General features: G+C 72.7%; 47 protein-coding genes, 2 tRNA genes and 2 pseudogenes (1 of these 51 only partly in view). 41 read left to right on the top strand and 10 right to left on the bottom strand.

The features are described from left to right. Positions 1 to 897, bottom strand: partial view of a CDP-glycerol glycerophosphotransferase family protein gene (locus ACFW48_RS01860; RefSeq protein WP_386309456.1) — the 5' portion only. It extends 1335 nt beyond the left edge of the window; only the first 897 of its 2232 coding nucleotides appear in the window; the start codon lies at positions 895 to 897; the stop codon falls past the left edge of the window. Positions 898 to 1241: 344 nt separating this feature from the next. Here ACFW48_RS01860 and galE point away from each other — a divergent pair, with 344 nt between their 5' ends. Continuing rightward, positions 1242 to 2213: a UDP-glucose 4-epimerase GalE gene (gene galE / locus ACFW48_RS01855; RefSeq protein WP_386309453.1), complete on the top strand. Its 972-nt coding sequence runs from the start codon at positions 1242 to 1244 to the stop codon at positions 2211 to 2213. 108 nt (positions 2214 to 2321) lie between these two features. Here the strand turns inward: galE and ACFW48_RS01850 are convergent, their stop codons facing one another. Next, the gene (locus tag ACFW48_RS01850; RefSeq protein ID WP_386309451.1) at positions 2322 to 4364 is read right to left on the bottom strand and encodes a hypothetical protein; all 2043 of its coding nucleotides are present in this window, start codon (positions 4362 to 4364) and stop codon (positions 2322 to 2324) included. A gap of 462 nt (positions 4365 to 4826) precedes the next feature. Here ACFW48_RS01850 and proB point away from each other — a divergent pair, with 462 nt between their 5' ends. From proB to ACFW48_RS01825, 5 genes are all read left to right on the top strand, one after another. Continuing rightward, positions 4827 to 5951: a glutamate 5-kinase gene (gene proB / locus ACFW48_RS01845; RefSeq protein ID WP_386309448.1), complete on the top strand. Its 1125-nt coding sequence runs from the start codon at positions 4827 to 4829 to the stop codon at positions 5949 to 5951. Positions 5952 to 6087: 136 nt separating this feature from the next. Then, entirely contained in the window at positions 6088 to 6573 is a 486-nt protein-coding gene (locus ACFW48_RS01840; protein ID WP_386309446.1) for a hypothetical protein, read from the top strand. 124 nt (positions 6574 to 6697) lie between these two features. Then, positions 6698 to 7984 carry a glutamate-5-semialdehyde dehydrogenase gene (locus ACFW48_RS01835; RefSeq protein ID WP_210962548.1) on the top strand — a complete coding sequence of 429 codons (1287 nt, stop codon included), beginning with the start codon at positions 6698 to 6700 and terminating at the stop codon, positions 7982 to 7984. A gap of 188 nt (positions 7985 to 8172) precedes the next feature. Continuing rightward, positions 8173 to 8742, top strand: coding sequence for a hypothetical protein (locus ACFW48_RS01830; RefSeq protein ID WP_386309444.1), 570 nt, complete (start codon positions 8173 to 8175; stop codon positions 8740 to 8742). A gap of 85 nt (positions 8743 to 8827) precedes the next feature. Further along, positions 8828 to 9898: a hypothetical protein gene (locus ACFW48_RS01825; RefSeq protein ID WP_386309442.1), complete on the top strand. Its 1071-nt coding sequence runs from the start codon at positions 8828 to 8830 to the stop codon at positions 9896 to 9898. A 28-nt stretch (positions 9899 to 9926) separates the two neighbouring features. Here the strand turns inward: ACFW48_RS01825 and ACFW48_RS01820 are convergent, their stop codons facing one another. Beyond that, positions 9927 to 11087, bottom strand: coding sequence for a M48 family metallopeptidase (locus ACFW48_RS01820; RefSeq protein ID WP_386310236.1), 1161 nt, complete (start codon positions 11085 to 11087; stop codon positions 9927 to 9929). Positions 11088 to 11246: 159 nt separating this feature from the next. Between ACFW48_RS01820 and ACFW48_RS01815 the strand changes: the two genes are divergently transcribed. From ACFW48_RS01815 to ACFW48_RS01770, 10 genes are all read left to right on the top strand, one after another. Then, the gene (locus ACFW48_RS01815; protein ID WP_167355229.1) at positions 11247 to 11408 is read left to right on the top strand and encodes a hypothetical protein; all 162 of its coding nucleotides are present in this window, start codon (positions 11247 to 11249) and stop codon (positions 11406 to 11408) included. A 141-nt stretch (positions 11409 to 11549) separates the two neighbouring features. Further along, entirely contained in the window at positions 11550 to 11717 is a 168-nt protein-coding gene (locus ACFW48_RS01810; protein WP_121746983.1) for a hypothetical protein, read from the top strand. A gap of 59 nt (positions 11718 to 11776) precedes the next feature. Further along, positions 11777 to 12487: a nicotinate-nucleotide adenylyltransferase gene (gene nadD, locus ACFW48_RS01805; RefSeq protein ID WP_386309439.1), complete on the top strand. Its 711-nt coding sequence runs from the start codon at positions 11777 to 11779 to the stop codon at positions 12485 to 12487. Positions 12488 to 12503: 16 nt separating this feature from the next. Further along, a complete protein-coding gene (locus tag ACFW48_RS01800; protein WP_386309437.1) occupies positions 12504 to 14288 on the top strand; it encodes an LCP family protein in 1785 nt (594 codons plus the stop codon). A gap of 128 nt (positions 14289 to 14416) precedes the next feature. Then, complete coding sequence (gene rsfS / locus ACFW48_RS01795) at positions 14417 to 14863, top strand: ribosome silencing factor (protein ID WP_121746980.1); 447 nt, start codon at positions 14417 to 14419, stop codon at positions 14861 to 14863. Beyond that, a complete protein-coding gene (locus tag ACFW48_RS01790) occupies positions 14860 to 15531 on the top strand; it encodes a histidine phosphatase family protein (RefSeq protein WP_375915197.1) in 672 nt (223 codons plus the stop codon). The genes rsfS and ACFW48_RS01790 overlap by 4 nt, the downstream gene beginning before the upstream one ends. 119 nt (positions 15532 to 15650) lie before the next feature. Then, positions 15651 to 15723: transfer RNA gene (locus ACFW48_RS01785), tRNA-Ala, on the top strand. Between the two features lie 201 nt (positions 15724 to 15924). Beyond that, the gene (locus tag ACFW48_RS01780; RefSeq protein WP_386309434.1) at positions 15925 to 16098 is read left to right on the top strand and encodes a hypothetical protein; all 174 of its coding nucleotides are present in this window, start codon (positions 15925 to 15927) and stop codon (positions 16096 to 16098) included. 3 nt (positions 16099 to 16101) lie between these two features. Next, on the top strand, positions 16102 to 16335 hold the full coding sequence (locus tag ACFW48_RS01775; protein ID WP_003976229.1) for a hypothetical protein: 234 nt from the start codon (positions 16102 to 16104) through the stop codon (positions 16333 to 16335). 132 nt (positions 16336 to 16467) lie between these two features. Next, a tRNA-Ala gene (locus tag ACFW48_RS01770) sits at positions 16468 to 16540 on the top strand. Between the two features lie 80 nt (positions 16541 to 16620). Here ACFW48_RS01770 and ACFW48_RS01765 read toward each other — a convergent pair. Next, positions 16621 to 18234 carry an NADH-ubiquinone oxidoreductase-F iron-sulfur binding region domain-containing protein gene (locus tag ACFW48_RS01765; protein ID WP_386309433.1) on the bottom strand — a complete coding sequence of 538 codons (1614 nt, stop codon included), beginning with the start codon at positions 18232 to 18234 and terminating at the stop codon, positions 16621 to 16623. After that, positions 18235 to 19500: a cytochrome b/b6 domain-containing protein gene (locus ACFW48_RS01760; RefSeq protein ID WP_386309431.1), complete on the bottom strand. Its 1266-nt coding sequence runs from the start codon at positions 19498 to 19500 to the stop codon at positions 18235 to 18237. It lies immediately after the preceding gene. A 547-nt stretch (positions 19501 to 20047) separates the two neighbouring features. Here ACFW48_RS01760 and leuS point away from each other — a divergent pair. From leuS to holA, 9 genes are all read left to right on the top strand, one after another. Further along, positions 20048 to 22948 (top strand): leucine--tRNA ligase, encoded by a 2901-nt coding sequence (gene leuS / locus ACFW48_RS01755; RefSeq protein ID WP_386309429.1) that lies wholly within the window; start codon positions 20048 to 20050, stop codon positions 22946 to 22948. Between the two features lie 189 nt (positions 22949 to 23137). Continuing rightward, positions 23138 to 23881, top strand: coding sequence for a hypothetical protein (locus tag ACFW48_RS01750; RefSeq protein ID WP_386309426.1), 744 nt, complete (start codon positions 23138 to 23140; stop codon positions 23879 to 23881). A gap of 85 nt (positions 23882 to 23966) precedes the next feature. Then, positions 23967 to 24812 (top strand): DegV family protein, encoded by an 846-nt coding sequence (locus tag ACFW48_RS01745; RefSeq protein ID WP_386309424.1) that lies wholly within the window; start codon positions 23967 to 23969, stop codon positions 24810 to 24812. Positions 24813 to 24937: 125 nt separating this feature from the next. Then, the gene (locus tag ACFW48_RS01740; protein WP_386309421.1) at positions 24938 to 26152 is read left to right on the top strand and encodes a helix-hairpin-helix domain-containing protein; all 1215 of its coding nucleotides are present in this window, start codon (positions 24938 to 24940) and stop codon (positions 26150 to 26152) included. A 128-nt stretch (positions 26153 to 26280) separates the two neighbouring features. Beyond that, positions 26281 to 28947, top strand: coding sequence for a ComEC/Rec2 family competence protein (locus ACFW48_RS01735; RefSeq protein WP_386309418.1), 2667 nt, complete (start codon positions 26281 to 26283; stop codon positions 28945 to 28947). Between the two features lie 4 nt (positions 28948 to 28951). Continuing rightward, positions 28952 to 29779, top strand: a complete 828-nt coding sequence (locus ACFW48_RS01730) for an arylamine N-acetyltransferase (RefSeq protein WP_386309417.1) — start codon at positions 28952 to 28954, stop codon at positions 29777 to 29779. Between the two features lie 180 nt (positions 29780 to 29959). Next, positions 29960 to 30841, top strand: coding sequence for a YceI family protein (locus ACFW48_RS01725; RefSeq protein WP_386310234.1), 882 nt, complete (start codon positions 29960 to 29962; stop codon positions 30839 to 30841). Positions 30842 to 30894: 53 nt separating this feature from the next. Then, positions 30895 to 31140 (top strand): hypothetical protein, encoded by a 246-nt coding sequence (locus ACFW48_RS01720; protein WP_386309414.1) that lies wholly within the window; start codon positions 30895 to 30897, stop codon positions 31138 to 31140. A 246-nt stretch (positions 31141 to 31386) separates the two neighbouring features. Continuing rightward, positions 31387 to 32376 carry a DNA polymerase III subunit delta gene (gene holA / locus ACFW48_RS01715; RefSeq protein WP_386309413.1) on the top strand — a complete coding sequence of 330 codons (990 nt, stop codon included), beginning with the start codon at positions 31387 to 31389 and terminating at the stop codon, positions 32374 to 32376. Positions 32377 to 32745: 369 nt separating this feature from the next. On the opposite strand, the gene rpsT is transcribed toward holA, so the two are convergent. Beyond that, a complete protein-coding gene (gene rpsT, locus ACFW48_RS01710; protein ID WP_121746971.1) occupies positions 32746 to 33012 on the bottom strand; it encodes a 30S ribosomal protein S20 in 267 nt (88 codons plus the stop codon). Between the two features lie 308 nt (positions 33013 to 33320). Between rpsT and lepA the strand changes: the two genes are divergently transcribed. From lepA to hemW, 5 genes and pseudogenes are all read left to right on the top strand, one after another. Next, positions 33321 to 35189, top strand: coding sequence for a translation elongation factor 4 (gene lepA, locus ACFW48_RS01705; RefSeq protein WP_386309411.1), 1869 nt, complete (start codon positions 33321 to 33323; stop codon positions 35187 to 35189). 315 nt (positions 35190 to 35504) lie between these two features. Then, positions 35505 to 37382, top strand: a complete 1878-nt coding sequence (locus ACFW48_RS01700) for an AMP-dependent synthetase/ligase (RefSeq protein WP_386309408.1) — start codon at positions 35505 to 35507, stop codon at positions 37380 to 37382. A gap of 231 nt (positions 37383 to 37613) precedes the next feature. Continuing rightward, positions 37614 to 38087 (top strand): annotated as a pseudogene (locus tag ACFW48_RS01695) (ATP-binding protein); the annotation flags it as partial. A 255-nt stretch (positions 38088 to 38342) separates the two neighbouring features. Further along, a complete protein-coding gene (locus tag ACFW48_RS01690; RefSeq protein WP_386310232.1) occupies positions 38343 to 40187 on the top strand; it encodes a SpoIIE family protein phosphatase in 1845 nt (614 codons plus the stop codon). Positions 40188 to 40227: 40 nt separating this feature from the next. Beyond that, positions 40228 to 41460, top strand: a complete 1233-nt coding sequence (gene hemW / locus ACFW48_RS01685; RefSeq protein WP_386309407.1) for a radical SAM family heme chaperone HemW — start codon at positions 40228 to 40230, stop codon at positions 41458 to 41460. Between the two features lie 126 nt (positions 41461 to 41586). On the opposite strand, the gene ACFW48_RS01680 is transcribed toward hemW, so the two are convergent. Beyond that, positions 41587 to 42390: a DUF3097 domain-containing protein gene (locus tag ACFW48_RS01680; RefSeq protein WP_386309405.1), complete on the bottom strand. Its 804-nt coding sequence runs from the start codon at positions 42388 to 42390 to the stop codon at positions 41587 to 41589. Between the two features lie 34 nt (positions 42391 to 42424). Next, on the bottom strand, positions 42425 to 43159 hold the full coding sequence (locus ACFW48_RS01675) for an MBL fold metallo-hydrolase (RefSeq protein ID WP_386309403.1): 735 nt from the start codon (positions 43157 to 43159) through the stop codon (positions 42425 to 42427). Between the two features lie 190 nt (positions 43160 to 43349). Here ACFW48_RS01675 and hrcA point away from each other — a divergent pair, with 190 nt between their 5' ends. The 4 genes from hrcA to ACFW48_RS01655 all read left to right on the top strand — a co-directional run bounded on the left by hrcA (position 43350) and on the right by ACFW48_RS01655 (position 47594). Then, on the top strand, positions 43350 to 44366 hold the full coding sequence (hrcA, locus tag ACFW48_RS01670; protein WP_337303393.1) for a heat-inducible transcriptional repressor HrcA: 1017 nt from the start codon (positions 43350 to 43352) through the stop codon (positions 44364 to 44366). Further along, positions 44367 to 45503: a molecular chaperone DnaJ gene (gene dnaJ / locus ACFW48_RS01665; RefSeq protein WP_386309400.1), complete on the top strand. Its 1137-nt coding sequence runs from the start codon at positions 44367 to 44369 to the stop codon at positions 45501 to 45503. A gap of 259 nt (positions 45504 to 45762) precedes the next feature. Beyond that, positions 45763 to 46848 carry a nitronate monooxygenase gene (locus tag ACFW48_RS01660; RefSeq protein WP_386309399.1) on the top strand — a complete coding sequence of 362 codons (1086 nt, stop codon included), beginning with the start codon at positions 45763 to 45765 and terminating at the stop codon, positions 46846 to 46848. Beyond that, a complete protein-coding gene (locus tag ACFW48_RS01655; protein ID WP_386309397.1) occupies positions 46845 to 47594 on the top strand; it encodes a 16S rRNA (uracil(1498)-N(3))-methyltransferase in 750 nt (249 codons plus the stop codon). Before ACFW48_RS01660 ends, ACFW48_RS01655 begins: the two co-directional genes overlap by 4 nt. A 6-nt stretch (positions 47595 to 47600) precedes the next feature. On the opposite strand, the gene ACFW48_RS01650 is transcribed toward ACFW48_RS01655, so the two are convergent. After that, the gene (locus tag ACFW48_RS01650) at positions 47601 to 47987 is read right to left on the bottom strand and encodes a hypothetical protein (RefSeq protein WP_386309395.1); all 387 of its coding nucleotides are present in this window, start codon (positions 47985 to 47987) and stop codon (positions 47601 to 47603) included. A gap of 71 nt (positions 47988 to 48058) precedes the next feature. Between ACFW48_RS01650 and ACFW48_RS01645 the strand changes: the two genes are divergently transcribed. The 5 genes from ACFW48_RS01645 (at position 48059) to ACFW48_RS01625 (ending at position 54206) form a co-directional block, all read left to right on the top strand. Then, complete coding sequence (locus ACFW48_RS01645; protein ID WP_386309393.1) at positions 48059 to 48574, top strand: hypothetical protein; 516 nt, start codon at positions 48059 to 48061, stop codon at positions 48572 to 48574. A gap of 72 nt (positions 48575 to 48646) precedes the next feature. Beyond that, positions 48647 to 51856: a S41 family peptidase gene (locus ACFW48_RS01640; protein WP_386309390.1), complete on the top strand. Its 3210-nt coding sequence runs from the start codon at positions 48647 to 48649 to the stop codon at positions 51854 to 51856. A gap of 53 nt (positions 51857 to 51909) precedes the next feature. Continuing rightward, positions 51910 to 52263, top strand: coding sequence for a histidine triad nucleotide-binding protein (locus ACFW48_RS01635; RefSeq protein WP_386309389.1), 354 nt, complete (start codon positions 51910 to 51912; stop codon positions 52261 to 52263). A gap of 24 nt (positions 52264 to 52287) precedes the next feature. After that, on the top strand, positions 52288 to 53193 hold the full coding sequence (locus ACFW48_RS01630) for a ribonuclease Z (RefSeq protein ID WP_386309386.1): 906 nt from the start codon (positions 52288 to 52290) through the stop codon (positions 53191 to 53193). Positions 53194 to 53213: 20 nt separating this feature from the next. Next, positions 53214 to 54206 carry an adenosine deaminase gene (locus ACFW48_RS01625; protein ID WP_386309383.1) on the top strand — a complete coding sequence of 331 codons (993 nt, stop codon included), beginning with the start codon at positions 53214 to 53216 and terminating at the stop codon, positions 54204 to 54206. Here ACFW48_RS01625 and ACFW48_RS01620 read toward each other — a convergent pair. Continuing rightward, positions 54170 to 54493, bottom strand: a pseudogene (locus ACFW48_RS01620) (MFS transporter); the annotation flags it as partial. The gene ACFW48_RS01625 and the pseudogene ACFW48_RS01620 overlap by 37 nt on opposite strands. Positions 54494 to 54729: 236 nt before the next feature. Between ACFW48_RS01620 and ACFW48_RS01615 the strand changes: the two are divergent. Further along, on the top strand, positions 54730 to 56025 hold the full coding sequence (locus ACFW48_RS01615; protein ID WP_386309380.1) for a glucarate dehydratase family protein: 1296 nt from the start codon (positions 54730 to 54732) through the stop codon (positions 56023 to 56025). A gap of 170 nt (positions 56026 to 56195) precedes the next feature. Continuing rightward, positions 56196 to 57329, top strand: coding sequence for a carbohydrate kinase family protein (locus tag ACFW48_RS01610; RefSeq protein WP_386310230.1), 1134 nt, complete (start codon positions 56196 to 56198; stop codon positions 57327 to 57329). Positions 57330 to 57671 lie beyond the last annotated feature (342 nt).

Below are 57671 nucleotides of genomic sequence, written 5' to 3'. Positions count from 1 at the left end.
GGCCGGTCGTGTGAAGCCCTTGGGCAGGCGGGCGCGGTAGTCGGCCGAGGCGCGGTGGAAGAACTCCGCCCGCGCGTCCTGCGGCAGGCGGCCCGGGCGCTCCAGGACGGTCAGGTAGTGGTCGGCCATCTTGCGGAACAACGGGCCGCGCCACTCGGCGAGTTCCTCGTGCGCGTCGAGGTAGTCGAAGACCCGCTGGTACTGGTCGAAGACGTCGAAATGCTTGCGGCTGACCGTCTTGAGGATGTTGCCGCCCTCGCGGCGCTGCCGGTAGCGCACGCAGACCCGGTCCAGTACGGCGATCCGCTCGGCGCTGATCAGGGAGCAGAACGTCCAGGGGGCGTCCTCGTAGTACCCGGGCGGGAAGGTGAGCCCGGTCCGGGTGACGAAGTCGCGCCGGTAGGCCTTGTTCCAGACGATCTGCAGCAGGTCGAGCAGCTTGGGGCGCTCGGCGAGGGGGAAGACGTCCGGGCCCTCCTGCTTGAGGAGATCGGCCCGCAGGTTCGGGCGGACCTTGCCGTCCCAGTAGGTGCGGGCGTAGTCGAAGATCAGAATCTCGGGATTGTCCGTGGCGTCGAGCCGGTCGCAAATGGCCGACAACGCACCGTCGGACAACGTGTCGTCACTGTCCAGGAACAACACGTAATCGCCCGTGGCCTTTTCCAGTCCCGCGTTACGCGCACGCCCCAGGCCCACGTTTTCCGTGAGGTGAATCACATGAATCCGGGAGTCCCGTTTCGCGTACTCGTCGAGAATGGCCCCTGACCCGTCCGGCGAACAGTCGTCGACCGCGATGATCTCGAAGTCCGTGCAGTCCTGTCCGAGTACGGAGTCAAGGCACTCGGGCAGATAGCCCTGCACCTTGTACACGGGGACGACGAGAGAGAGTTTGGGCATCCTTACAACCTGTTCCGAGAACTGACCACGGGACCGCGGGCTGGGACCGGAACGCGTTCCGGGCGCCGTTGGGGCCTGGAGCGCGCCGCCGCATCAGCGTAAAGGATTCACGCGGAGTTTCCGCTGGCACGGTAGTCGGACCGTCTGTGCCCTGTCACAGCGGGAAATGGCCGGGACGGGAGGCCCGAATCCATCGCTTCGAAGCGCCTGGAGAACTTCCTCACATTCGGCCCCCCTGTCCTCTTTATTGACTTCCGTCGCCTTCCGCCCCATGTGCCCGACTCGATTTTCCGGCGCACACGGACGAGTCTGCACCCACTGACGAAGACCTGGGAGGCATGAGGATGAGCTGGCTGGTCACGGGCGGAGCCGGGTACATCGGAGCGCATGTGGTGCGCGCCCTGGCCGACGGCGGTGAACGCGTGGTCGTGTACGACGACCTGTCCACCGGCAGCACCGACCGCGTGCCCGACGGGGTGCCGCTGGTCGTCGGCAGCGTGCTGGACCGGGCGGCGCTGGAGGGCGCGATTCGTGACCATGCTGTGACAGGTGTGGTGCACATCGCGGCCAAGAAACAGGTCGGGGAGTCGGTGGAGCGGCCGCTCCACTACTACCGGGAGAACGTGACGGGCCTGGCGACCCTCCTGGAGGCCATGACGTCGACCGGTGTCGGCCGCCTCGTCTTCTCCTCCTCCGCGGCCGTCTACGGCATGCCCGATGTGGACCTCGTCACGGAGGACACCCCCTGCCTGCCGATGAGCCCCTACGGCGAGACCAAGCTGATCGGCGAGTGGCTGATCAACGCCGCCGCCCGGGCCCACGGCATCCGCGCCGCGTCCCTGCGCTACTTCAACGTCGCGGGCGCGGCCGCCCCCGAGCTGGCCGACTCCGGCGTCTTCAACCTCATCCCCATGGTCTTCGAGCGCCTGGAGGCGGGTGACGCCCCGCGCGTCTTCGGCGACGACTACGCCACGCCGGACGGCACCTGTGTACGGGACTACATCCACGTCAAGGACATCGCCTCCGCCCACCTCGCGGCGGCCCGGCGCCTGACGGACGCCCCCGAGGGCACGTCGCTCACCCTCAACATCGGACGCGGTGAGGGCAGTTCGGTACGGGAGATGGTGGACCGCATCCTCAAGGTCACCGGCAGGCAGGACGTCGCCCCGCACGTGACCGAACGCCGCCCCGGCGACCCGGCCCGCGTGGTCGCGTCCGCCGACCGCGCCCACGAGGAACTCGGCTGGTCGGCCGGTCACGACCTGGACGACATGATCGAGTCCGCCTGGCAGGGCTGGCGCCACCACCACGGCTGACCGACGCGGGTGACCGCCGGGCGGTGAACGGGGGGGAGTGAACGGGGGGAACGGGGGGCCGCCCCCGCGGATCAGCCCCCCCCCGCGGATCAGCCCCCCCCCCGCGGATCAGCCCCCGGCGCGGGGCCCGCCGCGACTGCCCGCGGGCAGCGGCGCGGGCTGCTGTCGTGGGCCGGGGAGCGCGAGTTCCGTGGCGAGCCGTTCCGCCATCCGCGCCCGGTGTTCCCCCGCCGCCGCGCACAGCGCCCCTACCGCCCCGGCGAAGCGCTCCTGGGACGGCGGCTCGGCCGGGCCCAGCAGGCGCAGGGCCAACGCGGCGCGCGCTGCGGCCAGTTCGTCGCGTTCCGGGTGCCGGACCGCGTCCAGCAGTTCCGGCACCCCGGCCGCGTCCGGCGTCAGCACGGTCGCCGCCGCCACCGTCGGGAACGTCTTGCGGAACCCGTCCTCGGCCAGCCCGCTGGTGTTGGTCACCGCGTACGGCTTGCCGCTCGCCAGGAAGTCGCTGATCACGCTCGACACGTCACTGATCAGCAGGTCGGCCCGGTTGAAGCAGGCGTACAGCGGCGGCCGGGCGTCCGTGACGACCCGGTGCTCCCACTCGGGCAGCGAGGCCCAGTACGCCTCCTCCCAGGCGGCCGTCGCCCGCGTCACGGCCCCGGCCCGCCCGGGCTCCGGCGCGGGGCGGCGCAGCATCCGCTCCGCCTGGTCGGCGGCCGACCGGAAGCCGGCAGCGGTGAGCCGGTCCAGCTCCGCCGTCCGCCGGGCCAGCTCTCCGGCCGCCGAGGTCCCGGGCCGGGGCCCGCTCCGCTCCCGGTTCGCCGCCCGCACCAGCTCCCGGATGCGCAGATCGGCGGCCCCGGCCCGCGGATCCACCGACCCCGTCAGCGGATGCGGCTTGTACAGCAGCCGAACCCCCGGGTCCGCGAGCAGCGCCCGTACGAGGTTCTCGCCGGCCTCGACCACCGACGTGTTGCCGGGGTTGCCGTCCCACCCCTCCCACGTCGGCGCGTACAGGACGGTCGTGAACGCCCCCGGGGCGGGCGGCCCCGCGTACGGCCGTACGGCGTCCAGTTGCGGGCGGCCGATCTCCACCACGTCCTTGTCCTCGACGCCGACCTCCGCCAGCGCGTACCGCTCGCGCGCCGCCGGACCGGCCACCCACACCTCGTCGTACGCCTTCGCGTACGGGTTGCACGAGGACAGCTTGTCGCTCTCCCCGTGGTTGACGAAGGCGTGCTTGATCGTGGGGATGCGCAGGACCTGCGAGGTCTTCCCGGAATTGGAGGGGTGGAGGAGGACCCGGAGGGTGGAGTGCTCCAGGCGCATCAGCGTGGACACCTTCGGCAGGCACACGACCGGGATGTCGGTCGCCGCGATCCGCTGCACCATGAACCGCTCCCGCAGCACGATCACCGGCCGCCCCTCCAGCCGCGCGAGGGGCTCCAGCCACATGTTGGCCTGGTAGGCCGAGGACGCCCCGCCCGAGAAGTACAGGCCCACGGTGGGCCGGTACTCCGCCAGCCACGCCTCGAACCAGTCGAGCACCTCCTGCTCGCCCGCCGGCCGGCGCCCCGGCAGCAGCCGCAGGAGCAGCGCGCCGAGGCCCGTCAACGCCACCGACAGGGACAGCGCGAGGCCGGCCGCGCCGTACACCGGCGCGTCGGTGGCCGCCGTCGCCAGCAGCCCGGCCGTCGCCGGCAGTCCGAAGGCCGCCAGCCGGTGCCCGGGGCGGCGCAGCAGCAGCGGAGGCGCGGGGGTCAGCCGCAGCGCCGAGGCGTCGATGTTCCGGGTCACCACGGGCAGCGTCCGGGTGCGCCGGACCAGGACGGACACCGCCTGGATCGCCCAGTGCAGCCCGTAGAAGGCGAGCAGCCCGGCGACGAGGGGGGCGTACACCGTCTCCCGGTGCTGCTCGCCGAGTCGCAGCAGGCCCACCACGAGCAGCAGGTCCCGCAGCACGTGCCGCACCGTGACGTCGGCGTGCGACTTGGCGAACAGCGACACCATGCCCCGCTGCCAGCGGTACAGCACCGCCTCGGCGGCCAGCGAAGCGGCGGTCGCCGCCAGCAGCAGCGGCACGTGCGGCAGCAGCGCCCCCACGGCCTGCGCGGCGAAGGCGGCCGCCAGCACACCGAGGACGAGCAGCTTCACGGCGGTCCGCCGGCGGGGGAGCGCGAGCCGGAGCAGACGAGGGCGGGCGAGGGCGAACCGGACGGGGCCCCGGCGGGGGGCGGGGCGGCGGGGAAGGAAACCGCGGCGGGGGAGGCCACCCCGGCGGGAAGCCGGGCGGCGGGGAAGGAGGGCTCGGCGGGGAAGGAGGCCCCGGCGGCGAAGGAAACCCCGGCGGGGAGCAGGGCGGCGGGGAAGACTGCGGCGGGGCAGGGATAGGGGCACTGCGGTCGCTCCAGGCTTGCTCGTCGCGCATCGGACATCCGGGTTAACGGCGGCCGACCTCCGGACGACACGCGCGTGTTGACGGCCCCCTTGACCCGGTGGGCGCCGCGGCCCCTGTCCGCAGCCTGGACCGCGGCGCGGGACGCGTCCCCGTTCGCGTAGATTGCCTGGCGAGCGCCCGGATCGGCGCGCGTCGACGGGAGAGGGCGGGCGGCAACAGTGGCTGGGGCAAGGCAGGCCGTGGGCGAGGCCCGCAGGATCGTCGTCAAGGTCGGTTCCTCCTCGCTGACCACCGCGGCGGGCGGTCTGGACGCCGACCGGGTCGACGCCCTCGTCGACGTCCTGGCCAAGGTGCGGGGGACGGACAAGGAGGTCGTCCTCGTCTCCTCCGGCGCCATCGCCGCCGGGCTCGCCCCGCTGGGCCTGCGCCGCCGCCCCAGGGACCTGGCCCGCCAGCAGGCCGCCGCCAGCGTCGGCCAGGGCCTGCTGGTCGCCCGCTACACCGCGTCCTTCGCCCGCTACGGCGTCCGCGTCGGCCAGGTGCTGCTGACCAGCGACGACATGAGCCGCCGCGCCCACCACCGCAACGCCTCCCGCACCCTCGACAAGCTGCTGGCGATGGGCGCGTTCCCCATCGTCAACGAGAACGACACCGTCGCCACCGACGAGATCCGCTTCGGCGACAACGACCGGCTCGCCGCCCTCGTCGCCCACCTGGTCCGCGCCGACCTGCTGGTGCTGCTGTCCGACGTGGACGGCGTGTACGACGGCGACCCGAGCAGGCCGGGCACCTCGCGGCTGGCGGAGGTCCGGGAGACGGCCGACCTCGCGGGCGTCGACATGGGCAGCGCGGGCAAGGCCGGCGTCGGCACCGGCGGCATGGTCACCAAGGTCGAGGCGGCCCGGATCGCCGCCGCCGCCGGCATCCCCGTGGTGCTGACCAGCGCGGTCCACGCGGCCGACGCCCTGGCCGGCAAGGACACCGGCACCTACTTCCACACCACCGGCAAGCGCTCCGCCGACCGGCTGCTGTGGCTCCAGCACGCCTCCACTCCGCAGGGGGCGCTCGTCCTCGACGACGGGGCGGTGCGCGCGGTCGTGGAGGGCCGCAAGTCGCTGCTGCCGGCCGGGATCGCCGGCGTCGAGGGCGAGTTCGCCGCGGGCGACCCCGTCGAGCTGCGGGACGGCGCGGGGCGCGCGGTGGCCCGGGGGCTCGTCAGCTTCGACGCCAAGGAGCTTCCCCGACTGCTCGGCCGCTCCACCCGGGAACTCGCGCGCGAACTCGGACCGGCGTACGAACGTGAGGTCGTACACAGGGACGATCTGGTGATCCTGCACCCGTAATAGGTCGAAACGTCCCCGAATCGGCGGTGGACGTTCCGCAAAACCGCCCCGCGATCTTGCGTAGCCTGCTCAACTTTCCTCAGGGACAAGCCCGGCCGACCACCGGGCCCAGCCGTGTGCCTGAAGGAGGCCCGTCGTGAGCGGAGTACGCCCTGGAACGGCGGCTTCCCGCGCCCGCCCCGGTGGCGGCGCCCGCAACGCGGCCCGCCCGGCCGGCGAGGAGCGCGCCCTGACCAGCGTCGCGGCCGGCGACCGGTTCCGGGGCGAGGAGCCCGAGCACACCCCGCGCCTGTGGCACGTCACCCTCAGCGTCTCCGGCACCCGGGCCCCGCTCGCCGAGGTCCGGCGCGCCCTGGAGCAGCTCGCCCACGACCACCCCTTCCTGCTGACCAGCCGCTACGCCGACGACCACGCGGAGATCCGGTACTGGGAGGAGGCCCGCGACCTGCACGACGCCGCGGCCGTCGCCCTGCGCCTGTGGGGCGAGCACCGGCAGACCGCGGGACTGCCGCCCTGGGAGATCGTCGGCCTGGAGGTCATCGACCGGGCGACGTACCACCAGCGCATCGCGGCGGGGTACGGACCGGCCCCGGCGACACCGGTCGGGGTTCACCCCTTCTAGTCCGGGGTTCACCCCTTTCCAGTCCGGAGATCACCCCTTTTGGTGCCGTTTTCAGCCGTCCGGGCCGTGTCTCGGGGTTTGGGACGGCCGGTGGGGTCCCATCCCGGCCTACTACGCTTCCCCCATGACCACGCTCTCGCCGTACGACTCGATGTCCCCGGTCACCCGGGCCGCCTACCGGGCCAAGTCCGCCGCGGCCGACCTCGCGCCGCTGCCGCGGGCCGCGAAGGACGACGCGCTGCTCGCCGTCGCGGACGCGCTGGAGGTCCGTACGAGCGAGATCGTCGAGGCCAACGCCCAGGACGTGGCCAAGGCCCGCGCCGCCGGGACCAGCGAGGCCATCATCGACCGGCTGACGCTGACCCCGGAGCGCGTCCGCGCCATCGCCTCCGACGTGCGTGACGTCGTCGCGCTGCCCGACCCGGTCGGCGAGGTCGTGCGCGGCTCCACCCTCCCCAACGGCATCGACCTGCGCCAGGTCCGCGTGCCGCTCGGCGTGGTCGGCATCATCTACGAGGGCCGGCCCAACGTGACGGTCGACGCCGCCGCCCTGTGCCTGAAGTCCGGCAACGCCGTCCTGCTGCGCGGCTCCTCCTCGGCCTACCAGTCCAACACCGCCCTCGTCCGGGTCGTCCGCGACGCCGTGGGCGGGGCCGGGCTGCCCGCCGACGCCGTGCAGCTGGTGCCCGGCGAGAGCCGGGAGAGCGTGCGCGAGCTGATGCGCGCCCGCGGCCTGGTCGACGTGCTCATCCCGCGCGGCGGCGCCTCCCTGATCAACACGGTCGTCCAGGAGTCCACCGTCCCCGTCATCGAGACCGGCACCGGCAACTGCCACGTCTACGTCGACGCGCAGGCCGACCTCGACATGGCCGTCGACATCCTGATCAACTCCAAGGCGCAGCGCGTGAGCGTCTGCAACGCCGCCGAGACCCTCCTGGTCCACCAGGACATCGCCGCCGACTTCCTGCCCCGCGCGCTGGACGCCCTCGCCGAGGCCGGGGTCACCGTGCACGCCGACGAGCGGGTGATGGCGTACGCCGAGGGCTCCAAGGTGACGGCCGTCGAGGCCACGCCGGAGGACTGGGAGACGGAGTACCTGTCCTACGACATCGCCGCGGCGGTCGTCGACTCCCTCGACAAGGCCGTCGAGCACATCCGGCTGTGGACCTCCGGCCACACCGAGGCCATCGTGACGACCTCGCAGCAGGCCGCCCGCCGCTTCACCCAGCTGGTCGACTCCACCACGGTCGCGGTGAACACGTCCACCCGTTTCACCGACGGCGGTCAGTTCGGCTTCGGCGCCGAGATCGGCATCTCCACGCAGAAGCTGCACGCCCGCGGCCCGATGGGGCTGCCGGAGCTGACCAGCACCAAGTACATCGTCACCGGTGACGGGCACGTGCGGCGCTGACGGGCACGTACGGCGCCGGTGCGCGGGTCGCGCGCCGGCGGGCGGGTCGGCGCCGCGGTGCACGCCGGGGGCATATGTGAACGGCACGCACCCTCGGCCGCGCCCCTGAACCGATCGGGGCATCTCACTCACCGGATGAATTTCCCCGCCGTCTGCCCAAAACGACCCACCAGGTCTACTCTGGACCCGTGCCGGAGGACGTGGGGGGTAGGCCGTTCCCTGACGGCTGGGAGCCCGACGACGACCACGACCACGGGGTGTCGGACGAAGAGTTCGCCTCCGTGGTCTTCGACGAGGCCTTCGTACAGGCGGCCGCGGTGCACGAACCGACCGCCGTCGAACGCCTCCTGGCCGCCGCACAGGCCAGAGCCGAGGCCACCGAGGCGGAAGCGGCCCGCCGCGGCCGCAGAAGAGCCGAGCGGTACGACGACGGATACGGCGATTTCGGCCATGATCCCGACCTCGACGATCCGGACGACGACCGCGACCCACTCGACCGCCCGTACGGCGCTCCCGCGGCGCACGGCAAGCAGGTCCGCTGGCACCGGCCCGTCGCCTGGATACTCGCCCTGGTGATGGGCGTCGGCATGGTTGCGCTGGCCTTCGTGGCCGTTTACCGGGGCGCGTCCTCGGGCGGCGGCACGCCGCGGGTCCCGCCACCCGCCTCGACCGGCCCCGAGCAGGGCGGCACCGTGACCCCCTCGGCCTCCGCCGACTACTCCCAGCCGGCCGTCTCGGTGATTCCGCGCAGCCCCTGACCTGCCGTCCTGCCGCCGGGAACCTGTCCCAACTTGACCTGCACCGGCGCGTTTACGCGACCTTCCGCAGACCTACCCTGAAGGTATGGCAGGGCTTGGCGGTCCGCCCGGCGGGACGCCCGAGGGCTCCCCCGGAGGCGGAGAGGAAGAGTACCGATCCGTCGTCTTCGACGAGTCGTTCGTCCGCGCTGCCCGCCTCCAGGAGTTCTCCGCCCAGGAGCGCCTGGCCGACCACGCGCCCGCCGTACGCCGCCGCACGCCGTTGCGCCGGGCCGGACTGTCCCGTCAGGCGCTGGTCCTGGTCGTGCTGATCGCCGTCGCCTTCGGCACCGCCATCTACATGGGCGTACGGCACCCGTACCAGAGCCCCGACGCGCAGCGGGCCGCGGAGCCGGTGCGGATGACCGTCGTCCCGCTTGCCCCTGAGAGCAGGGTGCCCGGCGCCGACGACGCCGTGCACCTGTACGAGCACAGTCCCGCGGCGGACTTCCGGACCGCGGCCGAGGGTGTCCCGCTGCCGGGGGCCCGGCGCACCGCGCACTTCTCGGACGACCAGGTGCTCAACGCGCTGACCACCGCCAAGAACTACATCGTCCGCTCGGCGCTCGACCCGGACGTGCTCGGCGGCGGAGAGGTCCGCTCGGTGCGGGTGCTGCTGGACCCGGAACAGCTCGACCAGTTCGACAAGAGCTTCGAGAAGCCCGTCGCGGACGGCCGGCACGCGCCCACCGGGTGGCTGGTGCGCTTCGACCCGGCCCGTGCCGAGCTGGCCGACGCGGAGATCAGGGTGAACGGCAGCCTGCGGGCCGTGGAGAGCGACGCGTCCACGCTGGAGGTCACCGCCGACCACACCATGGTGTACCCGCTGCGGTCCGCCGGCGACGAGGGGGCCGAGGCGTCGCTGTTCACCGTCCGGCGGGAGCTGCACTTCCGCTTCGACCGTGACGATCTGCGGCTGCACCAGACACAGCTCGTCGCGGCCTACGTCCAGGCCGGGCCGCTCTCCTGCGCCGAGGACTCGGCGAGCCACCTCCGCCCGCTGCTCGCGGGCCAGACGGCCGGGACCCGCGCCCCCGCCGGCACCGACCCGTACACCACGGACAACGCCACGGCCCTGTGCGGCACCCTCGCGGCCGACGCCCAGCCGAGGGTGTGAGGGGCGGGGGCGCCGCCCGTCCGTCCGCTCAGGCGCCGTCGCGCGGCGGGCGGTCGTCCGGAGCGCCCGGGCCGCCGGAACCCTCCGGTCCGTCGGCCCCGCCGCCGGCCCCCTCGGCCCCGTCCGCGTCCTTGGGCGGCCTCGGCTGGGAGGCCGTGAAGCCGCCGAAGCCCCGCCGCATCCGGTCGCCGAGGTCACCGGCGCCGCCCGCGATGTCGTTGACCAGCTTCATCAGGGGGTCCTTGGAGCCGCGCACATGCGTGGCGTAGCTGGACGCCGACTCGCGGAAGGAGTCCCGGACCGAGGTGTCCTTGTCCTCGTCGCGCCGCGGGTAGTGGCCGTCCATGATCCGCTGGTAGTCCCGGGAGGCCGCCCACTTCTTCAGTTCGGCGGCCCGCACGGTGGTGAAGGGGTGGGTGCGGGGCAGCACGTTCAGGATCTTCAGCACGGAGTCGCGCAGGTCGCCCCCGGCCTCGTACTCGTCGGCCTGCTCCAGGAACGCGTCCACGTTCATCTCGTGCAGGTGGTTGCCGCCCGCGATCTTCATCAGGCCCCGCATGGAGGCCTCCAGGTCCTGGCCGACCAGCAGACCCGCGCGGTCGGCGGACAGCTCCGACTTGCGGAACCACTCGCGCAGCGCGGTCACGATCGCCATGATCGCCAGGTTGCCCAGCGGGATCCAGGCGACCCGGACCGCGAGGGACGTGAGGAAGAGCAGGATGGTCCGGTAGACCGAGTGCCCGGACAGCGCGTGCCCGACCTCGTGCCCGACGACCGCCCGCATCTCCTCCTCGTCCAGCAGCTCGACGAGGCCCGTGGTGACGACGATGATCGGCTCGTCCAGGCCGATGCACATCGCGTTCGGGGTCGGGTCCTGGTTGACGTACATCGGGGGGACCTTCTCCAGGTCCAGGATGTAGCAGGCGTCGCGCAGCATCACGTTCAGATGGGCGAACTGCCGGTCCGAGACCCGCACCGAGTCGGACAGGAACAGCAGCCGCAGACTCCGCTCGGGCAACAGGCCGCTCAGCGCCTTGAAGACCGTGTCGAAGCCGCTCAGCTTGCGCAGCGCCACCAGGGCGGAACGGTCGGCCGGATGCTCGTACGCACGCGAGGAGATTCCGGGGAAGCGCCTGCGCTGCCTGCTCGGCACGTTCTCGTGCCCGTTGTGCTGGTGGCCGTCGGACATGTCTTCCCCCATGTGCGTGTGTGTGGCCTGTGCGTCTCTGTGGCCTGTGCGTGTGTCTGGCCCTTTGCGAACCCTTGTGCGGCCCTTTGCGCCCCCGAAGCCGAGCCCAGCCTAGGCGGAGATACCGTGGACGGGCAGTGCAACGAAGGAGTCCACGTCATGGCGCACACCCCCCACACCGACTGGCTCGCCACCGCGGCGACGGCGGCCGAGCAGCAAGGGGCGGGGAATCTGCTCCGGGTCGTGCTGATCGTGATGGTGGTGGGCTGTGTGCTGACCGCGTGGTTCCTGCTGCGGGGGTACAAGCGGAAGGACGACTGAGGAGATCCGAAGGTTCCCCGGACCCCTCCGACCGGTCACCACCGGTCACCAACGGCGGAGTCGGCGTGATCGCCCGTGAGGCGCCCGCTTACGATGAGCGGACGTCTTTATCCCGCCCACACCGGATAGGTCCTGCCGAAGATGAGCTTCCACAGCACCGCTGCCCAGTTTGTCACCCTCGCCTCCGAGGGCGGCGAGGAGCACAGCGGCAACCACGAGAGCCTCAGCCCCTACGTCACCGGCATCGGCGCGTTCGTCATCCTGATGCTCCTGCTGTGGATCACCACCCGGTTCAACCGCGACCGCTGAGCCCGGGGGGCAGTGGGCCCGGCAGGAGCCCTCGGGCCGGGCCGGTAGGGTCTGCACGCATGGGAGAGCAGGACATGCCTACCGGTCCGGCGCACGACACGGCGCACGCGCCGGCGCGTGGCACGCAGAACCGCGCGGTGCCCGCCCGCGCCACCGGCCGGGGCAGCGGCCCGTCGTCGTCGGGCAAGCGCCGCCTCGGCGTCATGGGCGGCACCTTCGACCCGATCCACCACGGGCACCTCGTGGCGGCCAGTGAGGTCGCCGCGCAGTTCCACCTCGACGAAGTGGTGTTCGTGCCCACCGGGCAGCCGTGGCAGAAGAGCCACCGCACGGTCTCCGCGGCCGAGGACCGCTATCTGATGACGGTCGTGGCGACCGTCGAGAACCCGCAGTTCTCGGTGAGCCGCATCGACATCGACCGCGGCGGCCCCACCTACACCGTGGACACCCTGCGCGACCTGCGCGAGCTGAACCCGGATGCCGACCTGTTCTTCATCACCGGCGCCGACGCCCTCGCCCAGATCCTCACCTGGCGCGACAGCGAGGAACTGTTCTCCCTGGCGCACTTCATCGGCGTCACCCGGCCCGGCCACACGCTGACGGACGCCGGACTCCCCAAGGGCGGCGTCTCACTCGTCGAGGTCCCCGCCCTCGCCATCTCCTCCACGGACTGCCGTGCGAGAGTCGCCAAGGGCGATCCCGTCTGGTATCTGGTGCCGGACGGGGTCGTGCGCTATATCGACAAGCGCCAGCTGTACCGCGGCGAGTGAGCCGAGAGGGGCACCGGTGAACGACGGATACGACGCGGGGTACGGCGGCGAGGGCGGCGACCAGTACGAACTCGTGGGCTACGACGAGTACGGCCGGCCCGTGTACCGCCCCGTTCAGGGGCAGGCCCCGGCCCAGCCCGGCGGGCAGCAGGCGTACGACCCGTACGCACAGCAGCAAAGTCAGCAGAACCAGCAGAACCAGCAGTACGGGCAGCAGGGCTACGGCTACGACCCGTACGCCACGGGCGGACAGCAGCCCGCCCCACAGCCGTACGAGACCTATGACGGCTACGGCTCCCAGACCGGCTACGACACCGGTCAGCAGCCGCCCACCCCCGGCTACGGCTCCTACGACGGCTACGCCTCCGGCACGCGGGCGCAGCCCTCGTACGACCCGTACGGGCAGGCCGCGACCAGCGGCGGGCAGCCCCGGGTCGCCGAGCAGACCGCCTACATCCCGCAGCAGGCGGGCCCGCCCGGCGAACCGGAAGCGGAAGCCCCCGCGGCGGCCGCGGAACCCGACCGGGAGTACCGGACCGAGCAGTTCGCCTTCGTCGAGGAGCCCACCGACGACTCCGAGGACGTCATCGACTGGATGAAGTTCACGGAGAACCGCACCGAGCGCCGTGAGGAGGCCCGGCGACGCGCACGCGCGCGTGTCGTCGCCCTGGTGGTCGTCCTGTCGCTGGTCGCGGTCGGCGGCGTCGGCTACCTCTGGTCCGCCGGAAAGCTGCCCGGGCTGTCCTCCTCGGACGACAGGGCGGGCGGCACGACGGCGGCGGGCGCCCAGAAGCGCGACGTGATCGCCGTCCACCTGCACGACACCAAGGGCGGCGGCACCTCCACCGCGCTGCTGGTCGACAACACCACCACCAAGCAGGGCACCGCCGTCCTGGTGCCCAACTCCCTCTCCCTGACCGGCGACGACGGCAGCACCACCACGCTCGCCAAGTCCGTCGACGACGACGGTCCCGACGCCACCCGGACCGCGCTCGACTCGGCCCTCGGCACCGACATCGAGGGCACCTGGCGCCTGGACACGCCCTACCTCCAGATCCTCGTCGACCTGGTCGGCAACATCGAGGTCGACACCGACACCGACGTCCCCGACCCGGAGGCCAAGGACAAGGGCGCCAACCCTCTCGTACGCGAGGGCGAGGGCCAGACCCTCAGCGGCAAGATGGCCGTCGCCTACGCCACCCACCGCGGCTCCGGCGAGGAGGCGGACGCCCAGTTGCGGCGTTTCGGGCAGGTCATGCAGGGAGTGCTGCGCAAGCTGTCCTCGGACCCCGCGGCCGCGACGACCACCGTCCAGACCCTCGGGCTGATCCTCGACCCGCCGCTGACCGAGAAGGACCTCGGCTCCTTCCTCGCCGGGCTCTCCGACCTCGCCAAGGGCGGCGACTTCAAGACCACGCTGCTGCCCGTCCAGGACGACGGCAGGCTCAGCGCCGAGGCCGGCGACAGCGTCGTCAAGGACGTCCTCGGCGGCACCGCCAAGAGCCCCGACAAGGACGCGGCCGTCAGTGTCTCCGTCCGCAACGCCACCGGCGTCGAGGACCGCACCGGCAAGGCCCGCGTCGTCCTCCTCAACGGCGGTTTCACCTTCCTGGAGGGCGGCACCGGGTCCGGCACCCAGGCGACGTCGAAGGTCGTCTACGCCGAGGCCGCCGACAAGGAGAACGCCGTCCAGGTCGCCAAGACCCTGGGCCTGCCCACCGGCTCCGTCACCCAGGGCGAGGTCTCCGCGAACGCGAGGGTCTCGGTGGTGCTCGGCCAGGACTACGAACCGGCCTCCTAGGGACCGGCCTCCCAGAGAACGGCCTCCCAGAGACCGGCCTCCTGGCGGGCGGGTGATTATCACGTGGGCCGCCGTCGGCGGTCGTGAGACCCTTGAGGTCAACCGACCGCCGACCCGAAAGCCAGGCAGTGACCGCGACCGACCGCTCCATCGAACTCATCAACACCGCCGCGCAGGCGGCGGCCGACAAGCTCGCGCACGACATCATCGCCTATGACGTCAGCGACGTGCTGTCGATCACGGACGCCTTCCTGCTGGCCTCCGCGCCCAACGACCGCCAGGTCAAGTCGATCGTCGACGAGATCGAGGAACGGCTCAGCAAGGAACTCGGCGCCAAGCCGGTACGCCGCGAGGGCGACCGCGAGGCCCGCTGGGTCCTGCTCGACTACGTCGACATCGTCGTCCACGTCCAGCACAGCGAGGAGCGCGTCTTCTACGCCCTGGAGCGGCTGTGGAAGGACTGCCCCGAGCTGGAGCTGCCCGCCGACGCCAAGGAGACCCGCGGCAAGGCGGAGGAGCACGCCAGGCTCCGGGCCGCCGAGGAGGCGACGGAGACCGACGGGGACTGGCGATGAGCGCCACCGGCGAGGTGACGGCCGGGCAGCCCGGCCGCGGCCGGCGGGTCATCCTCTGGCGGCACGGCCAGACCTCGTGGAACGTGGAGCGCCGATTCCAGGGCACCACGGACGTCGAGCTCACCGGGACCGGCGTCGCCCAGGCCCGCCGTGCCGCCCAGCTGCTGGTGCACCTGAGACCCGACGCCATCGTCGCCTCCGACCTCGCGCGCGCCGCGAACACGGCCGCCGAGCTGGCCGCGCTCACCGGCCTGGACGTGACCCTGGAGGAGGGCCTGCGGGAGACCTACGCGGGCGTCTGGCAGGGGCTGACCCACGACGAGATCATCGCCCGGCACGGCGAGGAGTACGCGGCGTGGAAGCGCGGCGAGCCGGTCCGCCGCGGCGGCGGCGAGCTGGAGACCGAGGTGGCCGACCGCGCCGCTCCCGTGGTGCTCCGGCACGCCGAGAAGCTCGCCGAGGACGGCACCCTCGTCGTGGTCAGCCACGGCGGCACGATCCGCACCACCATCGGCCGGCTGCTCGGGCTGGAACCGCACAGCTGGGAGAGCCTCGGCGGCCTCACCAACTGCTGCTGGTCCGTCCTGGGCGAGGGCGCCCGCGGCTGGCGGCTGCTCGAGCACAACGCCGGCACGCTGCCGGAACCGGTGCTCGGCGACGACGACTGAGGCGCGGCCGGCGGGCGCGGTACCCGGATTTCACTTTCCGGCAGGTCGCAGGCTAAAGTTCTTCTTGTTCGCCCCGCCGAGCGGAGCGAAAGACCATGCGGCCCAGCCGCGTGGCACCAGGGGCTATAGCTCAGTTGGTAGAGCGCCTGCATGGCATGCAGGAGGTCAGGAGTTCAATTCTCCTTAGCTCCACAGCCCACGGACGAATCCCGTCCCCCTCGGGGGGCGGGATTTTTCGTTTGCGCCCGCTTGAGCAACAGGAGTCCCACAGGCGTATACCCCTGTGAGACTCCGTGTCCGGACTGGTACTGAGGCGTCGCTGACCGTATTGGCCCGGTCGTGGCAGAATCAAACGGCCGGAAGGGGACCGCGACCCGACGGGAGGGAGTGGCGATGCCTGAGAGCATCCTCGAGGAGGTCGGTCACCTCCTCGGCGGAGCGGTGACACGGAACACGGTCACCCGTCTCAGCTGCCCTTCCTGCGGTTCCGGGCACGTGGCCCAAGTCCTCGGCGACAACGGCGGAATCTCGTACGTGTGCACGGCCTGCGGCCACAGCTGGAGCTGATCGATGGGTGCACACAGGCGAAAGTGCGACTGGTGCGGCAGCGGCACCCCGATCGTGCGGGACATGGAGCCGGTCAATCCGGACTACCAGTACTGGTGCGAGGAGTGCGCGCGGGCGCTGATCATAAAAGGCGACCCGATCGAGACGTACCGCGAACTCGAGGGCGAGCCGATCTACGGCCGGCTCCTGGAGGAGCACTGCACACTCAAGCGGTTCTACTCGTTCGTCACGGCGTAGCGGGCCTGCTCGTCATGGCCTGACAGCTTACGCAAGGGGCAAAACGGGCAAACTGGAAACGATTTGGTGTTGCGCCCGGTCGACCGTGTAATGTTGGCGTCGCCGCCGGGGAAACCGGGCGACAGACAGCAAGGGGCTATAGCTCAGTTGGTAGAGCGCCTGCATGGCATGCAGGAGGTCAGGAGTTCAATTCTCCTTAGCTCCACAGGAACACGTTCCGCAGGAACACAGGGAAACCCCCGGATCATTGATCCGGGGGTTTCCTCGTGCTCGGCGCTCGTGCGCTCAGCGGCCCAGCGCCCGGCGGCCGCGGCCCTGGGGCAGGACCGGCAGGTTGACGCGCGAGGACGGCACCTGGCCGCGGGTGTCCTCCTCGATGCGCAGGGCGAGCGCCGGGCAGCGGCGCACCGCGCGCACCGCCTTGGCCTCCGCGAAGCGCGGTACGTCGGCCTGCGCGACGGTCGGGAAGCCGTCGGCGCCGAGCTGGAAGACCTCCGGGAGGATGTCCGCGCACAGGCCGTGGCCCCGGCACAGTGTCCAGTCGACGTAGATCTTCTGGCGGCTGGGCCCGTTCCCGTCCCCGCCGCCGCCCGGGATGCCCGTAGGGGCGCCGCCGCCCGCCAGAAGCGGCAGAACGCCCTCCACGGGCCGTCCGCAGCCGCTGCCGAGGACGTGGGCGGCGAGGTCGTCCGTGAATGCCTCGAGGGTCGACTCCAGGAACATCGCCGAGCCGTCCGGGTGCGAGCAGGCGCCGCGCCGCTTCACGTTCCGCGCGACCTGCTTGACCGCCTCCAGGGCGGCCGGGCCGCCGCCGTTCAGGATGTCCTCCAGGCCGCGCGCGGCGGCCGGCAGGCCCAGGTAGCAGGGGCCGCACTGGCCCGCGCTCTCCTCCGCCAGCCACTGCGCCACCCGCAGCGACTCGCCCAGTGGGCAGGTGTCCTGACTGATCGGCAGGATCGCGCCCGCGCCCAGCGAGCCGCCCACCTGCTGCAGGGAGTTGCGGGAGACGATCGCCTCGTCGACGGTCGCCGCGTCGATCCACTTGCCGTGGTAGCCGCCGGTCAGCACGCCCTGCGGCACCGGTGGGGCGCCGGCGAGCTGGAGGACGTAGCGCAGCGGCACGCCCGTCGGCACCTCGATGACCATGGGGCGGGCCACCGCGCCGGAGACGGTGAGCATGACGGTGCCCGGCTCGTCGTACAGGCCGGTGTTGCCGTAGCGCTCCGGGCCGATGCGGGCGGCGATCGCCAGCTGGGCGAACGTCTCGGCGTTGGACAGCAGGGTCGGCGCGCCGCCGACGCCGCTCCTGGACGCGCTGACCTTGCGGCCGGGCGGGATCGCCGGGCCGCCGTCGATGGAGCGGACCAGCGAGGCCGCCGCGCCGGTGACCATACGGACCGGATTGCGCTGCACGCGCGCGCGGAGGGCGGAGCGGCGTCCGTTGCTCAGTCCGCGTTCGGCCAGGGCGGCCTCCATGGAGCGCTGTGTGGACTCACGGGTGACCCCGATGACGAGCGTGCGGGCGCCCATGGCCTCGGCGCACAGCAGCGCGCCGTCCAGGATCAGGTGCGGGGCGCGGTTGATGAGCACCGTGTCCTTGCGGCAGGCCGGCTCGTCCTCGCTGCCGTTGACGACCACGACGGGCCGTACGCCGCGTTTGATCGCCGCTTCGGCGACCGAGCGCAGCTTCTTGTGGAAGGGGAAGCCCGCGCCGCCGCGGCCCTTCAGGCCGATGCGTTCGGAGAGCTGCGCGAGCTGCTCACCGCCCAATGGTTCGAGCGGACCGTGCACCTTGAGGTGCATCGGCAGATCCAGGCGCTCGACAAGGTCGAAGCCCGACGTGAGCTGGGGAAGACCGACCACGCGGACTTCGGGTACGTCGGGCAGGGCCTCGTTCACTTAAAAGCCTCCGGAAGGCGTGTTCCAAGGTTCGCCCGAACCCGGTGCGTCGAAGTCGTAGGTCGCGTTGTAGGACGCGTCGTAGGGCGACGCGCCGGGGGACGCACCGGGGGTTGGTTCAGTGGCGGGACCGCTGTTGTACGTGTCGCTCGGGTAGTACGTGTCGTAGACGGTGTTCGTCTCATTGGTGTCGTACACGTCACTCGAGCCGTAGCCCGACGCGTCCGTATTGCCATGGACCGGGATGGTGTGCCCGGTGTCGTTGAGCGGGTCGTAGGCCGACCGGGGTGCCTCGCCGACCGGGGGTGGCGACGGGATGGGCCAGCTGCCCGAGGTGCTGCCGCCGCCGTCCACGGGGGGCATCGCCTCGGTGGGCCGCATGTCCGGCGGCGACTGGGCGGACGCGGTCGTCTCGGCCGTCAGCGGTCTCCGGCGCGCGCCGGAGGCGCCGGACACGGCACGGTAGGCCGCCGCGAAGCCGCCCGCGGGCTCCGGGGGCGTGAGGCGCTCGGCCGGCTCGTACAGGGGCGCGGACGGGGACGCCCGGCGCGGCCGCGACGCCCCGGTGCTCTCGTAGCCCGGCAGCGCGGAGGCGGCCGTCGTGCGGGCCCGGCTCTCCTCCAGTTCCTCGCGGGCCATCCGCTCCTCGGTCCCGAGGAACCCGGCGATCCGGTCGGCGACCCTGCGCTTGACCGGGCGGGGCGCCGCGCGCAGCGCCAGGGCCGCCATGACGCCGAGCACGGACAGGCCGTAAAGGATCAGGAAGACCGGCTTCGCCGCGCGACCCGCGTAGAGCCCGTGCAGCAGGGCCAGGCACCACGCCGGGTAGGCCAGCATGTGCATGGCCCGCCAGCGGGCGGCCACGGGGGACGCGGACGCGAAGCGGTTGCGCAGGGCGCCCGTGACGCCCACGAAGATCATGAGCAAGCTGGCCAGGGTGCCGAAGCCGATCAGGACGCTCCGGCCGCCGAACGACTCGTCGTCCGTGGCCAGGAGTCCGAACGGGACCACCGCGGCCACCCAGGTGGTGTGGTCCAGGGCCAGCTTGACCCCGATGTGCACCAGCAGGAACACGACCGCGGCGACCGCGGTCAGCCGGTGCACCGCCTGGGCCAGGATCCGCTGGCGGGTGTCGAGGACGATCCGGTCCTGGGCGACGAGTCCCCAGATCACCGAGCAGCTGAGGAGGACGAGGGAGAGGACGCCGGCACCGAAGTTGAGGAACTCCGCGAAGGTGTCGTCCGCCGTGCTGTCGTTCGTCACCACGGCAGACCTCCCCACGCCGCGGACGCGAGGGGAGAGGGCGAGCTGTTGCTGCGGGGGTGGATCGAGGGAGGGTTCGAGGGGTTCATGGGGCAACTCCGGAGCGGTTCGGGGTAGCGGTCCCGGTGCCGCACTCTAAGTGGCGCCATACCCGCGGGTACGAGGTTTGAGTTATTGCGTTGTTATCAAACGACAATGCGTTCGTACTGATGTCCCTTAGCGGTCGTTACGCGAAGTAACCTTTGACCTTGGTTCAGGTTTGCGGCCGTGAGGCGTGGCGCGTGAGGCGTGGCGCGGGAGGTGCGGTGCGGGTGGCCGGAAGCCCGTCGCGGCCCGCTCGACGACTGCGGTACCCTGACGCCATGCGTGCCGTACGCCTTCTGCTTAGCGAGCCGCGCTGATCAGTCCCGGCCCCGGTCGTAGTCCGGTGGCCGGAATCGGCGCGGCGTCCCCTCCTGTGCGAGGGGATTTTTCATTTCCCGGCATTCGCAGCCGCTGGTCATGAATGTCGCAGCCGCTGGCAGAGACGATCGATGGAGCTTTGAGGATCATGAGCGAGACGAACCCCGCGGCGACCGCCCCTGTGTCGGCGGACGCCGCGCCGCACCGCTACACGGCTGCCATGGCCGCCGAGATCGAGGCACGCTGGCAGGACTTCTGGGACGCCGAGGGGACGTACGCCGCGCCGAACCCCAAGGGTGACCTGGCGGGCGACCCGGAGCTGGTGGCCAAGCCCAAGAAGTTCATCATGGACATGTTCCCGTACCCCTCCGGTGCGGGCCTGCACGTCGGCCACCCCCTGGGGTACATCGCCACCGACGTCTTCGCCCGCTTCCAGCGGATGACCGGCCACAACGTCCTGCACACCCTGGGCTTCGACGCCTTCGGCCTGCCCGCGGAGCAGTACGCCGTGCAGACCGGCACGCACCCGCGCGTGTCCACCGAGGCCAACATGAAGAACATGCAGAGCCAGCTGCGCCGGCTGGGCCTGGGCCACGACAAGCGCCGGTCGTTCGCCACGATCGACCCGGAGTACTACAAGTGGACCCAGTGGATCTTCCTGCAGATCTTCAACTCCTGGTACGACGAGGAGGCGCGCAAGGCCCGCCCGATCGCCGAGCTGGTCGCCCAGTTCGAGTCCGGTGAGCGTGCCGTCCCCGGCCACCCCGGGCGCGCGTGGAGCGCCCTGAGCGACGCCGAGCGCGCCGACGTGCTGGGCGGCTTCCGCCTGGCCTACGCCTCCGACGCGCCCGTCAACTGGTGCCCCGGCCTGGGCACCGTGCTGGCCAACGAGGAGGTCACCGCCGACGGCCGCTCCGAGCGCGGCAACTTCCCCGTCTTCAAGTCCAAGCTGCGCCAGTGGAACATGCGCATCACCGCCTACGCCGACCGGCTGCTGGACGACCTGGACGAGCTGGACTGGCCCGAGGCCATCAAGCTGCAGCAGCGCAACTGGATCGGCCGCTCCGAGGGCGCTCGCGTCGACTTCCCCGTCGACGGCGAGAACATCACCGTCTTCACCACCCGCCAGGACACCCTGTTCGGCGCGACCTACATGGTGCTGGCGCCCGAGCACCCGCTGGTCGAGAAGTTCACCCCGGCCGCCTGGCCCGAGGGCACGCACGACGTGTGGACCGGCGGTCACGCGACCCCGACCGAGGCCGTGGCGGCGTACCGCGCGCAGGCCGCGTCCAAGTCCGACGTCGAGCGGCAGGCCGAGGCCAAGGACAAGACCGGCGTCTTCATCGGCGCCTACGCGACCAACCCGGTCAACGGCGAACAGGTCCCCGTCTTCATCGCCGACTACGTGCTGATGGGCTACGGCACCGGCGCGATCATGGCCGTCCCGGCGGGCGACCAGCGGGACTTCGAGTTCGCGCGCGCCTTCGAGCTGCCGATCCGCTGCATCGTCGAGCCGACCGACGGCCGGGGCACCGACCCGGCGACGTGGGAGGACGCCTTCGGGTCGTACGACGCGAAGATCATGAACTCGTCGAACGACGAGATCAGCCTGGACGGCCTGGGCGTCGTCGAGGCCAAGGAGCGCATCACCGAGTGGCTGGAGCGGACCGGCGCCGGCGCCGGCACCGTCAACTTCCGCCTGCGCGACTGGCTGTTCAGCCGCCAGCGCTACTGGGGCGAGCCCTTCCCGATCGTCTACGACGAGGACGGCATCGCCCATTCCCTGCCCGAGTCGATGCTGCCGCTGGAGCTGCCCGAGGTCGAGGACTACTCCCCGCGCACCTTCGACCCGGACGACGCCGACACCCGGCCCGAGACCCCCCTGTCGCGCAACGAGGACTGGGTGAACGTCACCCTGGACCTGGGCGACGGCCGCGGCCCGCGCAAGTACCGCCGCGAGACCAACACCATGCCCAACTGGGCGGGCTCCTGCTGGTACGAGCTGCGCTATGTGGACCCGCACAACAGCGAGCGGCTGGTCGACCCGGAGATCGAGCAGTACTGGATGGGCCCGCGCGAGGGCCTGCCGCACGGCGGCGTCGACCTGTACGTCGGCGGCGCGGAGCACGCCGTGCTGCACCTGCTGTACGCGCGCTTCTGGTCCAAGGTCCTGTTCGACCTGGGGCACATCTCCTCGGCCGAGCCGTTCCACAAGCTGTTCAACCAGGGCATGATCCAGGCCTACGTCTACCGGGACAGCCGCGGCATCGCGGTGCCGGCCGCCGAGGTGGAGGAGCGCGACGGCGCGTACTTCTACCAGGGTGAGAAGGTCTCCCGGCTGCTGGGCAAGATGGGCAAGTCCCTGAAGAACGCGGTCACTCCCGACGAGATCTGCGCCGAGTACGGCGCCGACACCCTGCGCCTGTACGAGATGGCGATGGGCCCGCTGGACGTCTCCCGGCCGTGGGACACGCGTGCGGTGGTGGGCCAGTTCCGGCTGCTGCAGCGGCTGTGGCGCAACGTCGTCGACGAGAACACCGGCGAGGTAACGGTGGCGGACGTCGCGGACGCCGACATCGACACGGACACCCTGCGCGCCCTGCACAAGGCCATCGACGGCGTGCGGCAGGACCTGGAGGGCATGCGGTTCAACACCGCCATCGCCAAGGTCACCGAACTGAACAACCACCTGACGAAGGCGGGCGGGGTGGTCCCGCGCCCGGTCGCCGAGCGCCTGGTGCTGCTGGTCGCGCCGCTGGCCCCGCACGTCGCCGAGGAGCTGTGGCGCAGGCTGGGGCACACGGATTCGGTGGTGCACCAGGACTTCCCGGTCGCCGACCCGGCCTACGTCGTCGACGAGACCGTGACCTGCGTCGTGCAGATCAAGGGCAAGGTCAAGGCACGGCTGGAGGTCGCTCCCTCCATCTCCGAGGAGGACCTGGAGAAGGCGGCGCTGGCCGACGAGAAGGTCGTGGCCGCGCTGGACGGGGCCGGGATCCGCAAGGTGATCGTGCGTGCGCCGAAGCTGGTGAACATCGTCCCGGCGTAAGGCCGACGCCGCGGTACCGCTGGGCTCGGGGTAGTCCCCTACGGGGAGGTTCGGGGTCCGGTACGGGCAGGTTCGGGGTTCTGTTGGAACCCTGGGCCTGCCCGTTGCGTTTACCGTGGAAGAGCGGCGCGGCGGGTGCCGTGCCGCGGCCTGCCGGTCCGCGGGCCGGACGCTCGGAGGAGGAGCTTCGTGGAAGCAGTGATCGCAGTCCTCGGTCTGCTTTTCGTGCTCGCCCTCGTGCTGGGCGCCTACGCCACGGTGAAAGCCGTCGGTGCGGCCAAACGCGGCGTGGACCGCGGCATCACCCAGGCCCGCCGCACGGTCGAGGACCACACACTGCGGGCCAAGTCCCTCGTCCAGATGGGTCCGGCGGGCGAGCTGGCACAGCTGCGGCTGGCGCTGCGCACGTCGATGCGGGCCACGCAGGACGCGCTGCACGCGGGCGTGGCCGAGGACGAGTCCCTCAAGGAGTCCCTCGCCCTCTTCGAGCGGCTCAGCGCGCACGGGTTCGAACTGGACGGCGAGCTCAGGCGGCTGGAGTCCGAGCCGGACCGCGCCACGCTCGGCGAGCGCCTTCCCACGCTGCGCGAGCGCACCGAGCGCATCATCCATTCGGCGGAGTCCCTGCGCTGGGCGGCCCGCGACCGGGCCCACCGTTTCGCCGACGACGACCTGGACTCACTGAGCGCACAGATCGACGTCGAGGCCGGTGCCCTGCGGCACTGGACGGAGACGGAGCCCGCCGCCGCGCCGCCGCCCTGGCCCGAGGCGCCGGCCACCGACGCCCCGGCCGCCCGGCAGAGTTGGCCTCAGTCCCCGCAGCCCTCGGGGCAGGAGACGGCGGAGGAACCCGGGCGGCCCGCCATCACACCGCCCGGCCCGAGCCCCGTGTACCCCTGGCAGAAGAAGGCCCGTCCGGAGAACACGACCTGACCACGACCTGACCACGGCCCCGTGAACGCCAGGTCGCCGGGGGCCGGGCTGCCGTATGGGCGCTACGGCAGGTAACCTCCAGCTCATGTCCCGCCATGTCGCGATCGTCACGGATTCAACGGCCTACCTCCCGGCCCGGACGATGGAGCGGCACGGCATCACCGCGGTACCCCTGACCGTCGTCCTGGGCGACCGGGCGCTGCAGGAGGGCACCGAGATCTCGACCCGCTCGCTGGCCCAGGCCCTGCAGAAACGGCGGCCGGTCACCACCTCCCGCCCCAGCCCGGAACTCTTCGCCGAGACCTACCGCAAGATCGCCGAGTCCGGCGCGGACGGCATCGTCTCCCTCCACCTCTCCGCCGAACTCTCCGGCACGCACGACGCGGCCGTCGTCGCGGCGCGGGAGGCGGCGGTTCCAGTGCATGTAGTGGACACCGGGATGATCGCGATGGCCCTCGGATTCTGCGCGCTCTCCGCGGCGGAGGCGGCGGAGGCGGGAGGCACGGTGGACGAAGCGGTCACGGCCGCGGAGAAGCGGGCCGCGGGGACGTCCGCCTACTTCTACGTCGACACCCTCGACTATCTGCGTCGCGGCGGCCGGATCGGGGCGGCCCAGGCACTGTTCGGTTCCGCTCTCGCGGTGAAGCCCCTGCTGCAGCTGGGCGGCGGCCGCATCGAGCCCCTGGAGAAGGTCCGGACGGCGTCCAAGGCCATCGCCCGGCTGGAGGAGATCGTCGCCGACCGGGCGGGCAGCGCACCCGTCGACATCGCCGTGCACCATCTCGCCGCCCCCGACCGGGCGTCGGCCCTGGCGGACCGCCTGCGGGACCGGGTGCCCGGGCTCGCCGACCTGCATGTGAGCGAGGTCGGCGCGGTGATCGGGGCGCACACGGGGCCCGGGCTGCTGGGGGTCGTGGTCTCGTCGCGGTGAGGACGGTTGCGCGTCACGGTTGTGCGTCACCCGTGCGGGGGCCGGGGTTTTCCACAACCCGAGGGTAGTCCCCGGGAATTGAGCATGATCGTCGCGGGTGTGCCGAGGTGTCCGATCCTCGTCGCATGGCTCTTCGATCACACTCACGCACAGCTACCGCCACCAGCGGCCCGGGTCGTGGACCGGCCTCCGACGGCCGGCTCCGCCACCGCCGCTCGCCCCGCTCCCTCGGCCGGGCACGGCACAGGCGCCGTCCCGCGCCGGCGGAGGAACTCCGCCGACGTGCGGAGGCGCTCTTCGTCGGACACGGCGATCACGTCGGATACACCGGGCCTGTGGGGCCCGCCGGACAGGGGAGCGAGCCGGGGAAAGGGCCGCCGCCGTCCTGGACCCACGATGCCGGGCGCCCGCAGGGAGCCGGAGACGGTGGCACGGCACGGGGGGACGTAGCGGGTGCGCCAGGAGGAGGTTCGCAGGGAGGGGATGCGCGAGGAGGGGGTTCGCAGGGAGGGGATGCGCGAGGAGGGAGTGCGCAGGAAGGCGGTTCGCAGGAAGGGGGTGCGCCACCGGACGTCGTCGATGGCGCCGCGGCGACCTGGCGGGAACGGGCCGGTCAGGCGCTGCGGGAGCGGATGCCGGTGTGGTTCCAGACGCGGTGCGGGCTGGAGCGGCGCAGCGTGGCCGCGCTCACGGTGCTGCTCGTCGTCGCGGCGGTCTTCGCCGCACAGCACTTCTGGACCGGCCGCACCCAGCCCGTGTCGGCGCCCGAGGTGGTGCGGGAGGCGGCGGCGTTCGGCGCGGGGGGAGAGGACGAGGCGGCAGGAGCGGGCCCCACGGCCGGCACGCCCAGGGGAACGGCCAAGGGCACAGCCGCGGCCACGGTCGGGGCAGAGATCGTGGTGGACGTCGGCGGCAAGGTCCGCAAGCCCGGAATCCACCGCCTTCCGGCAGGGTCACGTGTCGCGGACGCCCTGCGTGCCGCGGGAGGCGTGCGAGCCGGTACCAAGACGGACGGGCTGAACCGGGCACGCTTCCTGGTGGACGGCGAGCAGGTGATCGTCGGCGCTTCCCCGCCGGTCACGCCGACCGGCCCGGGCGGCACCGCCCCCGGCGGGCCGGGCGCCCCGGCAGCGGGGGCCGCACCCGCGGCACCGGTCTCCCTCAACACGGCGACCGCCGACCAGCTCGACACCCTGCCGGGCGTCGGCCCCGTGCTGGCCCAGCACATCATCGACTACCGCACCCAGCACGGCGGTTTCCGCTCGGTGGACGAGCTGCGCGAGGTGAACGGCATCGGCGAGCGCCGCTTCGCCGACCTGCGCAACCTCGTACGGCCATGAGCACGGACGCGAGCACGGCCGTGAGCACGGGCACGGACAGGAGAACGGACGCGAGCACAGCCGTGAGCACGGGCACGGACAGGAGAACGGACGCGAGCACAGCCGTGAGCACGGACGCGAGCACGGGCATGAGCGCGCGGACGAGGCCGCCGAGCGGGCCGACCGAGCCCACCGACCACCTGACGGCACCCCCGCGCGCAGCCGTGCACGCCGCCTCCGGGCATCGGCTCGGTGCGGCGCATCCCCGGCAGGACGGGCCCACGGACCTGCGGCTGGTGCCGCCCGCGCTCGCGGCCTGGGCGACGGCGGCGCTGATGCCGGACGTGCCGACGGGGTGGGCCGTGGGCCTCCTGATCGGTGCCCTGGCCCTGTCCGGCGTGCTGCTGCTGGGGGCGCGGAGGCAGCGTACGACGCGCGGGCGGCCCCACGCGACGGTCGCCGCCCTGCTCCTCTGCGTCGCCGCGTCCGCCACCTCGGCCGCCCTGCACGGCGCGGACCTGCGCCGGGGACCTGTGCCGACGCTGGCACGGCAGTACGCCACCGTCACCGCCGAGTTGGAGATCACCGCCGACCCCCGCCTCACCCGGTCGGGCGTCCGGGGAAACCGGGCCGTGCCGCCCACCGTGCTGATCGAAGCCGACGTACGGCGGGTGACGGAGGCGGGCGGAAGGGAGGTGACGACACGGACGCCGGTGCTGGTGCTCGTGGACGTGGCCGAGGGCGAGGCCGAGGGCAAGACTGAGGGGGCATCGGGCCGGGCCTTCGCGGGGGCCGCGGACGACGCGCGGCTCGCCCGTGCCGGGCCCGGCACAGCACGCTGGCTGGGACTGCTGCCGACGACGCGGCTCCTCGTCACCGCCCGGTCGGCGCCCTCGAGGGCGAGCGGGGACCGGATCGCCGCCGTGCTGCGGGTACGGGGCGGTCGGGAGGCGCCGGAGGTGGTGGCCGGGCCGTCGGGGGCGCAGCGGCTGGCGGGACGACTGCGGGCCGGGCTGCGGGAGGCCACCGAGGGGCTGCCGGCGGACGCGCGGGCGCTGCTGCCGGGTCTGGTCGTCGGTGACACGTCCCGTATCACGCCGGAACTGGAGGAGGCGTTCAAGGAGACCGACCTCGCGCACACGCTGGCCGTGTCCGGAGCGAACTTCACGATCGTGCTGGCCCTGCTGCTCGGACCGCCCGGACTGGCCCAGCGCAGCGAGCGCCGGGGCCTGGCGCCCCGTCTCGGCATCTCCCTGCGGACGACCGCGCTGCTCGGCGGGGCACTCGCCCTCGGCTTCGTCGTCGTGTGCCGGCCCGACCCGAGCGTGCTGCGGGCCGCCGCCTGCGGGGCCGTCGCCCTGCTCGCCCTGGCCACCGGACGCCGCAGATCGCTGCTCCCGGCGCTGGCGACGGCCGTGCTGCTCCTGGTGCTGTACGACCCGGGGCTGGCCCGCAGTTACGGCTTCCTGCTCTCCGTGCTGGCCACCGGGGCGCTGCTCACGCTGGCCCCGCGCTGGAGCGCGGCGTTGCGCCGGCGCCGGGTTCCTCCTCGGCTCGCCGAGGCGCTGGCCGCCGCGGGCGCGGCCCAGGCCCTGTGCGCGCCGGTCGTCGCCGTGCTGTCGGCGCGGGTGAGCCTGGTGGGGGTGCCGTGCAATCTCCTTGTGGAGTTCGCGGTCGCGCCGGCCACGGTGCTGGGGTTCGCGGCGCTGGCGTCGGCACCGGTGGCGATGCCGGTGGCCGAAGGGCTGGCCCGGTGCGGAGGTTGGCCGGCCGAGTGGATCGCGGGGATCGCCCGCACCGGGGCCGCGCTGCCCGGCGCGGGAGTGGACTGGCCGGGCAGCTGGGCCGGGGCGGCGCTGCTCGCCCTCGTCACGGTGGGCGTGCTGCTCGTCGGCCGGCGGTTGCTGAGGCATCCGTGGTGGTGCGGTGTGTGCGCGGTGCTGCTGGTACTGGCGGTGGTGCGGCCACCGCCACTGGCCCCGCTGATCACGGGGTGGCCTCCGCCGGGCTGGCGGATGGTGATGTGCGACGTGGGACAGGGCGACGCCATGGTGCTCGCGACGGGTGAGGGCGCGGGCGTCATGGTGGACACCGGACCCGACCCGGCGCTGGTCGACCACTGTCTGCGCTCCCTCGGCATCACCCGCGTTCCGCTCGTGGTGCTGACCCACTTCCACGCCGACCATGTGGCGGGCCTGCCCGGGGTGTTGCGGGGGCGTTCGGTGGGCGCGATCGAGACGACCGCCCTCGAAGAGCCCGCGGACCAGGCCGAGTCCGTCCGCAGACAGGCGGCGGCACGGCGGATTCCCCTGCGGCACGCCTCCGCCGGGGAGGAGCGGCGGTCCGGCCCACTGTCCTGGCAGGTGGTGTGGCCGCCACCGACCCCGCCGAAGGGCCCACCGCCGGGCCCGCCGACGACCGCGGCACCGGTCTTCCCGACGAGCACGGAAGGACCCAACGACGCCAGCGTCACCCTCCTGGTGCGGACGGCGGGACTGCGTCTGCTGCTGCTCGGGGACCTGGAGCCCCCGGCGCAGCGGGAGCTGGCGGGATCACCGGCGGGAGCGGCACTGGAAGGGGTCGACGTGCTGAAGGTGGCCCATCACGGCTCCGCTCACCAGGATGCCGGCCTCATACGGAAGGTGGCCCCACGGCTCGCGCTCATCAGCTGTGGGGAGAACAACAGCTACGGCCACCCGGCCCCCGGCACCGTCGAGGCGCTGCGCGCCCAGGGCGCGATGGTGCTGCGGACGGACCGGGACGGGGCGCTGGCGGTCGTCGGCACGGGCAGGGCGTTGCGGGTGGCGCGAGACTGAGGGCATGGATGCAACACAGGTCGATGCCTACCTCCGCCGTCTGGGAGCCGAGTACCCGGCGTGGCCCACCGCCGACGCCCTGCGCGAGCTGCACCTGCGTCATCTGCGGGCGGTGCCGTTCGAGAACCTGTCCGTCCATCTGGATGAGGAGATCGTGCTGGAGGAGGGGCGGCTGCTGGACAAGGTGGTGGGCGCGCGACGGGGCGGTTTCTGTTACGAACTCAACGGTCTCTTCGGCGCGTTGCTCGCGGCGCTCGGATATGAGGTCACGCTGCTCGCGGCGCGGGTGTACGGGGACGGGAGCCGGCTCGGGATCCCGTTCGACCATCTGGCGCTGCGGGTGCGGACGGTGGACGGGGGCGACTTGCTGGCGGACGTCGGGTTCGGGGCGCACAGCCACGGTCCGCTGGCGTTCGCGGAGCGGGGCGAGCAGAAGGATCCGGGCGGCACGTTCCAGGTCGTCGAGGCGGGTCCGGACGCGGCCGGGGTGCGCGGCGGGCACGACTCGGCCCGGGCGGCCGACCTGGACGTGCTGCGCGACGGGAACCCCGTGTACCGGGTGGAACCGCGCCCGCGGGTGCTCGGCGACTTCGAGTCCGGCGCGTGGTGGCACAGCACCTCGCCCCAGTCGCACTTCCTCCAGTCGCCGGTCTGCTCGCGGGTCACGGAGGACGGAGGGAGGATCACGCTCAGCGGCCGCAGGCTCGTGTCGACGACCGCCGACGGCCGCCGGGAGGAGCGTGAGCCGGCCACGGACGAGGAGGTACTCGCGGCCTACCGGGAGCACTTCGGCATCCACATCGACGAGGTGCCGCCCGTGCCCCGACCGTGAGGACTCGCGTCCGGTGCGGCGATATCGGGCCAACACAGGGCTACTCATGCCACTCATGCGCACTCCCAGCACATGCGCCGGTTTCCCGTGATGTGGCCCCGTGTTGCCTCGAAACCCCCATCGGTGATCGAATGTTTCTTCGTCAACTAGTTTTCTCACGTCGTGCAGAGGGTGTCGCAGATGATCGGCCGCTGGCTGGGAAGCCGAACGAAGCGGATGCAACGGACGGGTCCCCTGGCGGCGGTGCGGACCCCGCCGAACGCCGGGGTGCTGAGCTGCCGGGTCCTCGACCCCGTCAACGAGCCGATTCCGCACGCGGAGTTCGCGGTCAGCGACACCATGGGGCGCAAGGTGGTCAGCGGCGGGACGGATCCCTTCGGGTCGTTCGTGGCGACGGTGCCCACGGGGGAGTACAGGCTCGCGGTGTCCGCCGAGGGCTACACGCCGTACCGGGCGTCCGCGACCGTCACCGAGGACGCGCTGGCCTCGCTCGGCGACGTGACCCTGCAAGTGGCCCAGCCTCCGGAGCTGCCCGCGCCGGGCGACTGGGAGATCGAGCCGGCGCACTCGTCGATTGCCTTCACCGCCCGGCACATCGGGCTGGCCCGGATCCACGGCCGGTTCAACTCCTTCGCGGGCGCGGTGCGGATCGGCGACGACATGGAGCAGTCGGCCATGCACGTGGTCATCGACGCGGCGTCCATCGACACCAACGTGAAGATGCGCGACGACCATCTGCGGTCGGGGGACTTCCTGGACGTGCAGCGGTTCCCGACCCTGGAGTTCTACAGTGACCGGTTCACGCACCGGGGCGGCAACCGGTGGGCCGTCGCGGGAGCGCTGTCCCTGCACGGCGTGACGCGCACGGTCACCCTGGACGCCGAGTATCTCGGCCTGGGCAACGGCATGGAGGGCGAGGCGCGGGCGGCCTGCCGCGCCACCACCGAGCTGCACCGCGACGACTTCACGGTGAGCTGGCAGACGATGCTGGCGCGCGGCATCGCCGTGGTCGGGCCCAGCATCAGGATCGGCCTCGACATCCAGATCGTGCCCAAGGGCTGACGCGGCACCGGCCGGCCGGCCCGCCTGCCGCGCGGTGTCCGACAATGGCACCCGTGAGCGATGTGAGACATGTGCTGGTGCTGCCCGACCGCGACGCCGCGGAGGCGGTGGCCCAGGCGCTCGGGGAGCGCTTCGGGCTCGACGAGGAACCCCGACTGGTCCGGGACGCCCTGGCCGGCGAGGACGACGCCGAGGACGCCCAGTGGCTCGTCGTCCTGCGCGACGAGAGGGAGCGGCTGGACCCCGGCGAGCTCGACGAGTTCGCGGGGGAGTGGGAGGGCTGGCGCGAGGAACCCTAGGGGTGTCGTCTGGGGGTGTCGTCTGGACCTTGCCAGGGGCGCGGGGTCTGGCACGCACTCCCCCACTGTCCAAGGGGCAAGGGGCGTGGGGGACCCGCGGCGCCGTTGTCGTCGGTTGCCAGGGCTCCGCCCTGTCGCCCTCCTCCGCCTTGCGGCCGCACGCACTTCCAGACGAAACCCCCTGGCGCCGCCCGTGGGCGTCGGTGGCGAAGTCCGTTGTCAGTGGTGCGTGCGATGCTTGTCGCGATGGCCAGGAAGACTGCGAATGACGACCCTCTCGCCCCGGTGACCCTTGCCGTGGGCCAGGAGGACCTCCTGCTCGACCGTGCCGTGCGGGAGGTGGTGGCCGCCGCGAAGGCCGCCGACGCCGACACGGACGTACGCGACCTGACCCCCGACCAGCTGCAGCCCGGCACCCTCGCCGAGCTCACCAGCCCCTCGCTCTTCGCCGAGCGCAAGGTCGTGGTCGTACGCAATGCGCAGGACCTGTCCGCCGACACGGTCAAGGACGTGAAGGCCTACCTCGGCGCCCCCGCCGAGGAGATCACCCTCGTCCTGCTGCACGCGGGTGGAGCGAAGGGCAAGGGTCTGCTGGACGCCGCCCGCAAGGCGGGGGCGCGCGAGGTGGCGTGCCCGAAGATGACGAAGCCCGCCGACCGGCTGGCCTTCGTGCGGGCGGAGTTCCGTACCGCCGGGCGGTCGGCCACCCCCGAGGCGTGCCAGACGCTGGTCGACGCCATCGGCAGCGACCTGCGGGAGCTGGCCTCGGCGGTGTCCCAGCTGACCGCGGACGTCGAGGGCACGATCGACGAGGCGGTCGTCGGGCGGTACTACACGGGACGGGCCGAGGCCTCCAGCTTCACGGTCGCCGACCGGGCGGTCGAGGGACGGGCGGCGGAGGCGCTGGAGGCGTTGCGCTGGTCGCTGGCGACCGGAGTGGCACCGGTGCTGATCACCAGCGCGCTGGCGCAGGGCGTGCGGGCGATCGGAAAGCTGTCCTCCGCCCGCGGTGGGCGCCCCGCCGACCTCGCCCGTGAGCTGGGGATGCCGCCGTGGAAGATCGACCGCGTCCGGCAGCAGATGCGCGGCTGGACACCGGACGGAGTCTCCGTGGCCCTGCGCGCGGTGGCCGAGGCGGACGCGGGGGTGAAGGGCGGCGGCGACGATCCCGAGTACGCCCTGGAGAAGGCCGTGGTGACGATCGCGCGCGCGGCGCGTTCGCGGGGACGGTCGTAACCCGCCTCTCCAGCACAGCCCGCCTCTCCGGCACAGGCCCGCCGCCCCGGCACAGCCCGCCTCCCCGGCGTAGCCCGCCTCTCCCGACGCAGGTGGCCCTCCGGGCATGGGCCAGGGCACACCCGGCACAGGCGGCCCTCCGGGCATGTGCAGGCACTCCCGGCACAGGCGGCCTCTCGTGGCGCAGGGCAGACCGAAGGCCCCGGTGGCCGTCCTGGGGAAGGACGGCCACCGGGGCCTTCGGATCAAGCTCGGGGATCCATGCCCGCGTGGCGAACGCAGGCCGCGCACGGATCCTGGGTGCCGGACGGGAGCGGATGAGAGAGGGCCCGCTCTGGGTCCTTCCGGCGATCAGACCAGATGAGGGGTTCAGCCCTTGAGGGCGCCGACCTTCTGCGACAGCGCCGACTTCTTGTTGGCGGCCTGGTTCTTGTGGATGACGCCCTTGGAGACGGCCTTGTCGAGCTGGCGCGAAGCGACGCGCTGGTACTCGGTGGCCTTCTCGACGTCACCCGCGGCAGCAGCCTCACGGGCCTTGCGGATCGCGGTCTTCAGAGAGGACTTGACGGCCTTGTTGCGCAGCCGCGCCTTCTCGTTGGTCTTGTTCCGCTTGATCTGGGACTTGATGTTCGCCACGAATGAGCCTTTGCAGGTTCAGGCACGAGGCCGCGAGGGTCCCGTGCCGATGATTTCTTGAAGGAGTGCCTCGCGCTGAGAGGGCAAGAGACACAGCCCCCCACACTACCAGCGGCCCGCCGAGCCACCCAAACCAGGCCTCTGCCCGGCCTCGATCCGGCCCCGGCCCGGCCCCGATCCGGCCTCGCCCCCGCCCTCGACCCGTCCCAAACCCATCCCAGCTCCCCACCCGTGGGACGATGGAAGCTACGTATCGATCCGACCCGAGACCGCAGACACTGCGGACGCCTCAAGAATCAGGACCCTGCGTGCCCGCGATCCCCAGCCATGTGCCCGAGCCGAGCCGTACCGACCCGGCGCTGATCCGCAACTTCTGCATCATCGCGCACATCGACCACGGCAAGTCCACGCTCGCCGACCGGATGCTCCAGCTGACCGGTGTGGTGGAGCAGCGGCAGATGCGCGCCCAGTACCTCGACCGCATGGACATCGAGCGCGAGCGCGGCATCACGATCAAGTCCCAGGCGGTGCGATTGCCGTGGGCCCCCACCCACGACAAGACCAGTACGCACATCCTCAACATGATCGACACGCCGGGGCACGTCGACTTCACCTACGAGGTCTCGCGGTCGCTGGCCGCGTGCGAGGGCACCATCCTCCTAGTCGACGCCGCCCAGGGCATCGAGGCCCAGACCCTCGCCAACCTCTACCTGGCGATGGAGAACGACCTCACGATCATCCCCGTGCTGAACAAGATCGACCTGCCGGCCGCGCAGCCCGAGAAGTTCGCCGAGGAACTCGCCAACCTGATCGGCTGCGACCCCGACGACGTGCTCAAGGTCTCCGCCAAGACCGGCCTCGGGGTCGAGGCGCTGCTGGACAAGGTCGTCGCCGAGGTTCCGCCCCCGGTCGGCGTCAAGGACGCCCCCGCCCGCGCGATGATCTTCGACTCCGTCTACGACTCCTACCGCGGTGTCGTGACGTACGTCCGTGTCATCGACGGCCAGCTCAACAGGCGCGAGCGCATCCGGATGATGTCCACCGGCGCCACGCACGAGCTGCTGGAGATCGGCACCAACTCGCCGGAGATGCTCTCCGCCGACGGCCTCGGCGTCGGCGAGGTGGGATACCTGATCACCGGCGTGAAGGACGTCCGCCAGTCCAAGGTCGGTGACACCGTCACCAGCATGCACAAGGGCGCCGAGGAGGCGCTCGGCGGCTACAAGGATCCCAGGCCCATGGTCTTCTCCGGCCTGTATCCGCTGGACGGCTCGGACTACCCCCTGCTGCGCGAGGCCCTGGACAAGCTCCTGCTCAACGACGCCGCCCTCGTCTACGAGCCGGAGACCTCCGCGGCCCTCGGCTTCGGCTTCCGTGTCGGCTTCCTGGGCCTGCTGCACCTCGACGTGATCCGGGAGCGGCTGGAGCGCGAGTTCGGCCTCGACCTGATCGCCACCGCGCCCAACGTGGTCTACCGCGTGATCATGGAGGACGGCGTCGAGCACACCGTCACCAACCCGAGCGAGTTCCCCGAGGGCAAGATCAACGAGGTGTACGAGCCGGTCGTGCGCGCCACGATCCTCGCGCCCACCGAGTTCATCGGGGCGATCATGGAGCTGTGCCAGACCCGGCGCGGCACCCTGCTCGGCATGGACTACCTCTCCGAGGACCGGGTCGAGATCCGCTACACCCTCCCCCTCGCGGAGATCGTCTTCGACTTCTTCGACCAGCTGAAGTCGAAGACCCGTGGCTACGCCTCCCTCGACTACGAGCCCACCGGCGAGCAGACCTCCAGCCTGGTCAAGGTCGACATCCTGCTCCACGGCGACAAGGTCGACGCCTTCTCGGCGATCACCCACAAGGACGCGGCGTACGCGTACGGCGTGCGGCTCGTCGCCAAGCTGCGCGAGCTGATTCCGCGCCAGGCCTTCGAGGTGCCCATCCAGGCCGCCATCGGCTCCCGGGTGATCGCCCGCGAGACCATCCGCGCCATCCGCAAGGACGTCCTCGCCAAGTGCTACGGCGGTGACATCTCGCGTAAGCGGAAGCTGCTGGAGAAGCAGAAGGAAGGCAAGAAGCGGATGAAGATGGTGGGTTCCGTGGAGGTTCCGCAGGAGGCCTTCATCGCGGTCCTGTCCAGTGACGACAGCGCGGGGTCGGGCAAGGGCAAGAAGTAACCGCGACCGTCCTCGCGGCGCGTCCCGCCCACCCCGGCGAAACGGACACGAAGGGGCCCGTCGTGCGAAAGCGCGGCGGGCCCCTTCGCATGTCACGGGTGTGCGTCTGTACGAAGTGACAGGGCGCGGAGACTTACGCACGGGCCGGTCGCCCTTTACTCTGATGCCTGCTCGCTAGTTACTCGCGAGTTAAACAACGCCTGAACAACCGCCCGAGAGCGATCCAGCCACACCTGAACCAGTACACCTGAACCAGCCGCACCTGAGCCGGCCGCATCGAGCCGGCCGCACCGTCGCGGGCCCACGGAGGATGTCGTGAGCGACACACAGACACTGATCGAGAACCGTCCGCCCTCCGTGGCGGGACTCTTCCTGGAGCGGGTGGCGGCCACGCCGGACGCCGAGGCCTACCGCTACCCGGTCCCGTCGGCCGCGGGCGAGGGCCCGGACGACTGGAAGTCGCTGACCTGGGCACAGGCGGCCAATCGGGTCTACGCGATCGCGGCCGGCCTGATCGAGCTGGGCATCCAGCCGCAGCAGCGCGTGGCGCTGGCCTCCGCCACGCGGCTGGAGTGGATCCTGGCCGACCTCGGCATCATGTGCGCGGGCGCGGCGACGACCACCGTCTATCCGCAGACCAACGCCGACGAGTCGGCGTACATCCTCTCCGACTCCGAGAGCCGGGTGCTGATCGCGGAGGACGCCGCGCAGCTGGCCAAGGCCAGGGAGAAGAAGGCGGAGCTGCCCGACCTCACCCACGTCGTCGTGATCGACGCGGCCGGCGCCGACACCAGCGAGGACTGGGTCCTCACCCTCGGCGCGCTGGAGGCCCTCGGCGCGGCCCGCCTGGAGAAGGACCCCGAGCTGGTCACGAAGCGGGTCGGCGCCCTCACCAAGGACCACCTCGCCACCCTCATCTACACCTCCGGCACCACCGGCCGGCCCAAGGGCGTCCGCCTCCCGCACGACAACTGGTCGTACATGGCGAAGGCGATCGCCGCGACCGGCCTGGTCACCGGCGACGACGTGCAGTACCTGTGGCTGCCGCTCGCGCACGTCTTCGGCAAGGTGCTGACCTCCGGCCAGATCGAGGTCGGTCACGTCACCGCCGTCGACGGCCGCGTCGACAAGATCATCGAGAACCTTCCGGTCGTCCAGCCGACCTACATGGCGGCCGTGCCGCGCATCTTCGAGAAGGTGTACAACGGCGTCGCCGCCAAGGCCCGGGCGGGCGGCGGAGCCAAGTACAAGATCTTCCAGTGGGCCGCCGGCGTCGCCCGCGAGTACGCCAAGGTCACCCAGGACAACTTCAAGCGCACCGGCACCGCCAGCGCCCCCGCCGGCCTGCGCACCAAGCACGCCGTCGCCGACAAGCTCGTCTACGCCAAGATCCGCGAGGCCTTCGGCGGCAGCCTGCGCGCCTGCGTGTCGGGCTCGGCCGCCCTCGCCCCCGACATCGGCTACTTCTTCGCCGGCGCCGGCATCCACATCCTGGAGGGCTACGGCCTCACCGAGTCCTCCGCCGCGTCCTTCGTCAACCCCGGCGAGGCCTACCGCACCGGCACGGTCGGCAAGCCGCTGCCCGGCACCGAGGTGCGCATCGCGGACGACGGCGAGATCCTCCTGCGCGGCCCCGGCATCATGGAGGGCTACCACAAGCTGCCCGAGAAGACCGCCGAGGTGCTGGAGGCCGACGGCTGGTTCCACACCGGCGACATCGGCGAGCTCTCGCCCGACGGCTACCTGCGCATCACCGACCGCAAGAAGGACCTCATCAAGACCTCGGGCGGCAAGTACATCGCGCCCGCCGAGGTCGAGGGCCAGTTCAAGGCGGTCTGCCCCTACGTCTCCAACATCCTGGTGCACGGCGCCGACCGGAACTTCTGCACCGCGCTCATCGCCCTCGACGAGATCGCGATCACCCAGTGGGCCGAGGAGAACGGCCTGGGGGGCAAGCCGTACGCGGAGATCGTCGCGGCGCCCGTGACCGTCGAGATGGTCGACGGCTACGTCAAGCAGCTCAACGAGGGCCTCCAGCGCTGGCAGACCATCAAGAAGTTCCGCCTGCTGCCCCGCGACCTCGACGTCGAGCACGGGGAGATCACGCCGAGCCTGAAGCTGAAGCGGCCGGTGGTGGAGCGGGAGTACAAGCACCTGATCGAGGAGATGTACGACGGCTCGCGCGAGGCCTGAAGCGGCAGCCGGCAGCGGGCAGCGGGCGAGGCGTGGGGCGGGCGGGCGTCGCGGTCCGCACGGCTGATGCCCGAAACTGTCCGTCTTCCGGCTGTCTTCGAACGTTCGCCTAGCACGGTTCTCGCTCAAGGCGGCCCACTTCGGTAACTCCGCGCTTATGGACGGGGTCGGTCTGTCACTCTGTCGGCAACGACTGCGAAGTATTCGCACGAACTGCCCGGGGAGCCGTCCATGGGGGCCATTCCGACGCAACGGGAGACCGTCTCCCGCGCCAGTGGGGCGCCCGCGCACACTGCTGAGGCATACGCCCAGGAGTGCGCGCGGGCGCACGTGACCCTGCTCGGAAGCTCCTTGGCGCCTGGCGCGGCCCGGGAGATGGTGCGGGCCGCGCTCGGCGACTGGGCCGAGCTCGGCCTGCCCGGCACGGAACAGCTGACCGAGCATCTCGCCGCCGACGCCCTGGTCGTCGTCAGCGAGCTGGTCACCAACGCCGTCGTGCACGCCGGCACCGACGTCGAGGTGGGCTGCCGGCTGGAGGAGACGGGCACCCTCGTCGTCGAGGCCACGGACCACCACCCCTCCCGCGCCCCGAGGAGCGGCGACCACGAGACGCCGCACGAGATCCCCGAGTACGGGCGCGGCCTGCGACTCGTCGCCGCGCTCTCGGAGGCCTGGGGCATCACGTACCGCCCGGGCACCAAGACGGTGTGGGCGCGCCTCCCGGCCGCGGGCGCCGAGACCGCCGAGCAGATCGAGGCGTACGCCGGGGGCCGAGGGGCCCGGCACCCCGAGCCGGCGGGCACGGAGTCGTCGGGGGAGGGGGCCGGCGGTCCGACGGGTCTGGGCGGCCCGGGTGTTCTGGGTGGCTCGGGTGGCTTGGGTGGCTCGGGTGGCTCGGGTGGTGAGATGGCACTGGACAGGCAGGCGGCCCTGGACGGGCAGATGGCCCTGGACAGGCAGATGGGCCTGGACGGGCAGATGGGCCTGGACGGGCAGATGGCCCTGGACGGGCAGATGGGCCTGGATGGGCAAATGGGCCTGGATGGGCAGGCGGTCCTGGATGGGCAGGCGGTCCTGGAGGGACCAGCCGTTTTGAAGGGGCCGACGGTCCTGGACGGTTCGGGTAGCCAGGGTGGCGGCCCCATGGCCCTGTCCGGCCCGGGGAGCCCGAGTGGCCCCATGGTCCTGGATGGCCCGAGCGGCTCCACGGCCGCGAACGGCCCCAATGCACCAGTCGGCCCAGTCGGCCCAGGCCTCCCCGACCGCCCAGGCCTCCCCGACCGCCCAGATGGCACAGGCAGTCCAGCCGCCCCAGGCCACCCCGACCGCCCGAATGCCCCAGGCACCCCAGACGGCCCAGGCACCGGCCCCGTCCGCCCGCCGTATCCCCAGGGCGAGGAACGCCCCGCCCGGTTCGACCCCCCGCAGTGGCCGGACTGGCGGGGCGGAACGGCCGGGACCGTTCGGCGCGGTGTCCGTGACCGGGAGTGGCTGGGCCGTGGTGCCCTGTCCTTCCTCGCCGAGGCCTCCGACCTCCTGGCCGGACAGCTCGACGAGGACCTGGTCGCCTCCCTCACCGGCCAGCTGATCGTGCCCCGGCTCGCCGACTGGTGCGCCGTGTGGCTGGAGGACGAGTCCCTGGGCCGGGGAGCCTGGAGCGACGACCCCGGGGCGGCCGTGGGAGCGCGGCTGGCCCGGGTCTGGCACGGCAGCGAGAACCACATCGAGGAGCTGCGCCGGGCCCTGGAGAAGGACCCGCCCCGCCCGCGCGACCCGTGGCGCTCCGGCCCCGTCGCCCACCCCTGGCCCGGCGAGGCGCTGGGCCCGGACGGCACGCACGGCGCCGCGCTCGCGTACCGCCTGGTCGCCGGCGGCCGGCCCCTGGGCACCCTGGTCATCGGGCGTACCGGTGCCCCCGGCTTCCCCGGTTTCCCCGACGAGATCACCGGACTGGTCGAGGACCTCAGCCGCCGGGTGGCGCTCGCCATCGGCGCCGCCCGCCAGTACGCCCGGCAGGCCACCATCAGCGCCGTCCTCCAGCGCGGCCTGCTGCCCGGCGCCGTCGCCGAGATCCCCGGCGTGCGCAGCGCCCTCGTCTACGAACCGTGCGACAAGGGCGGCCCCAGCGGCGACTTCTACGACCTCTTCCCGGCCGGCGACGGCCGCTGGTGCTTCGCCGTCGGCGACGTCCAGGGCAAGGGCCCCGAGGCCGCCGTCGTCATCGGCCTCGCCCGGCCCTGGCTGCGGCTGCTGGCCCGTGAGGAGTACGGCGTCCCCGACGTCCTCGACCGCCTCAACCAGCTCCTCCTCGACGACGCCACCGAGGCCGCGGACGCCGCCGCCCGCGCCCTGGTCGCCGTCGGCCCTGCGGTTGCCCCGGGCGACGGACCGCAGACCCGCTTCCTGTCCCTGCTCTACGGCGAACTGGTCCCCTTCGACGGCGGCGTCCGCTGCACCCTCGCCTCCGCCGGGCACCCCCTGCCGCTGCTCCTCGACCCCGGCGGCGCGGTGCGCGCGGTCGCGCAGCCGCAGACCCTGCTCGGCGTCGTCGAGGACGCGACGTACACCAGCGAGACCTTCGAGCTGCGGTCCGGTGACACCCTGCTCTGCGTCACGGACGGGGTCACCGAGCGACGCAGCGGCTCCCGCCAGTTCGACGACGGGGACGGTCTCGCCGCGGCGCTCGCCGGGTGCTCGGGACTGGACGCCGGGCTGGTCGCCGAGCGCATCAGGCGGCTGGTGCACGAGTTCGGGCCCCGGCCCCCCGAGGACGATCTGGCGCTGCTGGTGCTCCAGGCGGATTGAGCGCGCGGGGGACACACGCGGGTGCGGGACAATGGAACGCATGCCCTCCGCACTCCCCGACGGCGAGCCCGTCCCCGCCGACGGCGCCCTCCCGGCGTCCGCGCTCGCCGGCGCCGCCGACCGCCCCCTCGGCTTCTACCTGCATGTGCCGTACTGCGCGACCCGCTGCGGCTACTGCGACTTCAACACCTACACCGCGACCGAGCTGCGCGGCACCGGCGGCGTCCTCGCCTCCCGCGACAACTACGCCGAGACGCTCGTCGACGAGGTCCGGCTGGCCCGCAAGGTGCTCGGCGACGACCCCCGCGAGGTCCGCACGGTCTTCGTCGGCGGCGGTACGCCCACCCTGCTGGCCGCCGGCGACCTGGTGCGGATGCTGCACGCGATCCGCGACGAGTTCGGCCTCGCGGCGGACGCGGAGGTGACGACGGAGGCCAACCCGGAGTCGGTCGACCCGGCCTACCTCGCCACCCTCCGCGAGGGCGGCTTCAACCGGATCTCCTTCGGCATGCAGAGCGCGCAGCAGCACGTCCTTAAGGTGCTCGACCGCACCCACACCCCGGGCCGCCCGGAGGCCTGCGTCGCCGAGGCCCGCGCGGCCGGCTTCGACCACGTCAACCTGGACCTGATCTACGGCACCCCCGGCGAGAGTGACGACGACTGGCGCGCCTCGCTGGACTCGGCGCTCGGGGCCGGCCCGGACCACGTCTCGGCGTACGCCCTGATCGTGGAGGAGGGCACCCAGCTGGCCCGGCGGATCCGGCGCGGCGAGGTCCCCATGACCGACGACGACGTCCACGCCGACCGGTACCTGATCGCCGAGGAGACCCTCTCGGCGGCGGGCTTCGACTGGTACGAGGTGTCGAACTGGGCCACCTCGGACGCGGGGCGCTGCCTGCACAACGAGCTGTACTGGCGGGGCGCCGACTGGTGGGGCGCGGGGCCGGGGGCGCACTCGCACGTGGGCGGCGTGCGGTGGTGGAACGTGAAGCATCCGGGGGCGTACGCGGGGGCGCTGGCGGCCGGGAAGTCGCCGGGGGCCGGGCGGGAGGTCCTGACGGACGAGGACCGGCGGGTGGAACGCATCCTGCTGGAGCTGCGCCTGCGGGAGGGGGTGCCGCTGTCGCTGCTGCGGGACGCGGGGCTCGCGGCGTCGCGCCGGGCGCTGTCCGACGGACTCCTCCAGGAGGGGCCGTACGCGGCGGGGAGCGCGGTGCTCACGCTGCGCGGGCGGTTGCTGGCGGACGCGGTGGTGCGGGACCTGGTGGACTGAGGGGTCATCCCCGCTTCGGCGGGGAGCAGGAACTGCTCGGCCGTGTGGACGAGCTGATCGACGGACCGTCTCCGCAGCGGCGGAGAGCAGTCCACCGGGCCCGGCCTGGCAACGACCGGACGACACTCAAGGCACGGTCACGTGATCGATGAGTCGTTCCACGCTGCCCAGCAGTTCCGGCTCCAGGTCTCTGTACGACCCCACCCGCGCCAGGATCGCCTGCCACACCGCCCCGGTGTTCTCCGGCGGCCACCCCAGCGCCCGGCACACCCCCGTCTTCCAGTCCTGACCGCGCGGCACCCGGGGCCAGCCCTCGATCCCCAGCGTCGACGGCTTCACCGCCTCCCAGATGTCGATGTACGGGTGGCCCACGACCAGCGCGTGCTCGCTCGTCACCGCCTGCGCGATCCGCCACTCCTTCGAGCCCGGCACCAGGTGGTCCACCAGGACCCCCAGCCGCGCGTCCGGGCCCGGGGCGAAGTCGGCGACGATCGACGGCAGGTCGTCCACGCCCCCCAGGTACTCCACGACCACGCCCTCGACGCGCAGGTCGTCGCCCCAGACCTTCTCGACCAGCTCGGCGTCGTGCCGGCCCTCGACGTAGATGCGCCCGGCGCGGGCCACGCGCGCCCGTGCCCCCGGGACCGCCACCGAGCCCGACGCCGTACGGGTGGGACGTACCGGACCGGACGACGGCCGCACCAGCGTCACCACCCGCCCCTCCAGCAGGAAGCCGCGCGGCTCCAGCGGGAACACCCGGTGCTTGCCGAAGCGGTCCTCCAACGTCACCGTGCCCGCCTCGCAGCCGATCACCGCGCCGCAGAAACCGGTGCCGGGTTCCTCGACCACCAGGCCGGGATCGGCCGGGACCTCCGGTACCGGCTGCGGTTTCTTCCACGAAGGGGTCAGGTCGGCGGAGTACTGGCGCATTCTGATGACGATACGAGGAGCGGCCGCGCAGTGATCAGCGCGACACGCCGAACCGCGCGGCCAGCGCGTCCCGTTGGGCGCGGACGAACGCCGCGTCCACCACCGCCCCGTGACCGGGCACGTACAGCGCGTCCTCACCGCCCAGGTCGAGCAGCCGGTCCAGGGCGGCGGGCCAGTGCGACGGCACGGCGTCGGGGCCCGCCTGCGGCTCACCGGACTCCTCGACCAGGTCGCCGCAGAAGACGACCTCCGGGTCGCCCGGCACCAGCACCGCGAGGTCGTGCCCGGTGTGCCCGGGGCCCACGTTGGCGAGCAGCACCTGTCGGCCGCCGCCCAGGTCGAGCGTCCACTCGCCGCAGACCTCGTGGCGGACGCGGACCAGCGCGTCGACCGCCTCCTCCGCCAGCCGCGCGTCCAGCCCCTCCGCCACCGCCTCCGAGCGCAGCGCCTCCCGCCCGTGTCCGCCCCGCGCGAACACCGCCTCCGTGCCCACCGCGCCGTAGACCTCCGCGCCCGCGAACGCGGCGGCGCCGAGGACGTGGTCGAAGTGCGGGTGGGTCAGCGCGAGATGTGTCACACGGTGACCGGCGAGTTCCTGCGCCCCCGCGCGCAACCGGGCGCCCTCGCCGAGGCTCGACCCCGCGTCCACCACCAGCGCCGCGCCGGCGCCGACGACCAGCCCCGCGGTGCAGTCCCACACCGGCAGCCGGCGCCGGCCCACCCCGGCCGCGACGCGCTCCCATCCCAGGTCTTCCCAAGTCACCGTCACGACGACGACGCTAGCGCCGCGACACCTCCGTTCACGGCGGCGCGGCCCCGGCCTTGCCGGGGGCGTACCCCACGGCCGTACACTGGGCCGGGGAAGTCTGGCACTCGCACGCCGTGAGTGCCAGGGACGGACCGTGAGACAGGCGACGACAGGCAAGACGCCGGCGGACGACTTCGGGAGGTGTGCGCGAGTGCTCAGTGAACGCAGGCTGCAGGTGCTGCGCGCCATCGTCCAGGACTACGTCGGCACCGAGGAGCCGGTCGGCTCCAAGGCGCTCACCGAGCGGCACAACCTCGGCGTCTCCCCGGCCACCGTGCGCAATGACATGGCGGCCCTGGAGGACGAGGGGTTCATCGCCCAGCCGCACACCAGCGCCGGGCGCATCCCGACCGACAAGGGCTACCGGCTCTTCGTCGACAAGCTGGCCGGCGTCAAGCCGATGACCCCGCCCGAGCGGCGCGCCATCCAGAACTTCCTGGAGGGCGCCGTCGACCTCGACGACGTGGTGGCCCGCACGGTGCGGCTGCTCGCGCAGCTGACCCGGCAGGTCGCCGTCGTGCAGTATCCGTCGCTGACCCGCTCGACCGTGCGGCACGTGGAGTTGCTCTCCCTGGCGCCCGCGCGGCTGATGCTCGTGCTGATCACGGACACCGGCCGGGTCGAGCAGCGGATGGTCGACTGCCCGGCGCCGTTCGGCGAGGCGTCCGTCGCGGACCTGCGCGCGCGGCTCAACAGCCGGGTCGCCGGGCGCCGTTTCTCGGACGTGCCGAGCCTGGTGGAAGATCTGGCGGAGGCCTTCGGGGCCGAGGACCGCGGTACGGTCTCCACCGTGCTCTCCACTCTCCTGGAGACGCTGGTCGAGGAGAACGAGGAGCGGTTGATGATCGGCGGCACCGCCAATCTGACCCGCTTCGGGCACGACTTCCCCTTGGTGATCCGACCCGTCCTCGAGGCGCTGGAGGAGCAGGTCGTGCTCCTCAAGCTGCTCGGCGAGGCGAAGGATCCGGGCGTGACCGTCCGTATCGGTCATGAGAACGCCCACGAAGGACTCAACTCCACGTCCGTCGTGTCGGTGGGCTACGGTTCGGGCGGCGAGGCGGTTGCCAAGCTCGGCGTGGTCGGACCGACCCGCATGGACTACCCGGGAACGATGGGAGCGGTACGCGCAGTGGCACGGTACGTCGGACAGATCCTGGCGGAGTCGTAGGTGGCCACGGACTACTACGCCGTACTCGGCGTGCGCCGCGACGCTTCCCAGGACGAGATCAAGAAGGCGTTCCGGAGGCTCGCCCGCGAGCTGCACCCGGACGTCAACCCCGATCCGAAGACCCAGGAGCGGTTCAAGGAGATCAACGCCGCCTACGAGGTGCTGTCGGACCCGCAGAAGAAGCAGGTCTACGACCTCGGGGGCGACCCCCTCTCGCAGGCCGCCGGCGGTGGCGCGGGCGGCTTCGGCGCGGGTGGCTTCGGGAACTTCTCGGACATCATGGACGCGTTCTTCGGTACGGCGTCGCAGCGCGGGCCGCGCTCGCGCACCCGCCGGGGCCAGGACGCGATGATCCGCATCGAGGTCGAGCTGGACGAGGCCGCCTTCGGCACGACCAAGGACATCCAGGTCGACACCGCGGTCGTCTGCAACACCTGCAACGGCGAGGGCGCGGCCCCCGGCACGTCGGCCCAGACGTGTGACATGTGCCGCGGCCGCGGCGAGGTCTCGCAGGTCACCCGGTCCTTCCTGGGCCAGGTCATGACCTCGCGCCCCTGCCCGCAGTGCCAGGGCTTCGGCACCGTGGTCCCGACCCCGTGCCCCGAGTGCGCGGGCGACGGCCGGGTCCGCTCCCGGCGCACCCTGACCGTGAAGATCCCGGCCGGTGTCGACAACGGCACCCGGATCCAGCTCGCGGGCGAGGGCGAGGTCGGCCCCGGCGGCGGCCCCGCCGGCGACCTGTACGTCGAGATCCACGAGCTGCCGCACTCGACCTTCCAGCGGCGCGGCGACGACCTGCACTGCACGGTCACCATCCCGATGACGGCGGCGGCCCTCGGCACGAAGGTGCCGCTGGAGACGCTCGACGGCATGGAGGAGGTCGACATCCGCCCGGGCACCCAGTCCGGCCAGTCGATCCCGCTGCACGGCCGCGGCGTCACCCACCTGCGCGGCGGCGGCCGGGGCGACCTCATCGTCCACGTCGAGGTCCTGACCCCGAGCAAGCTCGACCCCGAGCAGGAACGCCTGCTGCGCGAGCTGGCCACGCTGCGTGGCGAGGAGCGCCCGACGGGGCAGTTCCAGCCGGGGCAGCAGGGGTTGTTCTCGCGGTTGAAGGACGCGTTCAACGGGCGCTGACGTGGTGGTCCCGAGGGCTGTGCCGGCTTGTCGGCGTGGCGCTCGGGGATCTGCCGGGGGTCCGGGGGTCGGTCCCCCGGGCGGGCACTGTCAGCCGGGGCAGCAGGGGTTGTTCTCGCGGTTGAAGGACGCGTTCAACGGGCGCTGACGGGCACCGGCCGCGGCGTACCGCCAGGGGCTTTCCGATGCGGATGCTCCTGGCGTATGCCAACGGAAGCCCGGATTCGGACTTGTGCGGAGGACGTGACAACATGCCGTCATGTCCTCCGCACTGACCGATCTTTTCCCCTATCCGATCGTGCAGGCGCCCATGGCGGGCGGCGTCTCCGTGCCGCAGCTCGCCGCCGCGGTCTGCGAGGCGGGCGGGCTGGGATTCCTCGCCGCCGGGTACAAGACCGCGGACGGGATGTACCAGGAGATCAAGCAGCTGCGGGGACTGACGAACCGCCCCTTCGGCGTGAACCTCTTCATGCCGCAGCCCGAGACGGCCGACCCCGCGGCCGTCGGCGTCTACGCCCACCAGCTGGCCGGCGAGGCCGCCTGGTACGAGACGGAGCTCGGCGACCCCGAGTGCGGCCGGGACGACGGCTACGACACCAAGCTCGCGGTGCTGCTGGACAACCCGGTCCCGGTGGTGTCGTTCCACTTCGGCGTCCCGAGCCGCGAGGTCGTCGACTCCCTGCACCGCGTCGGCACCTTCGCCCTGGTCGCGGCCACCACCGCGGAGGAGGCCAGGGCCGTCGAGCTCTGCGGCGCCGACGCGGTGATCGCGCAGGGCGCCGAGGCCGGCGGACACCAGGGCACCCACCGGGACCACCCCGAGACGGGCGGCGCCGGCACCGGACTGCTGTCGCTGGTCGCCCAGGTCCGGGAGGCGGTGAGCCTGCCGATCGTCGCCGCCGGCGGCATCATGCGCGGCGGCCAGATCGCCGCGGTCCTCGCGGCCGGCGCCGGCGCCGCCCAGCTCGGCACCGCCTTCCTCGCCACCCCCGAGTCCGGCGCGCACGCCCTGCACAAGCAGGCGCTGACCAATCCCCTCTTCGTCCGCACCGAGCTGACCCGCGCCTTCTCCGGCCGCCCCGCCCGCGGCCTGGTCAACCGCTTCCTGCGCGAGCACGGCCCCTACGCCCCCGCCGCCTACCCGGAGGTGCACCACCTCACCGCCCCGCTGCGCAAGGCGGCGGCGAAGGCGGGCGACGCGCAGGGCATGGCGCTCTGGGCGGGACAGGGCCACCGGATGGCCCGGGAGCTGCCCGCCGGGCAGCTGGTGGAGGTGCTGGTGGCCGAACTCGCGGCGGCCGGGACAGCGTTGTCAGGCTTCGTGGCGGGAGGTACGGGCCGATGACGGCGCCGGTGTTCGTGGTCGACTCCCTCCAGCCGGGGGACCTGCCCGGAGGGGAGTACGTCCTGGACGGCCCCGAGGGACGGCACGCCGTCTCCGTGAAGCGGCTGCGGGCCGGCGAGGACGTCGTCCTCACCGACGGGCGCGGACGCTGGGCCGAGGGCGTGGTGAAGTCCGCCGAGGGCAAGGACCGCCTGGTCGTCACGGACCTGGAGAGCGTCCGGGAGGAGCCCGAGGAGCGACCCCGTATCACCGTCGTCCAGGCCCTGCCCAAGGGCGACCGCGGTGAGTTGGCCGTCGAGACGATGACCGAGGTCGGCGTCGACGCGATCGTGCCCTGGGCGGCGTCCCGCTGCATCACGCAGTGGAAGGGCGACCGCGGCCTGAAGGCGCTCGGCAAGTGGCGGGCGACGGCCCGGGAGGCCGGCAAGCAGTCCCGCCGGGTCCGCTTCCCCGACGTCGCGGACGCGGCGACGAGCAAGCAGGTCGCGTCACTTCTGGCCGACGCCGACTTCGCCGCGGTACTCCACGAGAGCGGCGACGAGCCGCTGGCGGCCACCGAACTCCCCACCACCGGGGACATCGTGCTGGTCGTCGGCCCCGAAGGAGGGGTCTCACCGGAGGAGTTGGCGCTCTTCGCCCAGGCCGGTGCCAGGCCCTACCGCCTGGGACGCAGTGTCCTGCGCACCTCCACCGCCGGCACCGCGGCGACGGCGGTACTCCTGGCCCGCACCGGCCGCTGGTCCTGAGACCGGTCAGGCCGCCGGCCGGTCGAGCGCCGACGCCAACGCGGGGAACAGCTCCCAGCCGTCCAGTTCCACCGGCCCGCCCCCGGCACCGGGCAGCAGCCCGCGTCGTCCGGCCTCGTCCACCAACCGCCGTACGACACCGGGTTCGCGCAGGTTGAGCAGGTTGCCGCGGCCGTCCGCCACGCAGCCCTCGTACCAGTAGCCGCCCTCGGAGGTGTACCGGCCCGAGTCCGGGCCGCCCGCGAGGAAGACGAACCGGATGCGGAGCCCGTCGCGGTAGAGCGTCAGCGCGTCACGCCAGATACCGTCACGGCCCCGTTTCTGCCGGTGGCTCCAGAGGTACGTCGTCCGCTCGTCCACGACGAGCCTGCGCTGCCTGCGGTCGGTGCCCATCCGCCCACGGTAGTGAGGAGTGGCCGTATGCGCCCTACCGCCCGCCCCACACCGGTGGCAGGCTGCCCTTCATGGGGGCATTGAGGCGGATTCGGCGCGCGGCTCCGGTGGTCGTCGGCGCGGTCGTCGCCGTCGGCGGTGTCGGCGGGTGCGACCCGGGCGGGCTCAGCTCGGCGTCCGTGGCGTACACGACCGACCAGACCGTGACACGCGAACTGGAGCGGCGGAAGGCGGAGGTGCGGTGGCTCACCTGCACCGCCTCCTTCGGGGACGACGGCGCCACCGCCTCGGCGGGCGAGGACACCGTCGCCTCCGTCGACTGCGAGGGGGAGACCGACGGCGGACAGGACATCACCGTCGACGGCGAGGTGACCCGGGTCGTCAACGGCGCCTGTGTGCGCGGCGATCTGACCGCCGAGGTGGACGGCAAGGAGTGGTTCCGCGTCAAGGGCCTGGGAAACTGCGACGCCACGAGCGCCCCGCCCGCGAACCGGCCCACCCAGCACCAGCCCGGGCCCACGGTGACCGTCACCCGGACCATCTGGTGCCCGGACGATCCCCACTGCCGGCCGGTGGAGGGCAAATAGCCCGGCGGGCCGGTGGCCGGTAAGTGATCCAAACCTCTGTCGGCGGGCCCCGCCCCTGCATAGGGTGAGGGGGTGACACAGCCCGCAGCGCCTGCCTACCTCCGCTTTCCGCACCCGCACGGCGAGTTGGTCGCCTTCACCGCCGAGGACGACGTGTGGCTCGCCCCCCTCGACGGCGGCCGGGCCTGGCGGGTCAGCGCCGACAACGTGCCGGTGAACCACCCGCGCGTCTCGCCCGACGGCACCACGGTCGCCTGGACCTCCACCCGCGACGGCGCCCCCGAGGTGCACATCGCCCCCGCCGACGGCGGCCCCGCCAAGCGCCTCACCCACTGGGGCAGCCTGAAGACCCAGGTACGCGGCTGGACCCCGGAAGGACAGGTCCTCGCCCTCAGCGCCTACGGCCAGGCCAGCCTGCGCCGCAGCTGGGCCCGCGCCGTCCCGCTCGACGGCGGACCGGCCACCACCCTGCCGTACGGGCCCGTCGGCGATGTCGCGTACGGCCCGCGCACCGTGCTGCTGTCCGCGCCGATGGGCCGCGAGGCCGCCTGGTGGAAGCGCTACCGGGGCGGCACGGCGGGCAAGCTGTGGATCGACGACGCCGAAGGAGACGGCGAGTTCGCCCGGCTGCACGGCGACCTCGACGGCAACATCGAGTACCCGTTCTGGGTCGGCGACCGGATCGCCTTCCTCTGCGACCACGAGGGCACCGGCGCGCTCTACTCCTCCCTCGCGGACGGTTCCGACCTGCGCCGCCACACCCCCCTCGGGGGTTTCTACGCCCGGCACGCCGCCACCGACGGCACCCGCGTCGTCTACTCCAGCGCCGGTGAACTGTGGGTGCTGGACGACCTGGACGCCGCCGAACCGCGCCGCCTCGACATCCGTCTCGGCGGTACGCGCGTCGACCTCCAGGCCCACCCCGTCAACGCCGCCCGCTGGTTCGGCTCCGCGTCCCCCGACCACACCGCGCGCGGCAGCGCCGTCGCCGTACGCGGCGGTGTGCACTGGGTCACCCACCGCGCCGGACCGGCCCGCGCGCTGGCCGCGCAGCCCGGCGTACGCACCCGGCTGCCGCGCACCTTCCGCGCGGACGGCGAGGAGTGGGTGGTGTGGGTGACGGACGCCGAGGGCGACGACGCCCTGGAGTTCGCGCCCGCCACCGGACTCGCCCCCGGCGCCACCGCGCGGCGCCTCGCCGCCGGGCAGCTCGGCCGGGTGCTCGCCCTCGCCATGGCGCCGGACGGCAGCCGCGCCGCCGTCGCCTCGCACGACGGGCGGGTCCTGCTCGTCGAGCGCGAGACCGGCGAGGTCCGCGAGGTCGACCGCAGCGAGGACGGCGACGCGTCCGGGCTGGTCTTCTCGCCCGACTCCGCCTGGCTCGCCTGGTCCCACCCCGGCCCCGACCCGCTGCGCCAGCTCAAGCTCGCCAACACCACCGACCTGTCGGTGAGCGAGGCGACGCCGCTGCGCTTCAAGGACTACTCGCCGACCTTCACCCTGGACGGCAAGCACCTCGCCTTCCTCTCCACCCGCTCCTTCGACCCGGTCTACGACGAGCACGTCTTCGACCTGGCCTTCGTCGAGGGTGCCCGCCCGTACCTGATCACGCTCGCCGCGACCACCCCGTCGCCCTTCGGCCCGCAGCGCCACGGCCGCCCCTTCGAGACCCCGGACCGGGACGAGACCCCCGACAGCGAGGGCACCCCGACCACCCGGATCGACATCGAGGGCCTCGCCGACCGCATCGTGCCGTTCCCCGTCGAGGCCGCCCGCTACTCCCGGCTGCGCGCCGCCAAGGACGGCGTCCTGTGGCTGCGCCACCCGGTCACCGGCGTGCTCGGCGCTTCCCGCGCCACCCCGGACGCACCCGACCCGCACACCGAGCTGGAACGCTACGACCTGGCCCAGCAGCGGGTCGAGCACCTCGCCGCCGACGCCGACCACTTCGAGGTCAGCGGCGACGGCAAGCGGGTGCTGCTGTGGACCGACGGACGCCTCAAGGTCGTCCCCAGCGACCGGCGGGCCTCCGGCGACGAGGACAGCGACACCAACATCACCGTCGACCTGAGCCGCGTGCGGCAGACCGTCGACCCGGCCGCCGAGTGGCGCCAGATGTACGACGAGACCGGCCGCATCATGCGGGACCACTTCTGGCGGCCCGACATGAACGGCGTCGACTGGGACGGCGTACTCGACCGCTACCGGCCCGTCCTCGACCGCCTCGCCACCCACGACGACCTGGTCGACCTCCTGTGGGAGGTGCACGGCGAACTGGGCACCTCGCACGCCTACGTCACCCCGCGCGGCGGCCACGGCGGCGGTGCCCGGCAGGGCCTGCTCGGTGCCGACCTCTCCCGGCACGAGGACGGCACCTGGCGCATCGACCGCGTCCTGCCCTCGGAGACCTCCGACCCCGACGCCCGCTCCCCGCTCGCCGCCCCCGGCGTCGCCGTCCGCGCCGGGGACGCGATCGTCGCGGTCGCCGGACAGGGCGTCGACCCGGTCACCGGGCCGGGCCCGCTGCTGGTCGGCACGGCCGGGAAGCCGGTCGAGCTGACCATCTCCCCGTCCGGCGGCGGCGAACCGCGGCACGCCGTCGTCGTCCCCCTCGCCGACGAGGAGCCCCTGCGCTACCACGCCTGGGTCGCCGACCGCCGCGCCTACGTCCACGAGAAGTCCGGCGGTCGGCTCGGCTACCTCCACGTCCCCGACATGCAGGCCCCCGGCTGGGCCCAGATCCACCGCGACCTGCGCGTCGAGGTCGCCCGCGAGGGCCTGGTCGTCGACGTCCGCGAGAACCGCGGGGGCCACACCTCCCAACTGGTCGTCGAGAAGCTCGCCCGGCGCATCGTCGGCTGGGACCTGCCGCGCGGCATGCGGCCGGCCAGCTATCCGCTGGACGCGCCCCGCGGCCCGGTCGTCGCCGTCGCCAACGAGTTCTCCGGCTCCGACGGCGACATCGTCAACGCCGCGATCAAGGCGCTCGGCATCGGCCCGGTCGTCGGCACCCGCACCTGGGGCGGCGTCATCGGCATCGACAGCCGCTACCGCCTGGTCGACGGCACGCTGATCACCCAGCCCAAGTACGCCTTCTGGCTGGAGGGTTACGGCTGGGGCGTGGAGAACCACGGCGTCGATCCGGACGTGGAGGTCCCGCAGCGCCCCCAGGACCACGCGGCGGGCCGCGATCCCCAGCTGGACGAGGCGATCCGGCTGGCGCTGGCAGCGCTGGAGGAGACCCCGGCGAAGACCCCGCCGAGCCTGCCGGCCTCGGACTGAGTGCCCGGTCGATACGATGCCCCTGTACAAGATCACCAGCGTGAGGAGGCCCCATGGCCGGGGAACCGCAGGACGACTGCCTGTTCTGCAAGATCGTCGCAGGGCAGATCCCCGCGACGATCGTCCGTGAGACGGACACGACCGTCGCCTTCCGGGACATCAACCCCCAGGCGCCCACCCACGTTCTGGTGATCCCCAAGGCGCACTACCGGGACGCCGCCGCGCTCGCCGCCGGTGCCCCGGAACTCGCCGCGGACGTCCTGCGCGAGACCCAGGCGATCGCGGACCAGGAGCAGCTCGACAGCTACCGCACGATCTTCAACACCGGCACCGGCGCGGGCCAGACCGTCTGGCACACGCACGCCCACGTCCTCGGCGGCCGCGGCCTCGAATGGCCCCCCGGGTAACCCGGACGACTCGGATAACCCACGATGTCCGTACGTGAACTCGTCGTCCTCGGCACCGCCAGCCAGGTCCCGACCCGGCACCGCAACCACAACGGCTACCTGCTGCGCTGGGACGGCGAGGGCATCCTGTTCGACCCCGGCGAGGGCACGCAGCGCCAGATGCTGCGCGCCGGGGTCGCCGCCCACGACCTGAACCGGATCTGCGTCACCCACTTCCACGGCGACCACAGCCTCGGCCTCGCCGGCGTCATCCAGCGCATCAACCTCGACCAGGTCCCGCACGAGGTCACCGCCCACTACCCGCGCTCCGGCCGGCGCTTCTTCGACCGCCTGCGGTACGCCACCGCCTACCGCGAGACGGTCGCCCTCACGGAGGCCCCGGTCGACACCGACGGCGTCCTGGCCGTCACCCCCGCCTACACCCTCGACGCCCGCAAGCTCTCCCACCCCGTCGAGTCCTACGGCTACCGCCTCACCGAGCCCGACGGCCGCCGCATGCTGCCCGACCGCCTCGCCGCACGCGGCATCAAGGGCCCCGACGTGGGCCGCATCCAGCGCGAGGGCGTGCTGAACGGCGTACCGCTCGACGAGGTGAGCGAGACCCGGCGCGGCCAGCGGTTCGCGTTCGTCATGGACACCCGGCTGTGCGAGGGCGTGCACGCGCTCGCCGAGGGCTGCGACCTGCTGGTCATCGAGTCCACGTTCCTCGACGAGGACGAGCGCCTCGCCACCGACCACGGCCACCTCACCGCCGGCCAGGCGGCGCGGGTCGCCCGGGACGCGGGCGTACGGCACCTGGTCCTCACCCACTTCAGCCAGCGCTACTCGGACCCCGAGGAGTTCGAGCGGCAGGCACGGGCGGCCGGTTATGAGGGGGAGCTGACCGTGGCCCACGACCTCCTGAGAGTCCCGGTTCCGAAACGTCGGTAAACCGGTCGTACGATTCTCTGATGCCCTTGCCCAAAGCTGAACTGCACCTCCACATCGAAGGCACCCTGGAACCCGAGCTGGCCTTCGAGCTGGCCGCCCGCAACGGCGTGCCCCTGCCGTACGCGGACACGGACGCGCTGCGCGAGGCGTACCGGTTCGAGGACCTCCAGTCCTTCCTGAACCTGTACTACGAGCTGATGGCCGTCCTGCGCACCGAGCGGGACTTCGAGGACCTCGCGAACGCCTACCTGGCCCGCGCCGCCGCGCAGGGCGTGCGGCACGCGGAGATCTTCTTCGACCCGCAGGCGCACCTCGCCCGGGGCGTGCAGATGGGCACGGTCGTGGAGGGCCTGTGGCGGGCGCTGAGCACCAGCCGCGCGAACCACGGCGTCTCCACCCGCCTGATCATGTGCTTCCTGCGCGACGAGTCCGCCGAGTCGGCGCTGGCGACCCTCGACGCCGCGAAGCCGTACCTCGACCGGATCACCGGCGTCGGCCTGGACTCCGCCGAGGTCGGCCACCCGCCGGTCAAGTTCCGCGAGGTGTACGAGGCCGCCGCCGCCCTCGGGCTGCGCCGGGTCGCGCACGCGGGCGAGGAGGGGCCGCCGGAGTACGTCGTCGAGGCCCTGGACGTCCTCGGCGTCGAGCGGATCGACCACGGCCTGCGCTCGGTCGAGGACCCGGCGCTGGTCGAGCGCCTGGTACGCGAACGCGTCCCGCTCACCCTGTGCCCGCTGTCCAACGTCCGGCTGCGCACGGTCGACACCCTCGCCGACCACCCGCTGCCCGCGATGCTCGACGCGGGCCTCATGTGCACGGTCAACTCCGACGACCCGGCCTACTTCGGCGGCTACGCGGGCGACAACTTCGACGCCGTACGCGTGGCCCTCGGCCTCACCGAGGAGCGGCTGCGGGAGCTCGCCCGCAACTCCTTCCTCGCGTCCTTCCTGGAGGACGAGGAGGAACTGCGGGCGCGCTACCTGGCCGAGGTGGAGGCGTACGAGTTCGGGTAGCCCGGCTCAGCCCGCGCCGCGCCGCTGGGCGTGCCGGTGGCGGCGGCGACCAGGGCGGCCCGGGTGCCGCCGCGGCGGCGGATCGCGCCGGGCGGCAGCGGGCGCCCGCCGGTGTGCGGGGCGACGGCGGTCATCGGGGCGGCGATCGGCAGCGGACCGGCGCCGAGGACCAGGCCCGTCACCGGACAGCCGGCCCGCGCCGACAGCACACTGCCGGTCAGCGGCCCGGCCGCCGTGCCAGGCGAGGGCGCCGACCCGACGAGCACCGCCCCGCGGCCACGCGGGTCGCGGAAGCGGTGGGCAGCGGATACGGAGGCAGGTACCCGGGCCGTGAAAAGGGCGACGTGGGGCCAGGGAGTGGTGCCGGGGGGCGAACACGGGCGTTCGGCAGCGGGCGCTCGCGTCTCGTGCGGGTCTCCTCGCCCCATTGACGGCTCCCGTCCGCCTACCTAGTCTCCATCTCCATACGTGGATGTCATTTACATACCGAGACGGTGCCGACCGACCTCGTAGGAGCAGCCCTGTGACCCGCGACCTCGCCATCGCCGACGTCCGTCTCACGCCGATCCTGGTCGCCGACCCGCCCCTGCTCAACACACAGGGCGTCCACCAGCCGTACACCCCCCGCCTGATCATCGAGGTGGAGACCGCCGACGGGATCACCGGGGTCGGCGAGACCTACGGCGACGCCAAGTACCTGGAACTGGCCCGCGCTTTCGCCGCGCGGCTGGTCGGCCGACAGGTCTCCGACCTCAACGGCCTGTTCATCAGCGCGGACGAGGTGGCCGTCGACGCCTCCCGGGTCTCCGGACGGGTGGACGTCGGCGGACTGCGCGGTGTCCAGACCGCCGACAAGCTCCGCCTGTCCGTCGTCTCCGGCTTCGAGGTCGCCTGCCTCGACGCCCTCGGCAAGGCGCTCGGCCTGCCCGTGCACGCGCTGCTGGGCGGCAAGGTGCGCGACGCCGTCGAGTACAGCGCGTACCTCTTCTACAAGTGGGCCGGCCATCCGGCGGGCGTGGCGGGCGAGCAGGACGACTGGGGCGCCGCCGTCGACCCGGCCGGGGTCGTCGCACAGGCCCGTACCTTCGCCGAGCGGTACGGCTTCGCTTCGTTCAAGCTCAAGGGCGGCGTCTTCCCGCCCGAGGAGGAGATCGCCGCGATCAGGGCGCTCGCCGAGGCCTTCCCCGGCCACCCCCTGCGACTGGACCCCAACGGCGCCTGGTCCGTGGAGACCTCCCTGAAGGTCGCCGCGGAACTCGCCGACGTCCTGGAGTACCTGGAGGACCCCGCGCTCGGCACCCCGGCCATGGCCGAGGTCGCCGCGAAGACCGGGGTGCCGCTCGCGACCAACATGTGTGTGACGACGTTCGCCGAGATCCAGGAGGCGTTCACGACGGGCGCCGTGCAGGTCGTGCTCTGCGACCACCACTACTGGGGCGGGCTGCGCAACACCCAGCAACTCGCCGCCGTCTGCCGCACCTTCGGCGTCGGGGTCTCCATGCACTCCAACACCCACCTGGGCGTCAGCCTCGCCGCCATGACCCACGTGGCGGCCACCGTCCCGAACCTCCACCACGCCTGCGACTCCCACTACCCCTGGCAGTCCGAGGACGTGCTCACCGAACGGCTCACCTTCGACGGGGGCAGGGTCACCGTCTCCGACGCGCCCGGCCTCGGCGTCGAACTCGACCGCGACCGGCTGGAGTTCCTCCACCGCCGCTGGCTCGACGACGACGGCACGCTCCGTGACCGCGACGACGCGGCCGCCATGCGGGTCGCCGACCCGGAGTGGGTGACGCCTCCCGTCCCGCGCTGGTAACCGGCCGTACCGCCCCGGGAAGCGGCGGCCACGCTCCGGTACCACCGGCCCCGACGCCGTCGGGTTGTCAGTGGTGTGGTGCACACTGGCGGGGTCCGCACCATGCCAGGGAGCGCACCGTGACAGCGTCCACCGTGTCCACCGCGTCCGGCGTGCCCGCCATGCCCGTCATGCCGGCCGCCGAGAGAACACACCGCCACGTCCCGGACGAGGGATCGCACCACCGTCCCCAGGTCGATCCCCTCGCCGCCCTGCGCACACCGCAGGACCCGCCCTGGGACGTGTACCTGACCGGCACCGTCTTCCTCGACGTCGTCTTCACCGGGCTCGACTCCGCACCGGTGCGCGGGACCGAGTCCTGGGCGCGGGGGATGGGGTCGAGCCCGGGCGGTGTGGCGAACATGGCGACGGCGCTGGCCCGCCTCGGTCTGCGCACCTCGCTGGCCGCGGCCTTCGGCGACGACCACTACGGCGACTACTGCTGGGACGCCCTCGCACAGGGCGAGGGCATCGACCTGACCCCCTCGCGCACCGTGCCCGGCTGGCACTCGCCGGTGACGGTCTCGATGGCGTACGAGGGCGAGCGCACGATGGTCTCCCACGGCCACGAGCCGCCGCCGGAGGAACCGTCCCCCGACTGCCCGCCCCGCGCGCGTGCCGCCGTCGCCTCCCTCACACCCGGCGTCCGCGCCCCCTGGATCGCCCAGGCCGCCGCGCGCGGCACCCGCGTCTTCGCCGACGTCGGCTGGGACGACACCGGTGCCTGGGACCTGGCCGGGCTGCCCGACCTCGCGCACTGCGAGGCCTTCCTGCCGAACGCGGAGGAGGCCATGCGCTACACCGGCGCCACCTGCCCGCGCGCCGCCGCGCACGCCCTGACCGAGCACGTGCCGCTCGCCGTGGTCACCCTCGGCGCGGACGGCGCGTACGCGGTGGACCGGCGTACGGGGGAGAGCGCCGAGGTTCCGGCCATCGAGGTCGAGGCCCTGGACCCGACCGGCGCCGGGGACGTCTTCGTCGCCGGATTCGTCACCGGCACCCTGGCCGGCTGGCCGCTGGCCGACCGCCTGGCCTTCGCCGGACTGACCGCCGCCCTCTCCGTCCAGGAGTTCGGCGGCTCGCTGTCGGCGCCCGGCTGGTGCGAGATCGCCACCTGGTGGCGCAAGGTCCAGTCGGTCGAGCGCCAGGACCCGACGGCCCTGCGCCGCTACGCGTTCCTCGCGGACCTGGTCCCGGCCGACCTGGTGGCACCGTGGCCCCTGCGCCGCGCCGTCCCGACCATCGGCTTCCGCCCCCCGGCCTGACCGGCCCCGCCCCCCGAAAGGCTCAGAACCCGAGCCGCCGCAGCTGCTTCGGGTCGCGCTGCCAGTCCTTCGCGACCTTCACGTGCAGGTCCAAGCTGTATCAATGTGCGGCTACCGCCGCGTGGCGGCGTCCCGTGCGGCTGGGCGGTCGCTGGAGGGGCTCGGGCTCGCAGAACCCGAGCGCGCTCAGAACCCGAGCCGCCGCAGCTGCTTCGGGTTGCCCTGCCAGTCCTTCGCGACCTTCACATGCAGGTCCAAGCTGTATCAATGTGCGGCTACCGCCGCGTGGCGGCGTCCCGTGCGGCTGGGCGGTCGCTGGAGGGGCTCGGGCTCGCAGAACCC

The organism is Streptomyces sp. NPDC058812, assembly GCF_042744565.1.
In the GTDB taxonomy this organism is placed as follows: domain Bacteria; phylum Actinomycetota; class Actinomycetes; order Streptomycetales; family Streptomycetaceae; genus Streptomyces; species Streptomyces thinghirensis.
Note: the sequence above shows the minus strand (reverse complement) of the source record. Positions and strands in the feature narration are given on the sequence as shown.

Coding starts and splice junctions, on each gene's coding strand:
- galE (WP_386309453.1), top strand. CDS start 1,242: ATGAGCTGGCTGGTCACGGGCGGAGCCGGGTACATCGGAGCGCATGTG.
- ACFW48_RS01835 (WP_210962548.1), top strand. CDS start 6,698: ATGACCACGCTCTCGCCGTACGACTCGATGTCCCCGGTCACCCGGGCC.
- ACFW48_RS01825 (WP_386309442.1), top strand. CDS start 8,828: ATGGCAGGGCTTGGCGGTCCGCCCGGCGGGACGCCCGAGGGCTCCCCC.
- ACFW48_RS01820 (WP_386310236.1), bottom strand. CDS start 11,087: ATGTCCGACGGCCACCAGCACAACGGGCACGAGAACGTGCCGAGCAGG.
- ACFW48_RS01815 (WP_167355229.1), top strand. CDS start 11,247: ATGGCGCACACCCCCCACACCGACTGGCTCGCCACCGCGGCGACGGCG.
- ACFW48_RS01810 (WP_121746983.1), top strand. CDS start 11,550: ATGAGCTTCCACAGCACCGCTGCCCAGTTTGTCACCCTCGCCTCCGAG.
- nadD (WP_386309439.1), top strand. CDS start 11,777: ATGGGAGAGCAGGACATGCCTACCGGTCCGGCGCACGACACGGCGCAC.
- ACFW48_RS01790 (WP_375915197.1), top strand. CDS start 14,860: ATGAGCGCCACCGGCGAGGTGACGGCCGGGCAGCCCGGCCGCGGCCGG.
- ACFW48_RS01780 (WP_386309434.1), top strand. CDS start 15,925: ATGCCTGAGAGCATCCTCGAGGAGGTCGGTCACCTCCTCGGCGGAGCG.
- ACFW48_RS01775 (WP_003976229.1), top strand. CDS start 16,102: ATGGGTGCACACAGGCGAAAGTGCGACTGGTGCGGCAGCGGCACCCCG.
- leuS (WP_386309429.1), top strand. CDS start 20,048: ATGAGCGAGACGAACCCCGCGGCGACCGCCCCTGTGTCGGCGGACGCC.
- ACFW48_RS01745 (WP_386309424.1), top strand. CDS start 23,967: ATGTCCCGCCATGTCGCGATCGTCACGGATTCAACGGCCTACCTCCCG.
- ACFW48_RS01740 (WP_386309421.1), top strand. CDS start 24,938: ATGGCTCTTCGATCACACTCACGCACAGCTACCGCCACCAGCGGCCCG.
- ACFW48_RS01735 (WP_386309418.1), top strand. CDS start 26,281: ATGAGCGCGCGGACGAGGCCGCCGAGCGGGCCGACCGAGCCCACCGAC.
- ACFW48_RS01730 (WP_386309417.1), top strand. CDS start 28,952: ATGGATGCAACACAGGTCGATGCCTACCTCCGCCGTCTGGGAGCCGAG.
- ACFW48_RS01725 (WP_386310234.1), top strand. CDS start 29,960: ATGATCGGCCGCTGGCTGGGAAGCCGAACGAAGCGGATGCAACGGACG.
- holA (WP_386309413.1), top strand. CDS start 31,387: ATGGCCAGGAAGACTGCGAATGACGACCCTCTCGCCCCGGTGACCCTT.
- ACFW48_RS01690 (WP_386310232.1), top strand. CDS start 38,343: ATGGGCCTGGACGGGCAGATGGGCCTGGACGGGCAGATGGCCCTGGAC.
- hemW (WP_386309407.1), top strand. CDS start 40,228: ATGCCCTCCGCACTCCCCGACGGCGAGCCCGTCCCCGCCGACGGCGCC.
- ACFW48_RS01680 (WP_386309405.1), bottom strand. CDS start 42,390: ATGCGCCAGTACTCCGCCGACCTGACCCCTTCGTGGAAGAAACCGCAG.
- ACFW48_RS01660 (WP_386309399.1), top strand. CDS start 45,763: ATGTCCTCCGCACTGACCGATCTTTTCCCCTATCCGATCGTGCAGGCG.
- ACFW48_RS01655 (WP_386309397.1), top strand. CDS start 46,845: ATGACGGCGCCGGTGTTCGTGGTCGACTCCCTCCAGCCGGGGGACCTG.
- ACFW48_RS01650 (WP_386309395.1), bottom strand. CDS start 47,987: ATGGGCACCGACCGCAGGCAGCGCAGGCTCGTCGTGGACGAGCGGACG.
- ACFW48_RS01645 (WP_386309393.1), top strand. CDS start 48,059: ATGGGGGCATTGAGGCGGATTCGGCGCGCGGCTCCGGTGGTCGTCGGC.
- ACFW48_RS01635 (WP_386309389.1), top strand. CDS start 51,910: ATGGCCGGGGAACCGCAGGACGACTGCCTGTTCTGCAAGATCGTCGCA.
- ACFW48_RS01630 (WP_386309386.1), top strand. CDS start 52,288: ATGTCCGTACGTGAACTCGTCGTCCTCGGCACCGCCAGCCAGGTCCCG.
- ACFW48_RS01625 (WP_386309383.1), top strand. CDS start 53,214: ATGCCCTTGCCCAAAGCTGAACTGCACCTCCACATCGAAGGCACCCTG.
- ACFW48_RS01610 (WP_386310230.1), top strand. CDS start 56,196: ATGCCGGCCGCCGAGAGAACACACCGCCACGTCCCGGACGAGGGATCG.